The 57,671-nt window shown below is 38.8% G+C and carries 58 protein-coding genes and 1 other annotated feature (2 of these 59 only partly in view); of the genes, 40 read left to right on the forward strand and 18 right to left on the reverse strand.

Annotated elements, in window-relative coordinates; all coding sequences use genetic code 11:
* The 8 genes from H0185_RS03560 to H0185_RS03595 all read left to right on the forward strand — a co-directional run.
* Positions 1-424, forward strand: the 3' portion of a protein-coding gene (locus tag H0185_RS03560; RefSeq protein ID WP_221871260.1) for an alpha-ketoacid dehydrogenase subunit beta. The gene continues 557 nt to the left of window position 1, outside the view; the window shows 424 of its 981 coding nt (coding positions 558-981); its start codon lies beyond the left edge, outside the window; its stop codon occupies positions 422-424.
* A 196-nt stretch (positions 425-620) separates the two neighbouring features.
* Entirely contained in the window at positions 621-2,021 is a 1,401-nt protein-coding gene (locus tag H0185_RS03565; RefSeq protein WP_221871262.1) for a dihydrolipoamide acetyltransferase family protein, read from the forward strand.
* 68 nt (positions 2,022-2,089) lie between these two features.
* Entirely contained in the window at positions 2,090-3,445 is a 1,356-nt protein-coding gene (locus H0185_RS03570; protein ID WP_221871878.1) for an FAD-binding oxidoreductase, read from the forward strand.
* A gap of 247 nt (positions 3,446-3,692) precedes the next feature.
* On the forward strand, positions 3,693-4,460 hold the full coding sequence (locus tag H0185_RS03575) for a hypothetical protein (protein WP_221871264.1): 768 nt from the start codon (positions 3,693-3,695) through the stop codon (positions 4,458-4,460).
* A 72-nt stretch (positions 4,461-4,532) separates the two neighbouring features.
* The gene (locus H0185_RS24415; RefSeq protein ID WP_343223074.1) at positions 4,533-5,033 is read left to right on the forward strand and encodes a hypothetical protein; all 501 of its coding nucleotides are present in this window, start codon (positions 4,533-4,535) and stop codon (positions 5,031-5,033) included.
* Between the two features lie 23 nt (positions 5,034-5,056).
* Complete coding sequence (locus tag H0185_RS03585; protein ID WP_221871266.1) at positions 5,057-5,341, forward strand: hypothetical protein; 285 nt, start codon at positions 5,057-5,059, stop codon at positions 5,339-5,341.
* A 21-nt stretch (positions 5,342-5,362) separates the two neighbouring features.
* Entirely contained in the window at positions 5,363-9,010 is a 3,648-nt protein-coding gene (locus tag H0185_RS03590; protein WP_221871268.1) for a multicopper oxidase domain-containing protein, read from the forward strand.
* Positions 9,011-9,058: 48 nt separating this feature from the next.
* Positions 9,059-9,973 carry an LSm family protein gene (locus H0185_RS03595; protein WP_221871270.1) on the forward strand — a complete coding sequence of 305 codons (915 nt, stop codon included), beginning with the start codon at positions 9,059-9,061 and terminating at the stop codon, positions 9,971-9,973.
* Positions 9,974-10,207: 234 nt separating this feature from the next.
* On the opposite strand, the gene H0185_RS03600 is transcribed toward H0185_RS03595, so the two are convergent.
* Complete coding sequence (locus H0185_RS03600; RefSeq protein WP_221871272.1) at positions 10,208-10,708, reverse strand: hypothetical protein; 501 nt, start codon at positions 10,706-10,708, stop codon at positions 10,208-10,210.
* 57 nt (positions 10,709-10,765) lie between these two features.
* On the reverse strand, positions 10,766-10,900 hold the full coding sequence (locus tag H0185_RS24205; protein WP_281427541.1) for a hypothetical protein: 135 nt from the start codon (positions 10,898-10,900) through the stop codon (positions 10,766-10,768).
* A gap of 418 nt (positions 10,901-11,318) precedes the next feature.
* Between H0185_RS24205 and H0185_RS03605 the strand changes: the two genes are divergently transcribed.
* Both H0185_RS03605 and H0185_RS03610 read left to right on the forward strand, forming a co-directional pair.
* Positions 11,319-11,564, forward strand: a complete 246-nt coding sequence (locus tag H0185_RS03605) for a hypothetical protein (protein ID WP_221871274.1) — start codon at positions 11,319-11,321, stop codon at positions 11,562-11,564.
* A 172-nt stretch (positions 11,565-11,736) separates the two neighbouring features.
* The gene (locus H0185_RS03610; RefSeq protein WP_221871275.1) at positions 11,737-11,985 is read left to right on the forward strand and encodes a hypothetical protein; all 249 of its coding nucleotides are present in this window, start codon (positions 11,737-11,739) and stop codon (positions 11,983-11,985) included.
* Between the two features lie 87 nt (positions 11,986-12,072).
* On the opposite strand, the gene H0185_RS03615 is transcribed toward H0185_RS03610, so the two are convergent.
* The 3 genes from H0185_RS03615 to H0185_RS03625 all read right to left on the reverse strand — a co-directional run bounded on the left by H0185_RS03615 (position 12,073) and on the right by H0185_RS03625 (position 14,758).
* On the reverse strand, positions 12,073-13,707 hold the full coding sequence (locus H0185_RS03615) for a hypothetical protein (RefSeq protein ID WP_221871277.1): 1,635 nt from the start codon (positions 13,705-13,707) through the stop codon (positions 12,073-12,075).
* A 105-nt stretch (positions 13,708-13,812) separates the two neighbouring features.
* Complete coding sequence (locus H0185_RS03620; protein ID WP_221871279.1) at positions 13,813-14,274, reverse strand: hypothetical protein; 462 nt, start codon at positions 14,272-14,274, stop codon at positions 13,813-13,815.
* Positions 14,275-14,341: 67 nt separating this feature from the next.
* Positions 14,342-14,758 carry a hypothetical protein gene (locus tag H0185_RS03625; protein ID WP_343223075.1) on the reverse strand — a complete coding sequence of 139 codons (417 nt, stop codon included), beginning with the start codon at positions 14,756-14,758 and terminating at the stop codon, positions 14,342-14,344.
* 272 nt (positions 14,759-15,030) lie between these two features.
* Between H0185_RS03625 and H0185_RS03630 the strand changes: the two genes are divergently transcribed.
* From H0185_RS03630 to H0185_RS03655, 6 genes are all read left to right on the forward strand, one after another.
* On the forward strand, positions 15,031-15,648 hold the full coding sequence (locus H0185_RS03630; RefSeq protein WP_221871281.1) for an SCO family protein: 618 nt from the start codon (positions 15,031-15,033) through the stop codon (positions 15,646-15,648).
* Positions 15,649-15,843: 195 nt separating this feature from the next.
* A complete protein-coding gene (gene msrB, locus H0185_RS03635) occupies positions 15,844-16,800 on the forward strand; it encodes a peptide-methionine (R)-S-oxide reductase MsrB (RefSeq protein ID WP_221871283.1) in 957 nt (318 codons plus the stop codon).
* A 95-nt stretch (positions 16,801-16,895) separates the two neighbouring features.
* Entirely contained in the window at positions 16,896-17,159 is a 264-nt protein-coding gene (locus H0185_RS03640; protein WP_221871286.1) for a hypothetical protein, read from the forward strand.
* Positions 17,160-17,305: 146 nt separating this feature from the next.
* Positions 17,306-17,737, forward strand: coding sequence for an SRPBCC family protein (locus tag H0185_RS03645; protein WP_221871287.1), 432 nt, complete (start codon positions 17,306-17,308; stop codon positions 17,735-17,737).
* Positions 17,738-18,103, forward strand: a complete 366-nt coding sequence (locus H0185_RS03650; protein ID WP_221871289.1) for an ArsR/SmtB family transcription factor — start codon at positions 17,738-17,740, stop codon at positions 18,101-18,103. It abuts the gene before it with no gap.
* Between the two features lie 138 nt (positions 18,104-18,241).
* Positions 18,242-19,246, forward strand: a complete 1,005-nt coding sequence (locus H0185_RS03655) for a DUF3231 family protein (RefSeq protein WP_221871291.1) — start codon at positions 18,242-18,244, stop codon at positions 19,244-19,246.
* Positions 19,247-19,365: 119 nt separating this feature from the next.
* Here H0185_RS03655 and H0185_RS03660 read toward each other — a convergent pair whose 3' ends face one another.
* The 3 genes from H0185_RS03660 to H0185_RS03670 form a co-directional block, all read right to left on the reverse strand.
* Positions 19,366-20,730, reverse strand: coding sequence for an MATE family efflux transporter (locus tag H0185_RS03660; protein WP_221871293.1), 1,365 nt, complete (start codon positions 20,728-20,730; stop codon positions 19,366-19,368).
* A 338-nt stretch (positions 20,731-21,068) separates the two neighbouring features.
* Entirely contained in the window at positions 21,069-21,464 is a 396-nt protein-coding gene (locus H0185_RS03665; RefSeq protein WP_221871295.1) for a GNAT family N-acetyltransferase, read from the reverse strand.
* Between the two features lie 387 nt (positions 21,465-21,851).
* Positions 21,852-22,037, reverse strand: coding sequence for a hypothetical protein (locus H0185_RS03670; protein WP_221871297.1), 186 nt, complete (start codon positions 22,035-22,037; stop codon positions 21,852-21,854).
* Between the two features lie 256 nt (positions 22,038-22,293).
* Between H0185_RS03670 and H0185_RS03675 the strand changes: the two genes are divergently transcribed.
* Entirely contained in the window at positions 22,294-22,719 is a 426-nt protein-coding gene (locus H0185_RS03675; RefSeq protein ID WP_221871299.1) for a hypothetical protein, read from the forward strand.
* A gap of 399 nt (positions 22,720-23,118) precedes the next feature.
* Here H0185_RS03675 and H0185_RS03680 read toward each other — a convergent pair whose 3' ends face one another.
* The 4 genes from H0185_RS03680 to H0185_RS03695 all read right to left on the reverse strand — a co-directional run bounded on the left by H0185_RS03680 (position 23,119) and on the right by H0185_RS03695 (position 27,461).
* Positions 23,119-24,252, reverse strand: a complete 1,134-nt coding sequence (locus H0185_RS03680; RefSeq protein ID WP_221871301.1) for a S1C family serine protease — start codon at positions 24,250-24,252, stop codon at positions 23,119-23,121.
* Positions 24,253-24,268: 16 nt separating this feature from the next.
* Complete coding sequence (locus H0185_RS03685; RefSeq protein WP_221871882.1) at positions 24,269-25,489, reverse strand: zinc-ribbon domain-containing protein; 1,221 nt, start codon at positions 25,487-25,489, stop codon at positions 24,269-24,271.
* A 305-nt stretch (positions 25,490-25,794) separates the two neighbouring features.
* Positions 25,795-26,403 (reverse strand): polysaccharide deacetylase family protein, encoded by a 609-nt coding sequence (locus tag H0185_RS03690; protein ID WP_221871303.1) that lies wholly within the window; start codon positions 26,401-26,403, stop codon positions 25,795-25,797.
* A 50-nt stretch (positions 26,404-26,453) separates the two neighbouring features.
* Positions 26,454-27,461 carry a glycosyltransferase family 4 protein gene (locus H0185_RS03695; RefSeq protein WP_221871305.1) on the reverse strand — a complete coding sequence of 336 codons (1,008 nt, stop codon included), beginning with the start codon at positions 27,459-27,461 and terminating at the stop codon, positions 26,454-26,456.
* Between the two features lie 451 nt (positions 27,462-27,912).
* Between H0185_RS03695 and H0185_RS03700 the strand changes: the two genes are divergently transcribed.
* Positions 27,913-28,776: a mechanosensitive ion channel family protein gene (locus H0185_RS03700; RefSeq protein ID WP_246628986.1), complete on the forward strand. Its 864-nt coding sequence runs from the start codon at positions 27,913-27,915 to the stop codon at positions 28,774-28,776.
* 76 nt (positions 28,777-28,852) lie between these two features.
* Here H0185_RS03700 and H0185_RS03705 read toward each other — a convergent pair whose 3' ends face one another.
* Both H0185_RS03705 and H0185_RS03710 read right to left on the reverse strand, forming a co-directional pair.
* Positions 28,853-29,056: a hypothetical protein gene (locus tag H0185_RS03705; RefSeq protein ID WP_221871309.1), complete on the reverse strand. Its 204-nt coding sequence runs from the start codon at positions 29,054-29,056 to the stop codon at positions 28,853-28,855.
* 121 nt (positions 29,057-29,177) lie between these two features.
* Positions 29,178-30,362, reverse strand: a complete 1,185-nt coding sequence (locus H0185_RS03710; RefSeq protein WP_221871311.1) for an MFS transporter — start codon at positions 30,360-30,362, stop codon at positions 29,178-29,180.
* 451 nt (positions 30,363-30,813) lie between these two features.
* On the opposite strand from H0185_RS03710, the gene dacB reads away from it, so the two are divergent.
* Complete coding sequence (gene dacB / locus H0185_RS03715) at positions 30,814-32,247, forward strand: D-alanyl-D-alanine carboxypeptidase/D-alanyl-D-alanine endopeptidase (RefSeq protein WP_221871884.1); 1,434 nt, start codon at positions 30,814-30,816, stop codon at positions 32,245-32,247.
* A 96-nt stretch (positions 32,248-32,343) separates the two neighbouring features.
* On the opposite strand, the gene H0185_RS03720 is transcribed toward dacB, so the two are convergent.
* Both H0185_RS03720 and H0185_RS03725 read right to left on the reverse strand, forming a co-directional pair.
* The gene (locus H0185_RS03720; protein ID WP_221871313.1) at positions 32,344-33,987 is read right to left on the reverse strand and encodes a hypothetical protein; all 1,644 of its coding nucleotides are present in this window, start codon (positions 33,985-33,987) and stop codon (positions 32,344-32,346) included.
* Positions 33,988-33,989: 2 nt separating this feature from the next.
* Positions 33,990-34,769, reverse strand: coding sequence for an ABC transporter ATP-binding protein (locus H0185_RS03725; RefSeq protein ID WP_221871315.1), 780 nt, complete (start codon positions 34,767-34,769; stop codon positions 33,990-33,992).
* Positions 34,770-35,005: 236 nt separating this feature from the next.
* Between H0185_RS03725 and H0185_RS03730 the strand changes: the two genes are divergently transcribed.
* Positions 35,006-35,626 (forward strand): cyclase family protein, encoded by a 621-nt coding sequence (locus H0185_RS03730; protein ID WP_221871317.1) that lies wholly within the window; start codon positions 35,006-35,008, stop codon positions 35,624-35,626.
* A gap of 578 nt (positions 35,627-36,204) precedes the next feature.
* Complete coding sequence (locus H0185_RS03735) at positions 36,205-36,480, forward strand: DUF4282 domain-containing protein (RefSeq protein ID WP_221871319.1); 276 nt, start codon at positions 36,205-36,207, stop codon at positions 36,478-36,480.
* Positions 36,481-36,528: 48 nt separating this feature from the next.
* On the opposite strand, the gene H0185_RS03740 is transcribed toward H0185_RS03735, so the two are convergent.
* Positions 36,529-37,914, reverse strand: coding sequence for a class II fumarate hydratase (locus H0185_RS03740; protein ID WP_221871321.1), 1,386 nt, complete (start codon positions 37,912-37,914; stop codon positions 36,529-36,531).
* A 319-nt stretch (positions 37,915-38,233) separates the two neighbouring features.
* Here H0185_RS03740 and H0185_RS03745 point away from each other — a divergent pair, with 319 nt between their 5' ends.
* From H0185_RS03745 to H0185_RS03825, 17 genes are all read left to right on the forward strand, one after another.
* Positions 38,234-38,659 (forward strand): EamA family transporter, encoded by a 426-nt coding sequence (locus H0185_RS03745; protein ID WP_221871323.1) that lies wholly within the window; start codon positions 38,234-38,236, stop codon positions 38,657-38,659.
* An 18-nt stretch (positions 38,660-38,677) separates the two neighbouring features.
* Complete coding sequence (gene glsA, locus H0185_RS03750; RefSeq protein ID WP_221871325.1) at positions 38,678-39,607, forward strand: glutaminase A; 930 nt, start codon at positions 38,678-38,680, stop codon at positions 39,605-39,607.
* 236 nt (positions 39,608-39,843) lie between these two features.
* Entirely contained in the window at positions 39,844-40,185 is a 342-nt protein-coding gene (locus tag H0185_RS03755; RefSeq protein WP_221871327.1) for a hypothetical protein, read from the forward strand.
* Positions 40,186-40,528: 343 nt separating this feature from the next.
* Positions 40,529-40,834: an iron-sulfur cluster assembly accessory protein gene (locus tag H0185_RS03760; protein WP_221871329.1), complete on the forward strand. Its 306-nt coding sequence runs from the start codon at positions 40,529-40,531 to the stop codon at positions 40,832-40,834.
* Positions 40,835-40,959: 125 nt separating this feature from the next.
* Complete coding sequence (locus H0185_RS03765; protein ID WP_221871331.1) at positions 40,960-42,549, forward strand: DEAD/DEAH box helicase; 1,590 nt, start codon at positions 40,960-40,962, stop codon at positions 42,547-42,549.
* A 2-nt stretch (positions 42,550-42,551) separates the two neighbouring features.
* The gene (locus tag H0185_RS03770) at positions 42,552-43,145 is read left to right on the forward strand and encodes a branched-chain amino acid aminotransferase (protein ID WP_221871333.1); all 594 of its coding nucleotides are present in this window, start codon (positions 42,552-42,554) and stop codon (positions 43,143-43,145) included.
* A gap of 140 nt (positions 43,146-43,285) precedes the next feature.
* Positions 43,286-43,684, forward strand: coding sequence for an acyl-CoA thioesterase (locus H0185_RS03775; RefSeq protein WP_221871335.1), 399 nt, complete (start codon positions 43,286-43,288; stop codon positions 43,682-43,684).
* A gap of 91 nt (positions 43,685-43,775) precedes the next feature.
* Positions 43,776-44,528, forward strand: a complete 753-nt coding sequence (locus tag H0185_RS03780) for an SDR family NAD(P)-dependent oxidoreductase (RefSeq protein ID WP_221871337.1) — start codon at positions 43,776-43,778, stop codon at positions 44,526-44,528.
* 233 nt (positions 44,529-44,761) lie between these two features.
* Positions 44,762-45,199, forward strand: coding sequence for a histidine utilization transcription antiterminator HutP (gene hutP / locus H0185_RS03785; RefSeq protein ID WP_221871339.1), 438 nt, complete (start codon positions 44,762-44,764; stop codon positions 45,197-45,199).
* A 103-nt stretch (positions 45,200-45,302) separates the two neighbouring features.
* Positions 45,303-46,838, forward strand: a complete 1,536-nt coding sequence (gene hutH, locus H0185_RS03790; RefSeq protein WP_221871341.1) for a histidine ammonia-lyase — start codon at positions 45,303-45,305, stop codon at positions 46,836-46,838.
* A 28-nt stretch (positions 46,839-46,866) separates the two neighbouring features.
* Positions 46,867-48,531 (forward strand): urocanate hydratase, encoded by a 1,665-nt coding sequence (hutU, locus tag H0185_RS03795; protein WP_221871342.1) that lies wholly within the window; start codon positions 46,867-46,869, stop codon positions 48,529-48,531.
* A 71-nt stretch (positions 48,532-48,602) separates the two neighbouring features.
* Entirely contained in the window at positions 48,603-49,880 is a 1,278-nt protein-coding gene (hutI, locus tag H0185_RS03800; RefSeq protein WP_221871344.1) for an imidazolonepropionase, read from the forward strand.
* Positions 49,881-50,012: 132 nt separating this feature from the next.
* Positions 50,013-50,223 (forward strand) — a binding site (T-box leader).
* Between the two features lie 126 nt (positions 50,224-50,349).
* Positions 50,350-51,435 (forward strand): glutamate 5-kinase, encoded by a 1,086-nt coding sequence (proB, locus tag H0185_RS03805; RefSeq protein WP_221871346.1) that lies wholly within the window; start codon positions 50,350-50,352, stop codon positions 51,433-51,435.
* 16 nt (positions 51,436-51,451) lie between these two features.
* The gene (locus H0185_RS03810) at positions 51,452-52,699 is read left to right on the forward strand and encodes a glutamate-5-semialdehyde dehydrogenase (RefSeq protein WP_221871348.1); all 1,248 of its coding nucleotides are present in this window, start codon (positions 51,452-51,454) and stop codon (positions 52,697-52,699) included.
* A gap of 49 nt (positions 52,700-52,748) precedes the next feature.
* On the forward strand, positions 52,749-53,846 hold the full coding sequence (locus H0185_RS03815; protein ID WP_221871350.1) for a branched-chain amino acid aminotransferase: 1,098 nt from the start codon (positions 52,749-52,751) through the stop codon (positions 53,844-53,846).
* A gap of 86 nt (positions 53,847-53,932) precedes the next feature.
* Positions 53,933-54,193 carry a hypothetical protein gene (locus tag H0185_RS03820; protein ID WP_221871352.1) on the forward strand — a complete coding sequence of 87 codons (261 nt, stop codon included), beginning with the start codon at positions 53,933-53,935 and terminating at the stop codon, positions 54,191-54,193.
* A gap of 94 nt (positions 54,194-54,287) precedes the next feature.
* Positions 54,288-55,199: a CBASS cGAMP-activated phospholipase gene (locus H0185_RS03825; protein ID WP_221871354.1), complete on the forward strand. Its 912-nt coding sequence runs from the start codon at positions 54,288-54,290 to the stop codon at positions 55,197-55,199.
* Positions 55,200-55,277: 78 nt separating this feature from the next.
* Here the strand turns inward: H0185_RS03825 and H0185_RS03830 are convergent, their stop codons facing one another.
* Positions 55,278-56,087: an AAC(3) family N-acetyltransferase gene (locus H0185_RS03830; RefSeq protein ID WP_221871356.1), complete on the reverse strand. Its 810-nt coding sequence runs from the start codon at positions 56,085-56,087 to the stop codon at positions 55,278-55,280.
* Positions 56,088-56,486: 399 nt separating this feature from the next.
* On the opposite strand from H0185_RS03830, the gene H0185_RS03835 reads away from it, so the two are divergent.
* Positions 56,487-57,350, forward strand: coding sequence for a dimethylarginine dimethylaminohydrolase family protein (locus H0185_RS03835; RefSeq protein ID WP_221871358.1), 864 nt, complete (start codon positions 56,487-56,489; stop codon positions 57,348-57,350).
* 229 nt (positions 57,351-57,579) lie between these two features.
* Positions 57,580-57,671: the start of a class I SAM-dependent methyltransferase gene (locus H0185_RS03840; protein WP_221871360.1), read on the forward strand. 505 nt of this gene lie beyond the right edge of the window; only the first 92 of its 597 coding nucleotides appear in the window; its start codon is at positions 57,580-57,582; its stop codon lies beyond the right edge, outside the window.

The raw sequence follows: 57,671 nt of genomic DNA on the forward strand, positions 1-57,671 counted from the left end.
AGAGGATTACCTTTTAGAACTCGGAAAGGCACATGTTTTAAAAGAAGGGGAGGATTTGACGATCATTACGTATGGACCAACCGTTCCGCTCGTGAAAAATGTCGTCGAACAGATTGAGAAAACTCAAAATCTATCAATAGAAATTATTGATTTACGGACTATTACACCAATAGATGAAGAAACGATTCTTGCTTCCGTCCAGAAAACCGGACGAGCGGTTATTGTTCATGAAGCTGTTAAAACGGGTGGACCAGGTGCAGAGATTTCAGCACTTATAAATGAAAAGGCGTTGTTCCATCTAACTGCACCGATTATCCGTGTTACTGGTTTTGATACCCCCTATCCTGTTCCTTCGGTAGAAGATGATTGGTTGCCAAATGCAACAAGAATTGGCGAGGGAATTAAAGAAGTATTATCACATTAACAAACTTGTTGCCAGTAAAGAGCAAAAATCCTTTGCTGGGCACATTCTGAACTACAAAAGAAATTCTAGAATGAGCAAGGAGTTTGCAAACGAATTTAAAACCAACTAACTAGCTGAGCTAACGCAAAAATCGGCTTTAGGATTTCAGCAACAATCTATACGAAAACAGCCTTAATTTCAAAAGGAGTTGCAGCATATGGCATTCGAATTTAAGCTTCCTGACATTGGGGAAGGATTACATGAAGCAGAAATCGTTACTTGGTTTGTTAAGGTAGGGGATTATGTAAAAGAAAATGACAATGTCGTTGAGGTTCAAACAGACAAAGCGGTCGTTGAAATCTCTTCTCCAGTAACGGGGACCATTCATTCTCTAGGAGCAGAAGTGGGAGAAGTAGTAAAGGTCGGAAACACATTAATCACTGTCCTTGAGGAATCTAAGATGCAGAACGATCCCTTGTCAAGACAACAACATCACGAATCATCACCTCATACCTTACAACAAGCAAGATCCCTGCAAACTACAACAACTAGGGAAAACCAAGGACCTTCACACACAATTACCCAAACAGCACCAATCGAACAAGATAAAGGAATTCAATCAAAGCAACAAAGCATATCCATTCAATCTACTACTTCGTCGGATCGGCCGCTTAAAAAGCGAGTGATTGCTGCTCCATCCGTTCGAAAGTTGGCTCGCGAATTAGGGATTGATATTACTGAAGTACCTCCAACTGGGAAAGCTGGTAAGGTCACCGATGAAGATGTGCGGAACTTTTACCAACAATCACAAGATGAGGCAGCCGTTGCTCTAGCACCAGAAGTTGAAATAATTGAACAGGAAAAGCCCAAACAAACTCTTTCAGTGAGGGAATTAAAACAGGAAGATGAGATCCAAGGAGAACGAAGAGAGTCTATTCTAGGAATCAGACGGGTCATCTACGATAATATGAAAAAATCAACCACAACAGCCATCCACTGCACAGGGATGGATGAGGTGGTGATTACTAAACTTGTTGAAGTAAGAAAGCAGCTATTACCTTATGCCGAAAGTATGGGCGTCAAACTAACGTATTTGCCGTTTTTTGTAAAGGCATTGGCGAAAGCATTGAAACATCACCCGATCTTCAATGCATGTGTGGATGATGAAAAAATGGAGATTATCTACAAAAAGGATATCCATATCGGGATTGCTACCGCAACAAATGAAGGACTTATCGTTCCCGTAATTAAGCATGCAGACCGAAAGACAGTATTGGAAATTGCCAATGAAATTCAGGATCTATCCTCACGGGCACGGGAACGGAAGCTAAAACCTTCAGAGTTAACAGGTAGTACGTTTACGATTTCGAATACAGGTGCTAGTGGTGGTTGGTTTGCAACACCTATCATCAATTATCCTGAAGTGGCGATTTTAGGTGTGCATTCTATCAAAAAACGCCCAATTGTTGTAGATGATGAAATTGTCATTGGGCATGTTATGGGAACGTCATTAACTTTTGACCACCGTGTCATTGATGGGGATCCAGCAAATAGGTTTATGGCGTGTGTCCATGCTTATATAGAAAACCCTGAAAGGTTGATTTTAGAGAGCTATTAAAATAATGGTTAGTAGGACGGGTAGAAATAGCTATTTTTATAGATTCGGAGGGTGCCGTTGTGACAGTGATGTATGATCAATTATTAAACATCATCCAAGATGCGGATAGAATCTCTCGTAATGGAACGATTCTTGAGCAGCACAGCAAAGGAATGACCTACCATGCTCCGCAAAAACCTGAATTAGTGGTGTATCCAGAATCGAAAGAAGAAGTAAGTCAAGTTCTTACGTATGCAAATGAAAGAAACATACCAGTTACTCCATTTGGTGTGGGAAGCAGTCTTGAGGGCCACATTATTCCTGCCAAGGGTGGAATTACCCTCAATTTTTCGCTAATGAATAAGGTTGTGGAAGTTCGCCAAGATGACTTTCTCGTTAAAGTCCAACCAGGTATAACAAGAAGTCAGTTAAACAAAGAATTAAAAAAATATGGATTGTTCTTTCCTGTCGACCCTGGTGCCGATGCAACGATTGGTGGAATGGTTTCAACAAACGCTAGTGGCACTAATAGCGTTAAATACGGAACAATGAAAGACCAAGTATTAGGATTAGAAGTTGTTCTGGCCGACGGTCGTATCATGAAGACCGGCGGAATGGCGGTAAAATCATCAGCTGGATATAATTTGACTAGTTTACTGATCGGTTCTGAGGGGACATTAGGAATTTTCACAGAAATTACATTACGCTTGCGAGGTATCCCTGAAGTAACTGTGGCCGCAAGAGCCCTGTTTTCTTCTATTGATGACGCTGGTACTGCTGCTGCTGCGATGTTGAAATCGGGATTAGATTTAGGGAAAATTGAGTTAGTCGACCAAGCAACGATCCGAGCGGTTAATGCACATAAAAACACGGATTATCAAGAAGTGCCAACTTTGTTTATTGAGATGAGCGGCAGTGAACCTACTGTTAAAAATGATATGGAGTTAGCCCAGGAAATTGCGTTAGGGGAAGGTTGTCAACTGTTTGAATTCGAAAGTGACTCTTTGGCAAGAGCAAAGCTTTGGGAGGCAAGACATCATGTTGCGTTCGCCATACAGGCAGCGAATCCTGGAAAAGGATTGTTATCAACAGATGTTTGTGTCCCGATTTCGGAACTTCCTAATGCGATCAAGGAAACAAGGAAATTGATTGAACTACACGGAGTAGAAGCCGCAATCTTTGGTCATGTTGGAGATGGGAATTATCATGCAGTGTTATCAATCGATGAAAACAACCCTGAACAAGTTAAAAAGATTGAAGAAATAAACCAGCGTATTGTTTCTTATGCGTTAGCCAAAGGTGGGACTTGTACAGGAGAGCACGGAATTGGATTGGGGAAAAAACAGTTTTTACGGTTAGAGCATGGTGAGGGTGTTGAGTTGATGGAAGAAATTAAGTTGACATTCGATCCCAAAGGGATATTGAACCCAGGGAAAATCTTTTGAATACTAGTTCCAGCCCCTTATGGGCATATGAAAGCTCCTTTCAACAGAAAGGAGTTTTTTTATAGAAAAAAAGGATGAAATTAAATTTGAGGATTGTCTAGCAGCATTTCCTAGCATTTAGTGGATAACTTTAAGTGATATTTGTTCTTTTTAAGTAGGTATTCGTTTGATTTCTTAAAATCCATATACCAGTTTATGGGATTCACCATATGATATAAAGACTTTGATTAGGGGGGAGGGAACGGCTATGAAAACGGGGATGCGCCATCAAGAATATATTAAAAATTTACTAGAAAAAAGAGCACACGAGCAAAAAAAAATTAATCCCATTCATGAAAAAGGAGAGAAACTTACTTCCCCTTCGAGTGCAACGACCCTAGAAGAAAACAAATTATTAACCGAGTATATGGAACAGGTAAACTTACAAAAACTTGCGAATTCTATGCCCCATCAAAAACACCCTTTATTTCTTAAAAAATTTTTCAAAATGAAGCGAAATCAGCAAGTCATCGTTTATGTGAAAAAGGATGATAGCGTTCATGAGGTATTGGGGAGAGTGAGTACCGTCGGACGCGATTTTGTTATGCTAAACAATTTAACAGATCGAATATGGATTCCCTATACTATGATTGAATCCGCGAATATTCCATCAGGAGTCCCAAATTTTACAAATTCACATCAATATTTTCTTTATGACAACGAGTTGAAAAGGAAGCTGATGACGAACTTTGGGGATACCGTTGCTAAACGAGACTTATTGAAGCAACAATTTTATGAAGAAACCCTTAGGACCAACTTACATTCATGGAGGGGTCTTTGGGTCAATGTAACTAGTAATCAAACAAATATTATCGGGAAGATTGAGTCTTCTGATAAAAAGGGATTAACGATAAAAAAAGTATTTGATGGAAATGAAATACCATGGGCTGAAATCACATCTATCCTATCGATAAGCTCGTTTACTAAATGGAAGTACTATTCTAAGGAAATATGGAACAAGTTTTTTAACATTTAGTGCTAACTGTCGTTGCCGGAAAGAGATTTTAGAATATGCTATCTATAACACAATGAATGGAGGATGAAATCCTTGTCAGATAAACCTATAAAGTCTGAAGAAGCAGTAGAGTTAGAGGTCAGACTTAAAACAGAAAAGAAAGACGTAATTGGTGACCGATTTGCTGGAAATGAACTGGAAGATAAGCATCATAAAGATAATAAGAATGAGGATATCCTAGTAACAGACCATAAGCCTGATGTAGAGGACCAAGAAAACATCGACAGAGAGGAAGAAAGTTCCGAGATAGAAATTGATGATGATCTCTTTCGTCAATTTGAGTATCTCATCGGTGATTCTGTTTTGGTTGTTACGGAGACCCAACAGTTAAACTTGCTAGGGCAAACGTTTAGACCTATTTTTTGTGGAACTGTTTGCGAAGTGGAAACAGGACACATCACACTATATCCAGTTACCATTAAATTATTAAATGCACCGTTCCATCAATCCCCTTTTCCGCTGTCGATTCCTTTTGAAAAAATCGCTCACTTTACTCCTAACTTTGATTGTAATATGAGGTTTCCACTTGTCTAAAAAGCATAAAGGAGGTTTATTTCATGTCACACCAGTCAATTAACCAAATTCATGACGAAGGTTTAATCGAACATTTTAGAATGGGAAAGGGACATCGAGTGTTTATTTTAACCCCTTCCTATCCGTTTATGTTTATTGGAATTATTAAGGATGTTAGAGCGGATGTTGTTGATGTTTGGGTAGAAACCACCCATTTTTCACAATTAGAAAATCGGATATGGCATATCCACATTGACAATATCGAGGTGTTTTATATTGAACGTGAAGGAGAACCAGAGATTCCAAAACTCAGTGAAGATTACTACTAGAGTTTTGAAGGGGGGAAATCAATGTTAAGAAGATATCATGTTGTTGGAATCCCGTTAAGGATTGTCGTAAACAATTTTGGTGACCACAATCCTGACGGAAGAATTTATGTATTAAAGGAAAATGAACATGAAGTTAGAGAGTTAGTGAGAAAAAATCCATTTACACCTGTTGAATTGGTACAGCCACTAACAATCAGAGCATGTGCAGAAGATACTGTAGAAATCCTCTTTGAAAATCAACTTCCGTTTAAAGCTGGTATGCATTTTCAGGAAGCTGATTATGATGTGTTAGACTCTGATGGAGCAGACGCAGGCTATAACCCTGATACAACGATTCCTTGTGGAAACTCAATCATTTATCGGATCTATGCCTCTCGGGAAGGAACTTATTTCTTTACGGACCTAGGGAATATTTCTAGTACAGAGGAAGGATCAAGTATTCAGGGATTATTTGGCGCGCTTTTAGTGGAAAGGAAGGGCTCAACATGGACGGATCCCGTAACGGGAGGCACGTTAAATAGTGGGGTTTATGCAGATATCCATCATCCATTTTTACCATCTTTCAGGGAATATGCTTGGTATTTTAGTGACCAAATGGAAATTAATGACTTGACTGGAAACAGACCTTTGAATCCAATGACCAACCAAGAAGCAGAGTCCTTTCATGGTGTAAACTTGCGTTATGAACCAATGACAAACCGTAAACGCCTTATTGAAGAAGGCGTTGTCTGCCCTGATTGTGATTCAGAGGAAGTACACCATGATTCTTGGGTGTTCGGTGACCCTGCGACTCCAATTCTTCGTGGTTACAAAGGGGACCCAGCCATCATTAGGCTGATTCATGGCGGAGTTAAAGAAACACATGTTTTCCACTACCATGTTCATCAATGGTTAGGGGACCCGACGAACACACAATCAGAGATACTGGATTCTCAGTCTATCAGTCCTCAATCTCATTATGATATTCAGCCACTATATGGATTAGGTAGCCTCCATGGGGCGATTGGCGATGCGATTATTCATTGTCATTTATATCCTCACTTTGGTGCAGGGATGTGGGGGATTAATCGAATCTTTGATACCCTGCAAGATGGAAGTCAGTGTTATCCGAATGGAGTGCCAATTGCGCCGCTCAAGCCTTTACCAGACAGACCAGAACCGCCGAAACCGACACCTGAACGACCTGGGTTTCCAAATTTCATTCCAGGTAAAGTAGGTTTCAAGGCTCCAAGACCACCATTAGGAATTGTTGGTGGACGTGAAATGACGGTATTAGAAAAGAATGCAGCCATCCCAAATGCAAGACCAGGTGCTGTATTTGTTGAGCCCACTTTAGATGATAATGTAAATGTTGTAGAATTTAATGTTTCTTGTATTGAAATGCCTGTTATTTACAATAAACAAGGGTGGCACGATCCCAAGGCAAGATTCTATGTATTTGACGAGGATTTAGATGATATCTTGTCTGGTAAAAAAGAACCTGAGCCACTTGTTTTCCATGTGCCAGCCGGCACGGCCATACGATTTAATTATACGAATAGGTTGCCACATATTTTAGATGGAGATGCGTTTCAGTTAGTAACGAGAACGTATGAATCAGGGTTTCATATTCATTTTGTAAAGTTTGATGTGCTTTGTACAGATGGGGCTAACACTGGGTGGAACTATGACAGCTCAGTCCTTCCGGGTGAGACCATCCAATATGAGTGGTACGCTGACACAGAGTTAAAGGCATTCTTCTTTCATGACCATCTGTTTGCGAACGCGCATCAGCAACACGGGGTGTTTGGAGCTGGTGTTATCCAGCCTAGGTTTTCTGAATATTTCGACTCCCACACTGGAAAAGAGACACCCCGTGGCACGCAGGTGACAGTGTCCCATCCACTTATACCAGATTATCGAGATTTCTCTCTCTTTGTTCAGGATTTTACGATGCTATTCGATAAGGATGGGTGTCCAATCCAGCCGCCTCCATTCCCAGGCTCAGAAGATGACCCAGGTGTGTTTGGCGTCAATTATAAGTGCGAACCACTAAAGTTTCGTCTCGGAGAAGAGGGTGATCCTGCCTATTCCTTTAGTTCCTATGTTCATGGGGACCCCGTTACGCCAATTTTGAGAGGATATACAGGGGACCCGATCCGAATTAGGCTTATACAGGGAGCGCATGAGGAATCCCACAGTTTTAATGTTCACGGTCTTAAGTGGAAAGAAGAACGACCAGATTTAGGATCGCATTTCAATTCTCAACAGCATACCGGAATTTCAGAATCGTTTACGTTTGAAACAGAATTGAAAGGACCAGGCGACTATCTGTGGGCGTTTGAAACAGAAGAAGATGTTTGGCTTGGAACTTGGGGCTTGATTAGAGCATATGAAGAGCTTGTGGATGATTTGATTGTCCTTCCGGATAAATCCTGTCCTCCATCACCAACAACACCACTCCCGTGTCCGACAGGTAAGCCACCTGAACGTGCTGAGCCATTATCAACCTTGCCGCCACATGCCGATCCATGTGCGCCTGTACGCAGGTATGATGTAGTCGCCTTCCAAACACCAATCATGTATAACTCGTATGGCGACCATGACCCATATGGAATTGTCTTTGCCCTTGCAGAGGATGTAGAAGATATCCTTTCTGGTAAAAAGAACCCTGAACCACTTGTACTAAGGGCAAATGTAGGTGACCTAGTGGAAGTTTCTCTTACTAGCCTTTTGAAATTTGATTTATTTCCATTTAAAGACGGAATTCATCCTTATCCGCCTGTAAAAGAGCAAGGGTTTTATCCACCGTCTCTACGAATTTCACTTCATACTAGTTTACTTGATTATGATGTTCGAACTTCTAGTGGCGATACGGTTGGTTATAATCCGGATCAGACAGTAGGACCAGGTGAAGTAATCACTTATCGTTGGTTTGTGGATGGACAACATGGAACCTGTGCAATGTGGGATATGGCGGATTTAAGAAATCACCGTTCATTCGGGACCTTTGGTGCTTTTATCGCAGAACCGCGTTTTACGACGTACCATGACCCATATACGGATGAAGAGGTTAAAACAGGGGCGAATGTTGTACTGAAAAATCCACTGGTTCCAACGACTAGAGAGTTTGTACTGATTATGCACGACGGGGTTCGACTGGAGGACAAAAATGGTCAGCTAATTGTTGACCCGGTAGATGGAATAATTCCTCCTGTGGAAGAAGTGGACGATGTCGACACCTATGATAATGGTTCGCGAGGATTTAATTATCGAAGTGAACGGTTAATTAACCGCTATCGTGAGCTTCCAGACCTTAGTAAGTTATTTTCATCAGAAGAGTTCGGTGATCCTGCGACACCAGTGTTTGAAGCATACCCTGGTGAGGCTGTGACTTTCTGTTTGACGAACCCTTCAGAACGAAGAAGAGCACACACTTTCCATCTTCACGGCCATTACTGGAAATTCGACAGCAAGGATTTAGATTCACGGGTTCAGTCCTTCGAAGGACATATTGTCGCAGGGTTTACGGCTGATTTACGCTTAATTGGTGGCGCTGGTGGAGTGTATAACTTCCCAGGTGATTATCTCTATCGTTCTGGAAATATAATGTGGGATATCGAGCAGGGAATGTGGGGGTTATTCAGAGTTCATGACAAATTCCAACCACATCTCCCGAAACTAGAATAGGGAAACCGGGGGAGTTAATCCCCCGATAAAAAGAAAGGATGTGAAAAGATGACGAAAGAACAAGACAAAAATTTTTTTGACAATTGTGTTCCATTAGGAGAACATGATGATTTTTGTATTCCAAGGGAATGCTGCCCTGAAAGAATTCTCACTCCACTATACCCTTCTCCTAATTCTTGTTTACCACATGAAGAACTTGAGGAACTAGAGGCTAGAATAGAAGAGGGTAATAGGCTTCTGTTAGACTTAGGTTTGTCGGATCGTGGTAACGGTTTTGATGATGATTTTGCGGAGCTAAATGAAGAAGCACGGATGAGAGCCTTTGATAGCTTGGTGGGACAGATTGTTAGAGTGAAAATTGAGTGCGAAGCGGAAGAAGAAGTAGAAGAAGAGAATGAAGTTGTCGGTTCCACCCCAGGTGGTTCTAATACAATTAAAAAAGTAATTGCAAAGAGACGAGTTGGTCGACTCTCTAGGAAGAAAAAGAAAGTTTTGAAGGAATCGCTAAAAAGAACGAGAGTGCCGGCTAACACGAGGCAAACAAAAAGAACGGTTGAAGGAAGAGTCCACCTTGTTGGTCGAAACTTTGTCCTTCTTAAAAGTACGGATAAGGAAATCTTTATACCGTTGCTCAAAGTTTGCTCAATCTATCTGAAAAATCGATTTGCGAGACCTGCAAACGAAGCGGACTTGCTATGTATAGACCCTTGCTTTAGAAGAGCATTGACCTTCCGGTTTGGTGAAACAGTTGCTTCTTCTCCAGAATTAATTCAACTCTTTTACAGAATTCCTCTTAATATTTATCTATTACTCTTGGAGGGAAAGAGAATTAGAGTTAGATTAGCTGATACTATAGTGGTTGGGACGCTAATAAAAGTAGAAAAAGAACAGATAAGGTTATCCTTAAAAAATGACAAGGAAAGGACTATCTCACTCAATCAAATTTGTTCTATCTTTCACTGAGAAGCCTTGTTGTTGGAGAAGGTTTTCATTTTCCTAAACCCGATTAGATTCGGGTTTCTTTGCTTAGATGAAAGTAACCAGAAAGAACCGAAGGTTTACAATTTACGATTCTTCGAAGTAGAAATGAAAAAACGGTTGTTCTTCTTATCTATCAAATTTGTCATCCTTAAAGCGCAAGAAGAAAGGTGCAAAGGTCGCCATCTGTGACCTTGCACCTTTTTCATTTTAAAATTCTTAGAGCTCAATAGAACAGATTTTATCAAACGGAATGATGCGGTAGCGATATTTTTTTCCTTTGTTTGTTCTGCGTTTACAGCTACCAGACCGCTTTAGTTTTGCTTGTTTACGTTTGCTGCGGATTTCTACAAAGTTTGTACCAACAAAACAAACACGGCCCTTCACTGCCTTTTCTTCACCTTCACAATCGACGTTTAACTTTACATCACAGTCAAGGAGCTGACGGAAACGAAATGCTAAGCCTCCTTGTAACCCTCCTAATCGAACTCTAAAGTCGTGGCTACACAAATGTCCAAATCTAAAGTGACCTGAGCAATAAGAACAATGGCAATCTTTATGAGAATGCCCCTTACACCCATGATGATGACAGGAACTATGGTGGGAGAAAGAGTGGTGGTGATCATGATAAAAATGGCTATGGTGAAAATTACGGTGATCACGGTGATCATGCCCATAGTGGCTAGAGTGATGACATTGATCATGGTTATAATAACTCATTTAATAGCCTCCTTTCTAAAATATTCATATTTGCTAGTTTTGATGAAGAAAGATTCTCTAGTTTCTCTCTTTTTTCTTCTTTTCGAATTTCTCAATGAGAATTTCTTCTACTAATTCTTCTAGTAAATCTTTAAAATCTTCATGGTCGATACAAGCCTTACAGTTCTGTTTCTTTGGTTTGAGAGGAGTCAACACTTTAAACTCCGTACAACAGCAACAGCATTCAAAGTGACTGCGATGGTTTTGTGGGGGCGAATATGAAGGCGAATGATGGGAATGTCGTTGGCTGTGACTGTGGCATGTACAATGTTTATTGTGATTAAAATGCATGTTATTGTGTGACCCCCTACAGCAATGTGAATGGAAATAGGTCATAATAATCCCTCCTTTCATATTTCTCTTATTATTTTATGTGGTATTAAGGAAAATGCATAAGCAGTTGTCCGCTTATATAGGAAAATGGGTAGCTATTAACCTTACGTAAACACTGATGTTTTTAGATAATAATGGAAAACTTTGTACTAAAAAGGGATGTTTGTCTATACCCATTTAAGGTTTGAAAATATATTATATGGAATGGGTAAATACTTTTCGTGAAAGGAGGATTAAAATGACCGAAAAGGATCAAGAAACCATGAAGGATGTCTTGATGAAGCTCCCGCCTAATTATACTGTTGGAACATTATATGTGAACGGGGCAATGATATCTGTTGCGCGTTTTGTGAATTACTCTAAAGGTCTAGCTTATTTTATTGGACCAGATTTAGAGCTAATTCTTATAGATGGGGACAAAATTGATGGAATGAGTTTTGCTACTGAAGAGTGTTGTGAAGATGAAGAGGAAGAATATGAATAGTACAAAGGCTTGAATTCAAAGTATATTGAATAGGTTTTTTGTCATCCTGGGGGTTTTATGTTATTAGCCTCTTTTTCTATTAGAAGGCTGTTTGTCCATGCGTTTTGCCGTTTAATCTAATATATTATACTATCCCTCACTTAGGGTGAAACATACGAAGGAGGTGTTAGATATGAACCAATACAAAAAGTCGATAGAAGATATTCTTAAGAAGTGTCCACCAGGGTATCCGGTTTCAAATCTTATGGGGTATGGGGCGCCTGTGAATCTTGAATACTTTTCAAACTATGACGATGGATTGGCCTACTTCATTGCCAATGGCCAAGTCTTTGTTTATGAGGCTGACAGGATTCATGGATTGATTTTTGGTGCGGCAGATGCGGGTGATGATTTAGAGGGCGAAGAAGAAGGTGAGGATTAAACCATAGCTTCCTACCTTCAAAGATAGCTGGTTTGGACCTAACCAGCTATCTTTGATAGAAAAACTATAAGGAATTTCTAGTAATGCCTAATCATAGCTTTCACAATCAACATCATTTGCAAAAGTGATTCCATCTATTTCATTGCATTCAATGGTTATTACATTTTCACTATCAGAGAAATAAACGAGTTGTTGATCTGGGTCATAATGAATAAAAAATGATACATAAACCTCGGTTCCATTTGTAATAATTGATCTTACAGGGTAGTTTGAAGGAAGCGATTTAAATAAACTAATGAATCCGAGTTTTTCCTCTGTGGCCTCTACATATAGATTATAAAAATCAGGAGATGAAATGGAGTCTTGAGTCAGTTCAGGGTTATCATTGCCTTTTATTTCTAAGTCTTCTGTGGAGACCGGACGATTTTGCGGTACCTCTTGTTTATCCGCTTGAAAATCTACAGGTAAAGGAATATTGTTTTGAAATGGTGGGTTCTCTTCCTGTTTCTCCCCTGATACACCGTTCTCGTTAGAAGTTTCGCTCTGATCTTCTAAAGGGTTTATTGTATAACGGCCATTTTTCTCATTCGTCGAAACTGACCCTATAGGATGAATACTGATTTTCTGAGAAGAAGATGCCTCCTCATGTAGGACGTCCTTGTTAACTTGACTATATTCATCCAAAAAGGAAAGTTGTTCATCCTCTATACTTGGTTCAATGAAAGAAAAGGGTTGCTGTTCCGTGATGTCGTGATTAACAAGATTGGATTCACCTGAAGAGGATGATTCATCACTAGAGAGAAGTGTTTCATCCACCCCATATGGTTCAATGGAATTCGGAGAGTCATCGACTGAGACGTTGTGACCAATGCTACCAACCTCAACACTTGATTCAATGGAGGACGAAGATTCCTCATCTGAGACGTCGAGAACACCACTACTGGATTCATCCGAAGAGGAAGATTCATCACCAGAGAGAAGTGTTTCATCCTCCATACTTGATTCAATGGAAGAAGAAGATTCCTCATCTGAGACGCCGAGAACACCACTACTGGATTCATCCGAAGAGGAAGATTCATCACCAGAGAGAAGTGTTTCATCCTCCATACTTGATTCAATGGAAGAAGAAGATTCCTCATCTGAGACGTCGAGAACACCGCTACTGGATTCATCCGAAGAGGAAGATTCGTTACCAGAGAAAAGTATTTCATCCTCCTCAGAAGATTCAGTGAAGGAAGAAGATTCATCGACTGAGACAACGAAGTCATCGTTATTCGATTTATCCAAATTGGATGATTCTGTTTTAGAATCACCATACTCTGAGTTGGGTAGTAGCGAACCCAATGAGGTTGGATCTGACTTCTGGAATTGCAACTGAAGCTGATGCAACCCATTTTCACTATTTCTGATATCCTCCTCCATACTGTGGATAAGTTCTTGGTTGGCCTGGTTAAGGTCATTTAAAGTATCTGACCATGGACCATCAGACAAGGGTTCTCTCTGGGATCGTTTTAAACTTGTGATGCTTGCCTTAATTTCCTGGAGTTCTGATTTTAGTTTCTTTATTTCAATTAATATTCTCGTTTTTTCTTCGTTGGTGTATAGCCGATCTTGTAGATTATTATAAAAGAAGGTTTGCTGCTGTACCTTTATTAAGTTATGAAGCTGGGTTACATAAAGAGTAGGGTTTAGATTGCGAACGAAATAGGGGAAATTCTCCAATGAGTCTCTCTCCTCTGTATTTTTTTATTAATATATGACTTTAGGCAAATGACGTGAGTTTTTCTAATGATTAAGTTCAACGATGTACTTTTTATATCATTGAAGTCATAATCGATTTGTTAATGTTAGCATACAAGCTGACAGCAGTTGGATGCTTAGACTCAATAGCGCCATAAATAACATCATGTCCTGCTCTGCCCATAAATCAGCCGGAAGTCCGCATAGACTTGGATCTAGTGCAACAGCACCTAGCATTGATCCCATTATCCCACCAACGCCACCATTAAATATACCTGCAATAAACGATTGCATATTAACCATAGAACCAAACAAAGCGCCGACAACAATTCCTAAAAATAAGGTGAAGGTGCTGACAACCTCAAAATGCTGAGGGAACAATAAAAAAAGATTAAGTGCTATCACAAAACTACAAGATGTACTAGCTAAATACGTCACAGTGAAACCAAATCTCTCGCTAAATAAATAACGCCGCTGATATAAGGAGAAATAGCCCCAACCTGTGACCGTAATATTAATGAAGGTGATAAAAATTAATAAAAAGACCATAATCTCCCTCCATAAGAAGTCCTTCTTAATGCATATATACAATTCAATTGACCACTTTTATCTATAATTAAGATCGATAAGCTGAAGTGAGTAATAGTACATAGCAACTCAAAATAAAAAGCTCAATGAATAGAATAAACATTGGTCCTTCAGAGGCAGCTGCGCCAACCATTGGCGACATAATTCCCATCATAAGGCCATTAATATAGCCTGTTAGTACGGATTGGTAATCAAATAAGGCGCCAAATAAACCTCCCGCCACCATACCTAGTAATGCTGTCGATATAATTACCTCAATAAAATGCAAAGGAAAGAGGTTAATCAAAATCACGCCGGTTCCAAGTGCCAATCCACCTCCCGCGGCCATTGCAATATTCATTCCTAAGTGAAAGCCGATTAAATTACGACGAGGATATAGAAAAAGGTATGCTATACATGCAGTAGTCAAATTTAGCAGTAGAAACCACCCAATCCATTGTGGCACAATGATTTACCTCCGTATTCTTAGGTTTAGTATGTCTTTTGCCCTTTGTGGTTTGGAACGGGAAGGTCATTAATCAACATAAATGTCCACCCATTATTCTCCATTAGTTCACTTTATGCATTAAGAAGGTTTTAGGTGTTAGCTTATATTTCAGTTGAATTGTTCAACATAAAGCTCCCCCTTGTGATTGTGGACAGCACCTTTATTATTGAATTCCATAAGATAATAAGGATGAAGTATGAATTATGAAAAACTAGCTGTGAGGGATAAACATGTTTCATGATAAGCGAAGGAAGGGTTTGTATGTTTTTATCAGTCTTTTGATTCTTACGGTAGGAACGTTTGCTCTGAATAAGGTCATTAACACGGGGGAAGATTTACCGGTTCTCGACGAGGCAAATTCTTTTGTGATGGAGGATGCCTACTATGAACCATACGATTCTAATAATCAAAAAGTGAAACTCTTGGCGTTTTTTTATACGAATTGTCCTGACATTTGTCCGCTAACAATGATGGATTTTTCTCTTCTTCAACAAGATTTAGAGGAATCGAACCTTATTGGGACAGAAGTTGAACTAGTAGCGATTACACTTGATCCGGAAGTTGACACTCATGAAGTTATTAAGGATTATGCCGAGAACTTTAATGCGAATCGTGAGGGGTGGAGGTTTCTATTAGGAACTCCAGAAGAAACAAAAAGAATTGCCGACTCCTTCCATATGAAATATAAAAAAGTGGAAGGAGATTATATCGCGCATAATACAACGATGTTTTTAATTGATCAAAACAATAAGATTAGAGGGCTTTATGATATGGCGAACGCGAAGGAAAGAGTGGATAGAGAAGAAATCATGAACTCTATTGAAAAATTGGTTGAATCAAAAAAGTAGTTTCAAGTCTTTTTCCTAGCAATTAAAGAAAAAACAATCAGAGGGGGAAAATGATTTTGTTCCCCCTTCCAACTGCAGAATAGTTGCGAGAAAATGTGTAAACGTGTAGCCTTTATAATTAATACCATCTTCAATGGAGTAATACATCTGTTTATTTTAAAATAGAGAAGAATTAATGATAAGGAGTGGGCGTTTATGTCTGAACAATTTGAGAAGGCAACATTTGCTGGGGGCTGTTTCTGGTGTATGGTTCAGCCATTTGATGAACAACCTGGGATTAAAGAGGTCGTTTCAGGCTATACAGGGGGGCATAAGGAAAACCCTACATACGAAGAGGTTTGCTCTGATACCACTGGACATTATGAAGCCGTACAAATTACGTTTGACCCTGAAGTGTTTCCATATAAAAAGTTGCTTGAACTTTTCTGGCAACAGATAGATCCAACCGATGAAGGTGGACAATTTAATGACCGTGGATTGTCATACCGAACAGCGATTTTTTACCACAATGAAGCACAAAAGGAAATGGCTGAAGAATCAAAAGCGCAAGTGGGGTCAAGTGGGCGTTTCCAAAAACCAATTGTAACAGCGATTTTGCCTGCATCTACTTTTTACCCTGCAGAGGAAAAACATCAAGATTATTATAAAAAGAATTCCTTTCACTATAATCTCTATAAAGAGGGGTCTGGTAGAGCTCGGTTTATCCGTGAGAATTGGAAGAGAACCAAAAGCGATGAGGAGCTACGCAAGGAGTTAACTCCAATTCAATATGAGGTTACTCGAAATAATGCGACAGAACCTCCTTTCCGTAACGAGTTTTGGAACCATACAGAAGAAGGGATCTATGTTGATATTATTTCCGGTGAGCCTCTGTTTAGTTCCAGAGATAAATATGACGCCGGTTGTGGGTGGCCGAGCTTTACTAAGCCAATTCGTCGTTCGGAAATTGATGAAAAGCTAGATACTTCCCATGGTATGCGGAGAATAGAAGTAAGAGGGAAAACCGCAGATACGCACCTTGGTCATGTGTTCGACGATGGACCTGGACCTGATGGGGCAAGGTATTGCATTAATTCTGCTGCATTGAGGTTTGTTCCCAAGGAAAAGCTTGAAGAGGAAGGGTACGGAGAGTATTTAGCGTTGTTCAAGTAATAAGTAGAAATTTGCACCATCCAAATAAATGGATGGTGCTTATATTTTTTGAGTGGAGAAATAATGGGAATACTGTTTGGAGAGGTGATCTATTTATGCAATCTATAAAAGGTGAGATTCTATCGGGAGAATTTGATGAAGTTGATAATGTGTTTACACTTCAAACAATTAAAAGTTTACAAACGGAAACCACTTTGAAGAAAAATCAGTTAGAAAGTTTATATGCTTATTTAGATAGTCATCTTAATGAAGATGGTCAAGTACTCTCACTATCTGATCAATTACTGATTAGGTTGTCGCAAGAGGAAGTAAAAACATTGTTAACTGATTTGGAAAGCATATCGAGGTTGTATCATTAATGTTGGGTTACCTACATAGTACTTGGATTCCTACATTTCGTGCTATGCGTTCACTTGACGTAAAACCAAAAGGTGTTATAAAATAGGTTTTATAATATGAAACCATTAGGTGTTATATTTACAGAAAGATATAAAGGGGAATTAAAATGGAAGAGCAAAATCAAAATACATTACCAGAAATTAAACAAACGATTCTTATAGAAGCACCGATCCAAAAGGTCTGGGAAGTAGTTGCGACTTCTAAAGGAATTGAAGCATGGTTTATGCCCAATAATTTTGAGCCCGAGGTCGGATATGAGTTTCATCTACAATCCCCTTTTGGTCCATCCCCATGCAAGGTGTTGGAAATTGAGGAACCGAATACCCTTTCTTTTTCTTGGGATACTGATGGCTGGGTTGTTTCGTTTCAATTGAAAGAGATGGATAATAAAACCGAATTTACGCTAATCCATGGTGGGTGGAAGCATCCTGATCAAATCATTGGCAAAGCAAATGAGACTAGTTCTGTGATACGTGATCGTATGGCACATGGTTGGGTAGGAATTGTCAGTGAGCTAAAAAAGGTTGTTGAGGGGTAAGTGACAGCTGCTAAGCATGATGTCTTTCAGGCAATTGCAGACCCTACACGTAGAGAGGTACTTAGGCTACTTTCGAATGAGGAGATGCCTATTTCAAAAATCACCTCCTATTTTTCAATAAGCCGCACCGCGATAGTGAAGCATCTTCATATCCTTGCTGAAGCAGATTTAGTTCAAGCGAAAAAGCAAGGTAGGGAAAAGTTATATATGCTCCAACCAGAACCACTTAATGAGGTAAAAGAATGGCTGTCTTATTATGAGCAGTTCTGGAATAACAAACTGTCTGTGCTAAAACATTTTGTTGAAGAAGGAGAGACGCAAGGGTTATCTCTCGTTGAATCAAAAGAGAAAAAACGAACTACGTAAGACCGACAAATAATAATGTCGGTCTTTTTTACTATTTCACGGGTTAAAAGAAAAGGTCAATAGAAAAGGGGATACCTATAGATGAATAGTAGTTAAGTGGTGGGAAAAACTAAAAAAAATAGTTGAGGGAGTGCTGTTATGGAAAAAAACAGCATCCGGTTATCTGCTCCGGAGCTAGCTAGCCTTTGGACTCAGTATATGTTTGATACAATGTCTATTGGTTTTATAAAATATGCACTTGAACATATAGAAGATAAGGATATTTTAGAGGTTTACAGTACCGCATTACAGTATTCTGAATCTCATGTGAAGAAAATCAAAGAATTTTTTAATGGTGAGCAGTATCCCGTGCCTAAGGGATTTACCGAAGAAGACGTGAATGTCAAGGGGCCGCGCCTGTTTCAAGATCCCTTCTATTTAAATTATATGTATATCATGTCGATACAAGGGATAACAGGTTATGGACTATCCGTTGGCACATCCATTCGTTCTGACCTACGTAACTATTACATGACTTGTAACAATGAAGTCATGAATCTGTTTAATAAAACCATTGAAGTCATGCTGTCGAAAGGTCTTTATTCTCGGCCTCCTGTTCTTTCGCCCCCTAGGTCCATTGACTTTGTTAAACAACAAAGCTTTTTAACAGGCTGGTTTGGAGAACGACGACCATTAACTGCTATGGAAATCGGGGATATTACCTTTAATATGAATAAAATGCATTTACATGTAGCGTTGAAGGTAGGTTTTAGCCAAGTGGCTGAATCAGACAAGGTGCGCAAATATATTCAAAGGGGAACGCAAATTTCAACTAAACATATAGGGGCATTCGAATCCATTTTTCGTGAAGAAAAGTTAAATTCACCGATATCTTGGTCATCTTATGTTACGGATACCAAAACATCACCATTTTCAGATAAGTTTATGTTGTATCAAGTTCAATTGTCTTCTCAAATTGCTGTTGCTTTCTATGGAACGGCTTTAAGTGTAACATCAAGGAGAGATTTAGCACTGCAATATGTGATGTTTACGGCGGAACTAGCAAAATATGCAGAAGATGGCGCGAATTTAATGATTGAAAAAGGCTGGTTAGAGGAGCCACCTTTAGCACCTGATAGGAGATCTCTTGCAAAAGGAGAATAAATATAATGCTTTACTCTCTTTTTAGGAGATTGCTTTTCCCATCAAACCTATATAAATAAAATAAGGTGATGAGGGTTCCCATCACCTTAAATGAAATTAATATGGATGAAGTTTGAATCTTATAGTCCGTGTTGTTCCTCTGTCATTCTCCGCTGAACAAGCCGTAGTCGAATTAAGAAACCCAAGGCTGCGAACGTAAGACCTAAAGAGATGCCAATCCAGAACCCAATGGGACCAAGTCTTGTAAACGCGGCAAGGAGATACCCAGAAGGGATGCCAATAATCCAGTACGCGATAAATGTAATAACAAATGGGAGTCTCACATCTTTATAACCGCGTAGTACCCCTTGCAGGCCAGCCTGAGCAGCATCTGAAAGTTGATAAATGATAGCCACCAAAAAAATTTGGCTAGCAAGCAAAACGACTTCACGATCCTGAGAATAAAGATAGGCAATCGGTTCTCTAAAATAATAGAGGAATACAGCTCCGACGGCTAAGAAAGCAATTCCACCCAAAACGCCCATATACGCATATTGTTTTGCTGCTTGAAACTCTTTCCCCCCAACTGAAAACCCGACGACAATCGTTAGTGCCATTGATATACTTAGAGGAATCATGAACATCAATGAAGTAAAGCTAAGGACAATTTGGTTAGCAGCAATCGTCAAAGTCGAGAACATTGCACCAATTAGCAGTGTTACTACTGCGAAGATACTCGCCTCGAAAAAGATTGATAGACCAATTGGGATACCAATTGAAAGCTGTTCCTTCCAAGCCGTCCAAGAGGGCTTTACCCATTTTACAAAGAGGCGATAATTCCGAACGGTTTCAATTTTAAAGGTCATAAGGATACTAAGGATAAGGATAATCCAGTATGTAACCGCGGTTGCATAACCGGCACCTACGCCTCCAAGAGCTGGTAACCCAAAGTTCCCAAAGATAAATCCATAGTTTAGTAGAATATTAAATGGAACAGCCAACACTGTAATAAACATTGTAATTTGCGTAAATCCTTGGCCATCAAAAAAGTTTCTTAGTACGTTTGATAAAAATAAAGGAATAACTCCCATAGACAAACCTACTAAATAATGAAAGGCGATTCGATGTACCTCAGGGTCTAAATTCATTAAAGCTAAGATTGGATCAAGTGCGAAAAAACCTGCTACAACGACTATTAACGAAAGGATAATGGCTAAATAAAAAGCCTGAGTGACAAAGTAGTGGATATTACCTGTTTGTTTGTTTCCTAGAAATTGAGCAACGATGGGAGTAACGGCTAATAATATGCCATTTATTCCCGTAAAAACTGGCATCCATAAACTTGAACCCATGGCGACACCAGCCAGGTCATCTGTTCCAACACGTCCAGACATCATTGTATCAACCAAATTCATTGCATATAAACTTAGCTGCGTAACCATTATTGGCCAGAGTATGGAGACAAATAAGCTTAGTTTTTTCTTAGTTGTATTCGCATGGTACATGAATGCTCCTCCTAGTGCAACTGAAAATAATCTAGATCTTACTTTTTTTCTGCGTGAAATGTATCTTGGCAAAATTGAGAAACCAAAAATTATACGATCTTTCCATATCTGCAGCGGATAGATAAAAAGTATCAACAAGCAATTTTATCAGATGGATTTCTTTCAATCAAGTTTTCAAAAAGTAGAATGGAGTTGTTGTTATCGAGTATATTGGTGATGAATAAAGGAGGCATTAGCAGGGGAGGTAGGTGATATACGGTGTAAAAAGGGTTTAAGAATATTAAACATGTAAAAGGCAGTGAAGATAGGACTTCATCTGCCGGGAGAAAATTTGATTATTAATAAACAGAAAGAGGGTGTTCTTTCTTATTTTCTTCTTGTAAGGTTTGTTCTGTGTCGAATTTTTCAACAAATGTTTCTGTTGTTTCGTTTGCTGTCAACTTCTTATCTGGATAGAGTTCTAGTAATTCTTTAATCATTCGTTTGCCAAATCCTTTATCCCGATGAGATGGATTTACGGATAGGTGTTGCAATTGAATTTCTATTTCGCCTATTTTCACTCCAATTACACCAATCATGCCTTCTTCTTCTTTCCAGAGATACAGCTGACGGTTTTGTTCTGATACATATTCATTTATTGTTTGCAAAAGTTTCTGTAAATCTTTTTCATCCGGATTAAATGATAAAAGCCCCATGGCAATTTTTTCGTGATTTTTATTGTAACGAATCAACATCGATTTACACCTCCCAGTAGCCCGTAAAAAAATAGGGCAAATGAAACCTTCTGTTCGTAATAATATCTCGAACTTTTTCTCTATAGCAAATTCACACCGATATTTACATTATGACAGAAAATTTATTTTATGTGCACCTATTTTTACGAGAATCCTTATCCAACAAATGTAAAGTTTTCTATGTATCACAGTAAAAGACATTTCTAAGATCTTATTTGTCCGTTGAAATACCCTGCCTGAGCATAAAGACGGAGGTGATTTGTAGTATTCAAAGCGGATAAGGTGTAAAAGAAATATAATATGTACTTTTCTAGAAAAATCATTTCGTGAATTTAAGAAAAACAAAAAGGAGGTGAAGGTTCACCTCCCATAATAATGTAATGTTGACTAAGAGCGTTGTATTTGTGAGGAAGAGAAGTTCTTAATCATAACCTGTAAGTTCCTCTGTCCCTCTCTTAATTTAATGGTTTCTTCAATTATCTTTTGAAAACCTTCTAATTCACGATCAGATGCATTTAATAAGGATTTCGGTATGCCTTCGACGATTTGTTGTAGGGTTAAATCCATGGCCACGATTATAACCACCTTTCGATTTTTTCGTTAGACATAACTTTCTCTTATTTAATATTTTTTTCAGGTGTGGATTTTTCCTGCATTTACAGCAAAAAACTTCTCAACAATTATCAACAAATTAAGGTAAAAGCGGGGAAATCTGGCTTCATCTATCAAATAACGACGGTATTCAGTGTATATATTTAGGTATTCGGTTATTATCCTAGTTGAAAATACGAATTTGGAAGTTCTCAAGAGATTAGGGATAAAATACAGGATGCTACTTAAAATAGAAGAAAAAGAAAGGGATACGACAATGAATAAGAAGATTGGTGCAATACTAGTGGTCCTTTTTTGTAGTTATTCCCTATGTTGTGGGAGTCCAAGTGCTTCTGATCTTAAGAAGGATGAGTTGGAACATGTAACCTTAATTTTACTACATCAGAAAATGGTTGATGCGTTGAAAGATCACTATGGGGGTATTACTCAGTTTCAAGATTTACAGCTCGTCAAGATTGTTTCGAGGAATGTTCCAGCTGACATGAAGGATGATTCTGCATTTAAATCTCATGGGACAGTTTATGATCTTATTGTTCAGCTCCAAGCCTTTGCAGGGGAAGGGAAGAAAGAGAAGGTTACCATTGTATTTAGCAATGAATTTGCGAGCGACGGTTTTGAAGTTGTTTCGTTTAATGTTGAATAATGAGATAGTACGGAGGTTATTGGATAATAAAGACGTTATATAGTACCCACAGTCTCGAATCCCTGACGTGTAAATCAATATAAAAGGAAGCACGCGAGGTGCTTCCTTTTTCATCATCAATGAGATTAGAGATGTTACTTAAATATTCCTTTTTACACTACAGCTGGCACTTTGATCAGACCAAGAACCTTTGAAAGAAAGTTTCTAATTGTGAATGATCCTCTTAAGACCCTGATAAATAGGGTAGGCAACAAGCGGAAAAGAATATTCAAAGTAAATCCCCCCACATTGAAGTTTAGTGTTTTTATTGAAAACACTAAGGGTATTTTGTCCAAAGAACAACCCGTTTATGAACATAAATTTGTTGGTTGAAGAAATTATAGAAATAGAGGTATAACTTTACTTGATTTCTTCTCCTTTTCCGCTGAGAAGTTTTAGTTGGTCGTTTTCATAGCCTAACTCATAAGTGACTTTGTATTTTACATTTTTATTTGCTCCGTTATTTCTTTCATCAGCACTTATTGTGGCAATGGCGGTTATCGTGTCTCCATCATTTGTAAGAGTGATTTCCTCGACGTAGACAGTAGTAGTATCCAGATAGCCTTTGCGGAAGTCTGTGTAGTTTGTCTTTGACTGCCAAGAGCTTCCAAGTAGGGAATACGCTGTAACATAGTCACCTAAATTTAGTGCTTCATAAAAATAATTCACCACATACTGAGCATAATCTTCAATAGAACCACCCTCATATAACGGTTCCTCCGTTTTAAAAGACACACTAGGTAGGGAGGTCATCGGTGTTTCCGACCATCCTTCTATGAGTGGAAGTACATCCGTAATAGGAATACTAAAGCCAATGGTGCCTTGGTTAGAAGCGGCCGAATTAATGCCTAATACCTCACCGGTTTTTCGGTCAATAAGTGGACCGCCACTATTACCAGGTGCAATTGGTGCGGAGATTTGATAAACATCTTCGTACTGAAAGTTATCTATATTCAAATCACGTTCAAGTCCGCTGATGATTCCTGTTGTCACTGTATTCTGAAAGCCTAATGGACTTCCTAATGCTAACACCTCATCACCAATCTCAGCAGTTCTTGAGCGGGCAATTTTAAGAGGATCTACTTCTTTTAGACCTTCAACACGGACTACTGCAATGTCCGTGTCATTGCTAATTCCAATAACCTCTCCGGTGAACTCTTTTGAATCGGTGGTATTAACCTTGACCTCTCTCGCATTGGCCACTACATGAGCGTTAGTAATAACATCACCTTTATCATTGTAGAGAAAACCAGAGCCAAGTGAGCCGTCCTCTAGTTCAATTTTCACAACAAGTTTTTGAGTTTCATGAATGATTTCCTTCAAATCTTTTAACTCAACCTTTTGTTCGGTACCATTTTCATCTGTAGCTTTTATTAAATTTGAGGTGAAAGTTAACTGATTCGGGATGTCTTTCGTTATCTTAAAAAACAAATAGGTACCTGCTCCTATTATAAGGAAGCTCAGGACCCCACTTATGATCCATTTTTTTTTCATTTATCCTTAGCCTCCTTTAATTCAGGTACCAAGTTATATTATCAATCTCTACCGAGACATTCTTGTGAACTCCATAATAAGTATCTTCAAATGATCCAACAGCACCTGGTGCCAATTCGTATGGATATACGGAGGCATCACCTGTATCGATGGCCTCGTCATTTTCGTCGTATATCGTATAGAAAATAGTAATTGCCGTAATTCCTTTTGTAGCCACATTTTTGACAGACCCAGATAGATAAAGGTCGCCATATTCATCGACCTCAACGGAAAAATCAGATACCTCCACCGCAGCAGTTCGATTCTTTAAGTCTTCTTGAGCAGCTGCCTCCATAGCTTGTTCAATTCTCTGCTGTTCGGCTAATTCAAATGCAGCTTTTTCCTGGCTAACACGCTCTTTTAACGATAATAATTTTTCATTATTGATTGCGTATTGAAGACCTTTATCGATAATGGAAACAGCGTCGGAATACTGTTTATTGGTTAATTCTGCTTCGGCCTCATCAATACTAAATTGGACAATTTTATTCAGGATTTCCTCTTTAACTGCACTTGCTTCTTTTTTAGGCATTGAAGCAAGAATGGATAGTTTACTCGCTAATTGGTCAACGGAATTTAATTCAGCTAGTTCTTGTTTAACAGTTCCGACGGTAATACCGATGTTTTTGTCGTCAATTTGTTTATGAAATGGGGTAAATAATGGACCGTTTTGGTGATTTAACTTATCTTTCAAACTCGCTAGTTCTTTTGAAGCTTGGCTAAACTGAGTTTTTTTTATTTGTTCACTGATTAAGTTTAGGGTCTGTTCATATTCACTCGCTTCATTAATGGCACTTAAGTCATTTTGAAGTACAGTATTGTCTGGACGCAAAGTCAGAGCTTCAAGTAAGTATTCTTTTGCTTTTTTATAATTTCCTGCGAGAGCCGTTTCATCGGCTGAGTTTTTCAAATCTACAACTTCTTCATTTATATTTTTGTCATGTAAGTAATAGGCAGTAAGGATAACCGAAACAATAATAAGGCTGAAAATAGGTAGAAGAACTGGTAAGTAGCGGATTATTGGTTTCTGTATTTCTTCTTGCTCCACCTGTATTCCAGCAGCTGTTTCTTCTATTAAGATGGTTTCCAGATTTTTAGGATCCAGTGTATGTTTCGGTTGATTCTGCACTTTTGCTCCACATTGTGAGCAAAAATGGGAGTTCTCAGCGAGCTGCTCCCCACATTGGTGGCAATACATTCCGATTTCCCCCTTGAAGCTTTCTAGTTAGTTATTTTATCATAGATTCTCAACAGTAACTGCCGAAAATAATTTCCTATTATAGTAAGTTTCATACACCTAAAAGGTATCGAGACCTTTTTCCCTTATTCTAAAAAGATAAGTATAATGGTATAGTACTAACTTTGCTAGTATATTCTTAGGAAATTGTTTTAAAAAGTATCTTGATGTATATACATACTTTACCCTTGCTTCTTTGGTCAATAAGACAAAAAAACACATGACAATTTGAAAATGAGTGTCATGTGTTTATAGTTCAATAACAATTAAAGTTTCCCAAATTCATACCCCAGTTTTTTAATTTTTGTGATTAGAGTGGGAAGAGCTTCGAGTGTCTGAGGTAATTCATGAAGAAGAATAATGGCTGCATCCTCTAAATGATTGATGACATTAGAAATAATTTGTTCAGGATTGTTCTTCAGTTCCCAATCCATTGAGGCAATTCGCCAAAGAACGGGTACTAACCCTAATGCGTGTGCGGCTGAGAGAGTTTGGTCATTATACTGACCAAACGGAGGGCGGAAGTATGCAATCTTGGTTCCGGTAATCCCTTCAATCTTAATAACACTTTGTTTAAGATCTTTGAATTGTTCTCCAAAGCTTAAGTTCGTCATATTCCTATGCTTCGTTGAATGTGTTCCAATTTGATGACCTTCCTCAAGAACTCGTTTCCATGGACGTGACTCATACATTAGCCTTGATTGCCAGAAAAATGTAGCGGGTACGTTCTCTTTTTTAAGTACGTCTAAGATTGGCAACAATACTGTGCTGGGGCCATCATCAAAAGTTAAAACAACTGATTTGTGATTTGTAGCTTTTATCGATGTTAAGACATCTGGATCCTTAGAGTCGTACACGACCCTTGAGTTTTTCACTACTCATGGACTTTTCATTTTGTACTTCAACCCCCAATACTTAAACTAAATTATTTTCTATTATGAATAATATGTTTGTATAGTTCTGATAAGGATTTTGCTTCATTTGAATTGGTATGATGTTTTGCTATATACTCCTGGGCTGTCCTTCCTAGCTTCGTTCGTACGTCATGATGTTGGATCAACTGTTTAGCAAAATGATAAAAATCTACTATATTCTCATACACAAATCCGGTCGAACCATGAGTAACTAGGCTGAGATTTCCATTGTTTTTAGAAACCAAAACTGGAAGTCCTGAAGCCATTCCTTCCATAATAGCTGTCGACTGTCCTTCTGAATAGGACGTGTTTAACAGGACATCTGCTTGCTGATAAATTGTTCCCATTTTTTTGTGCTGAACTTCGCCAATATATCGAACCCAAGGCTGATTTTCATCTATGAGTGTTTTTACTTGCTGCCATTCCGTTTCTTCCAGAACCGGCCCTACAAGTAACAGCCTAATAAAAGGAAACTCACTTTGAATATTCTTTAACCCGTTAATGGCAAAAGGAATGTTTTTCACATGCCTAATTCCGGCAGGCAGAACAAATAAGAGAGTGTTTTCTTCCTTAAGAAAAGGGAAGCCGGAGTCTACATCAAGTTCATCAGTGTCTTGTGGGATGACGACCACTTTGTTCGTAACAGTCGGTACTTCACGGATTAACAATTGTTTCGCTTCTTCACTAAAAACATGAACAAACTCCGCCTCTAGCACACATTGGACAACATTTTTCCTTTTGTTTTGGTCAAATAAATCATGGTTCAAATCTGTACCCGTTAACGTAACCACATAATCATCTATTTTCGTTGATACTTCTTGCTTAAGTTTATAAAAATGATAAGCATTAAAACCATGGATCATGTCACCAGATGGAAGGGTTTTTATGTTATGACCTTCAGTGATTGAGACTACTTCTGTTTGTATCTTTAGTTTAGATAACTTTTCTGCTATTCGCTGGACAGTAATAGTGTTTCCGCGTTGTTGATGGTAATTGGGTGTTACCAGGATAACTTTCATTTGAGACACATCCTAAAAGCGGTTTTCCTCGTTTGTATTTGAAGCCCCGAGTGTCCGTTTATAATAGCAAAAAAATGTAACATCGACCAATATATCCTACAAGAATCAATCATCAACCTGTTTATTCTTACTAAGAATTTTTTTGTTTGGGATACTATACTACTGGAATAATGTTTGAAATGGGAGTGGATATGAGTTTGAGCTACTTATATATTTCCAGGGAAAGGAAAAAGTTCGACAGGAATAGTCTTTTTGTTCACACTCGCTTCTCTTGTTCAGACTTTTTTCGACTTCTAGGGGCGTTATTTTGGTTTTTTAGAATAATTTTTTTTAGGTGAAATGTTTATTATTTCTTATACAGGGAATAAAAATATTGGACTAATCTCTTATTGACTATTAGAATAGATATTTGTAAAAAAAGCCTTGTTTTGAAAAAGAAAGGATGTTTGTTTTGTTTGACTTAGGGAATTTTGATTGGGAAGTTTTACTAATTAATACTGGTATTATAGTTTTAAAGGTTATCGGTATTTTTATTGCTTTTGCCATTGTTAAGGCAGTAGGAAACAAAGTGCTACAAAGGACCTTTACTAGATTGATGAATAGAGAGGATATAACTGAAGGACGTGCCTTGACTTTGCAAAGGTTAGCAGAAAATATTTTATCTTATGTTCTTATTTTTATTCTTGTTGCATCTTTGTTTAGTATCTTTGGTTTATCAGTCGCAAGTCTTATTGCTGGGGCAGGTATCGTTGGGTTGGCAATCGGTTTCGGGGCTCAAGGACTAGTTAGTGATGTTGTTACTGGATTTTTCCTTTTATTAGAAAAACAAATTGATGTTAATGACTATGTTACAGTTGGAGCGGTCGATGGAGTTGTTGAAGCAGTAGGCTTAAGAACTACTCAAATAAGAAGCTTTGACGGAACCCTAAACTATCTTCCTAACCGTGAAATAACGAGCGTTAGCAACCATTCTCGCGGAAACATGCGTGCGTTAGTTGATATAGGCATTTCCTACGATGATAATATTGATTATGCTATCGAAGTAATGCAGAGAGCATGCGATCTTGTTGCTTCACAAAATCCTGTTGTTGTAGAAGGTCCTAATGTTATTGGTGTCCAAGCGTTTGGTTCTTCTGAGGTGGTATTAAGGGTTATTGCAAAAACACAAAATGGAGAACAGTGGGCAGTAGAACGCCAACTACGTAAAGCTATTAAGGAAGCCTTCGATACTAATGGTATTGAAATTCCATTCCCACACCAAGTTCTTGTTCAGAAAAATGGGGAAAACCCAAGCAATTCATTTGGACAAGCATAATCAGTACAAGTTAGGCACCATTTGAATGGTGCCTTTTCAAGTTGGGGGTTATTTAGTTTTAAAGGCCTATAAACATCTATGCTCCTTCTTTATATGTATTTTTCCTATGGTTCAGGTCAATGACGATATCACCCACGCCCATTGCAATTAGACCATTTAATAAACCGAACAATGGATAAAGCGGTGCTCCGCCGCTACTAAAGAACATCATGATTATCATCACTAGGCTAAAGAAAACAAATACTATACCTAAAACATATAAAATGCGACCAACAGCCATAAATCACCACCTCCAGTCAAATTAAGGATTTTCCAATCTATCAAATCTATTAACATACCTTGACTTTGCGTGTTACAGAGTAAAACGCCAGCGACCAACAGTTGGTCGCTGGCGCAAACATCTATGCTTTGATTTGATCGACGATTTTTTGATTATGGTCTAAGTTTGTGGTCCGACTTCGTATAGATAAGCCTGCAGTGAGAAGGGAAAGGACAATAAACAATCCCCCAATCGTTGGCGTTAGACTAATAGAAGCACGTTCAATCACGACACCTCCAACGACTGCCCCAAAAGCGATTCCAAAGTGGAGCGAGGAATTGCTTAGGCTTTGTTGAATGTCCGAGGTTTCTGGTGATGTTTCAATTAAATAGCTTTGCATTGCAGGGGATATTAACCAGCTCAACATTCCCCATATCATTAAACCTATTAAAAATAATGCCAATATTGGCGTTGTGAATGGAATAGCTAGAAGAATCAGCCCTAGCCCAATAATGGCTATCATAATTGTCCGGTTCGCTCCCAAAATATCAGCCATTGTTCCACCGATTCCGCCGCCGCAAACTGCTGCAATTCCGAATAGAAAATATACGACCCCAATCCAGCTGTCTTCCAATCCTGTGGTTGATTGAATATATGGTTTTAAATAAGCATACAAAACCGTATGACCTGTCATGTATAAAAAGGTTGTTGCATGAGCGAAAGACACTTTTTGACTTTTTAACGTCGCAAGCTGTCTTCGTAGAGGAACACCTGGTTTTGGGTCTACTTTATCCATAAGGTAATAAACTCCAATAATTGATAAAACAGTAAGAACAGTGATGAGAACAAAGGGAGCTCTCCATCCGTAAAGGTTCCCGAGAAATAAACCTAAAGGTACCCCTAAGACAAGGGAACCACTAACTCCCATTGAGACTATCCCGATTGCCCTTCCGCGATATTTTGCCTCCACCAGGCTTGGGGCCATTACCAAGCATAAAATAATTAATAATGCGCCACTGGTCGCAGTGATTATTCGTCCGGTAAACAGAATACTGTAATTTGCTGAAAATACCGTCACAATATTTCCAATTAAAAAGACAAATAAAGAAATAAGAGTTAATTTTTTTCTTTCAATTTTTGAGGTCATCAATAAAAGAATTGGAGAGGCGATCGCAAAAATGAATGAAAAAATGGTGATAAGATGGCCTGCTTGACCAAGCGTAATATGTAAATCTTCAGCAATTAAATCTAATATGCCGCTTATGATCAACTCGACCATCCCAATTACAAAGGAAACAATCATTAAAAAATATACACGTTTATCCACAACTACCGCCCTTTCTATGAAGCTACGAAACTAATAGTAACGTTGGGAAAGGAAGAAAACAAGAAGGAAATCGAAATTAATCTCAACTACGTATTGCTTGATAGATGTAAAATTACTTTGTTTCTACATTCCCAATGACCTATATATAAACTTGGCAACATTTGTAATAGGATGGATTGAACAGGAAATGCTATTTGCTAAAGGCTCATTTCACAAGGTTGTTTTCGGAAAAATTGCTAATTTTCAGAGACCAAGTATAGATAGTTATGGATTTTATACACGTTTATCACCCGCTTTTCATAATTGTACGTTTTTTTAAAATCCATCAATAAGCTAAATCATAGGGTCTTTGATCTTAAAAAAGCGATTTGTTTGAATCAGAGCTTACTAATAGAACAAATGGAAGTGGAATCTGTTGAACCTTTTTAGGAAAATTTCTTTACCTATTTTGATGTTATCATTTGTGACATTCTTTCTGGTTCCATCCTCTCATTCTTCAGGAGCGGAACCAAATAATCGTCTTCAAACAGAGATTAATCAACTATTGCAGGAAGAACCAATGTTAAAAGGGGGGATTGCTGGAATAAGTATCCGTTCTGGAAGTACTGGGGAGATCCTATATGACCATAATGGAGACACTCGAATGAGGCCGGCCTCAAATATGAAGCTCCTTACCTCTGCAGCAGCCTTATCAGTGTTAGGAGGAAACTATCGATTTAAGACTGAAGTGAAGATAAACGGGAATGTTATTGGGAATACCCTAAAGGGAAACCTGTACTTAAAAGGTTATGGAGATCCCACACTTTTAAGAAAGGATCTCACTAAAATGGCTAAAGATATTGCCAGAACGGGTATCAGCATCATACAAGGTGATCTCATAGCGGATGATAGTTGGTTTGATGACGTTCGTTTATCGAAGGATTTAGTTTGGAGCGATGAGTACGCTTATTATGGTTCTCAAATATCAGCTCTCACAGTTTCTCCAAATAAGGATTATGATACAGGGACTGTTATTGTTGAGGTATCTCCTGGTAGGAAAGTAGGGGATGCTGGACATATTAAACTCTCTCATAGAACAGAATACATAAACGTTATCAATCAGTCAGTTACTATATCTCCTGAGGGAAAAACAGATCTTTCAATTGAGCGAGAACATGGTAAAAATACCATATATGTTAAAGGTTTTCTTCCGCTTGGAGCAAAATCTAAAAAAGAATGGATATCCGTTTGGGAACCGACTGAATTCGTTCTAGATCTTTTTAAGCAAGAATTAGCAAAACAAGGAATTAGTGTTAAAGGTCGTTACAAAGTGGGAGAGACATCTAAGGATGCAAGAATCCTTACGAGTCATTTATCAATGCCATTGTCTAAAATCCTTATCCCCTTTATGAAGCTTAGCAATAATGGACATGCAGAAATCTTAGTAAAAGCAATGGGGAAACTAAAGAAAGGGGAAGGGAGTTGGGAAAAGGGGTTAGATGTTCTAATTGAGCAATTGCCAAGATTAGGTGTGGATCCTAATACAGTAGTAATTAGAGACGGTTCGGGTATTTCACATGTTAACTTAATTCCTGCTAATGAAATTTCGGGTCTTTTATATACAGTTCAAAAGGAAGAATGGTTTCCTTCTTTTATAACCGCACTCCCTTGCGCTGGTAAAAAAGACAAGATGATCGGAGGAACGTTGATAAGAAGAATGGAATCTCTCAATGTGAAAGCAAAAACTGGGACAATTTCTACAGTTACCTCTTTATCTGGTTATGTGACTACGAAAAAAGGCGAAACATTTATTTTTTCTATTCTATTAAATAATTTACTTGATGAAGAAAACGGGAAAGATATAGAGGATAAAATTGTGGGAATAATTGCAAATCATAATAAGTAAGAGAGAATTAATCTGGTGGTGAATAATTATTTGGACTCCTATATATACTCTTTTGCAAAAACGGGGGCATACGAGCCCCTCTTTTTGATGGTTAGTTTAATCGCTTATCTTCTCCCATGTAAGGTTAAAGGCGGGTTTCCATACTATCAGTAGAACAATGAAGGCTACCAGTAAGTAAATAAAAGAGCCAAATGGAATCAAGGTGCTGACAAAGTGTAAACCTGCAAAAACGGGCACAAACAGCATTAACATAAATAATATTCCACTATTGCTGTTTTGATTTGCTGTATCAAAGGATGCTGAAAATGGAATTGATTTATTTAGAATCATGAAGCAAATCACACAGTATGTGCAAGCATTGATAAACACGGTTATAAGATCAGGAAGGATTCTGACTCCAAACAGAGCAATCATAATCAAACTTAACAAGATGTAGAGGGGGAAGAATAATTTAACTAAAAATGCCTTAATCGTCCCACTGAACATTGGTTTTAATTGTTTGATTGGGGTAACTTTATAAATCCAAGCCCCTTTGTATTTCCCAGAATACTTCAGCATGACCATCACAGTTGGAATGATGATCAAGCTGAAGTAAATTGTTAAATATGACTTACTTGTTGATAGATTGGATAAATCTGTATTAAACCCATTCATAATGAAAATAAATGGAATTACGATTGAAAACCCTAATGAAGGGTAAACCTTCAGCTTAAAATCACGTTCGTTTTTCATCATTAAACTAGCGAAACGGAAAAATGCTTTTTCTTCATTTGAAGTGCAAATAAATGTAAGAATTGCACCTCCAAGCTTGCTTCTCTTTTTGACTTTTGCCTTTCCATGATAGGATAGTTTTTGCAGATTTTGCTCAAATGCCGGAAGGAGTCGCGTATAGAGCCAAATAGAGATAAGCGGAATCAAAATTCCCAACAAAGACAATGAAACATAAAACGGCACCAAATGACCATTCATTACTAATTCAATGTTTGCTCCATACCACATTGGAAAAATGAAACCTTGCCACCAACGGGGTTCCAAGGCTACCGTTAAGTCGATGAACTCAAAAGAGCGTACAAGTAATTGATACCCAACCATTATTGCAAGGGAAAGACCTATTTGAACATAGTTAATAATGTCTTTTAACTTCTCACCATCGAAGAATTTTAATACAAACATATAAATGAGAGCCGTCAAAACGACGACAAATATATCAATAAGGATGATATTGAAAATAGTGACAAGTAAAAACAAAGGTCCATGTATTACGAGACCAACAAGTAAAGGAATCGTTACTAAAGCAATTGTCAGGAACGATATATAAATGAAAATGTGGACCGCTTTAGCGGCACTGATGCTTTTCCTGTCAACTGGTTTTGGGAAAAGGATATTTCGATCCCGTATATCAAGTAAAACCGAAGAAAAATCAGAAATCATCGAGGTCATTACAAAAAATGTAAATATCCCAAAGAAAAGGCTCATTTGAAACAGGTAATTTTCGCCCATTAGCATAAATGGGACCATGAACAGACCAAAGAGGACGTAGATCCATAATGATTTTATGTATTGATTCTTATCTTCTTCTTGGTTCTTTTTAGCGTTTTGCGTAAAAATGGTAGGAACTCGTCGACGGTCCATCATCAGTTTTACTTGTAAAATTTTTCTCATAATTTTGTAGTCTATACCGAAGGTGCTGAACACCTTTTCGAATCGATCTAACAATTTGAGTGTGCGGAAATCTTGCATTCTTACATCTCACCTACAATCGAAACAAAACGAGCCCCAAGCTCTTTATGTTCGCTAAAACCAGTTAATTGATTGAAGATTTGTTCGAGGGAGCCTTCAGTGTTTTGAGCTTTTAACTGGTTAAACGTGCCGTCAGCTGCAATTTTGCCTTCATGCAGTAAGATAATTCTGCTACTGATCTTTTCAACAACATCCATAATATGGGAAGAATAAAATATGGTTTTCCCTTGCGCCGCTAGTTGCGTCATAATTTCTTTGAAAATCATTACACTGTTGGCGTCTAGGCCATTGATTGGCTCATCAAAGAACAATAGCTCTGGATTATGTAAAAGGCTTGAAATAATCAATAGCTTCTGGCGCATTCCTTTCGAGTAGGAAGCAATACGAGAATAATAGACTTCACCAACTCCAAACAACTCCATCAAGCTTTTTGCTTTATAATCGGCCAGTTCAAAATCTAAGCCATACAGTTCTCCGATAAACGTTAAATATTCATGACCGGTCAAATTATCATAGACTTCAGCTATTTCAGGTACATAACCGATTTTTCGTTTATATTCCATGTCCCCATCTGAAATATCTTGACCAAAAATGGTCACCTCACCTGAAAAATCATCTTCAATCCCAAGCATAATTTTGACTGTTGTACTCTTTCCAGCGCCATTTGGACCAATATAGCCAATAATTTCACCTCTTTTTACTGTAAAAGAAACACCATTTAAGACAGTTTTACCACCATATCTTTTTTGTAGATTATTAATTGTTACTATTTCTTCAGTCATATTCCTTTCTTCAACTCCCATTTATTACTAGATTAAACTTAGTGTAACATTTTTTCATTTTTCGGAAAGAGAAGATTCCCAAATTTTAGTTGAAGTAAAGGAGGAGAACTGTAATACTTAATACGGACCTGGATTATGAGGACAGTTTATCGTATGAACGAAAACCTTTATTTGGGGAAATAGTACCAGAATAGCAAGTGCCCCAAATTCAATATTAAATCAATGGAGGAATATAAATGAAAATAATTGATATTAGTATTCCAATCTACGAAGGAATGCCGACATATATGGATAATCCGGCAAACCAACCTATCATTAAGACGAAAACACATGGGTATATAACGGATACAAACGTTCAAATGAATATACATACTGGGACACATATTGATGCACCACTTCACATGATTGAGGAAGGTGAGACAATTGAAACAATTGAGCTAAGTAGGCTCGTGCGCTCATGTAAAGTCCTGGATTTAACCCATGTAAACGATCGAATTACAGCTGCAGATTTACAAGACTTCCCCATAGTAAAAGATGATTTCCTGTTATTAAAAACCAAAAACTCCTTTGGGGAAACCTCTGCAATGGAATTTATTTTCTTAGCAGAGGACGGTGCTCAGTATTTAATCGATAAAGGGATTGATGGAGTGGGAATTGATACGCTTGGCATTGAAAGAAGTCAAACTGGTCACCCAACACATAAAGCATTGTTCTCAAATGATGTACTGATTGTAGAAGGTCTAAATTTAAAAGAAGTATATGAGGGAGAGTATACGATGATATGTGCCCCGATTAAATTGCAGAACACCGAGGCCGCACCAGCAAGAGTCATGTTAATCGAAGGAAATCTTCTATAGTTGATGCCATCTAGGGAACTTCATGGGAATTAGATTATATCGTCAGTTGATATTCGGTTTATGGATATCAACTGACGTTTTTTTTGTTTAGATTCTTCAAAACTTAGTTGTTTTTATAACAAGAAATATGACTGGATGAACTAGGATATAAAAAAATTGCTTGCATACTAAGTACAAACAAAACGAAATGACTTCCATTGCGTGAATCGCATTAGGATAGGACGAAAACAGCCTTTTTTAAGTCAGTTAACATCCTCAACATTTTCCTTAATCTTACGATGAATGTGGTAATAGCCAAGTATTATTATATAGCTATAGTTATGCTACTATTTGCTAGCTAATAGATATACTGGAGGGCGAAAATGTTTTGATACATTGGATTTCATATAGATAGAAAACGAGTCTGGCGTATGGAAACACAGTGTTTCTCTTTTGGTATTATTTTTCAAAAGGGTAAATCCTATATTTTTTATGTAAACCTATGTGCACGTACCAATAGCCAATATGGAAGAAAAAAGTAATCATAAAATTATATGCCATTCATAGTGTAGAGAGGAGGTCAAAAGGAGGGGTTTGTGATGAAGGAATTTTTGCAGTTCGATAGAATGATCACACCATCTATTATTAAATTTGTTTTTTGGATTGGAGCAGGACTTTCCGTTTTGTTTGGACTCATTCAAATATTTGCTGGTATCGCTAGTTCATTCGGCGGAGGATTTCAAGTTGTCTCCGGCCTATTAACAATGGTTTTTGGACCAGTTGTAATTAGAATTTATTGCGAATTGCTCATTGTGTTTTTTAAAGTCCAAGAAACCTTACAAGAAATTAAAAATAAAGATAATCAACCAATGTAATTAAACTCGAAAAGAGCGTTTCAAGTATAAACGCTCTTTTCGAGTTGCTTACACCATTCCCTTTGGATCTAATAATTTTTCGAATTCCTCTGTAAGCATTCCTCGCTCTTGTAAAACTTGTTTGATTGTTTTATTTTGCTCGTCTGCTTGTTTTCCAATCTGCGAAGCGAGATCGTATCCTATCTTTGGGCTTAAAGCCGTTACTAATGCCAAACTAGATTCCATAAACCTTGTACATATCTCCTCATTTACACCAATTCCATTAATGCACTTTGTGGCGAGTGTTTGAAGAGCATTCGACATGATGTCAATGGAATGAAGCAAGGTATTTGCAATCACTGGCATCATGACATTGATTTCCAACTGGCCAGCGATTCCCGCTGTAGCAATAGCTGTTTCATAACCGATAACTTGGCAGCAAACCATATGTGTCATCTCTAAAATGGCAGGATTTACCTTACCAGGCATAATTGTGGAACCTGGTTGAACCGAAGGGAGACTTATTTCTGATAATCCTGTTCTAGGGCCGGAGCTTAGTAAGCGTAAATCACTAGTAATTTTGATCAAGTGAATAGACAATTCTTTTAATGCGAGTATGACGCGAATTGGTGCACTAGTGTTTTGCATGTATTTAAATAAATTTGTTGGTTCTCTGAAAGGTAGCCCTGTCCGTCGACGTACTTCTTCCATAACCTTTGGCAGATAATTAGAATCAGTGTTCATTTTCGTCCCGATGGCACTACCTCCAATGCCAATTTCGTATAAGGAATCTAGGCAATGTTCTATTTGTTGATAAGAAAACCGTATCGTATCGGCATATCCAGAGAACTCTTGCCCAAGACGAATTGGAACAGCATCGTGTAAGTGGGTTCGACCTGATTTTAGTATCGGCATAAATTCTTCTGCCTTTTTTTCAAATTCTCTTTGTAGTAGCAATAGTGAAGGGAGTAATACCGTTGTGATATTTTCCGCAGCTGAAAGATTGATAGCGGCTGGGAATGTATCGTTTGTTGATTGGCTCATATTAATGTGATCATTTGGGTGTACTCGATTCTTGTCGGACGTAATCCCTAAAAGTTCAGAAGCACGGTTTGCGATGATTTCATTCGCATTCATATTTTGCGATGTGCCAGCACCAGCTTGATAGACATCCACAACAAAATGGTTATCCCATTTCCCCTCAATCACTTCCTCTGATGCTTGAATGATGGCATTTCCCATTTCTTTGGTAAGCTTTCCTAATTCCATATTTGTAAAAACTGCGGATGCTTTTATTATTCCCTGCGCCTTAATAAAGGACCTGGGCAGCGTTGTTCCACTAATTTGAAAATTGTCTACAGCACGTTGGGTTTGCGAGCCATAATACATATCCGCAGGTACCTTTATTTTTCCTAAAGAATCATACTCCACACGGAACTGGTTAGAATCACTCATCTTAATCTCCTTTAAAGCAATTTTTAAGTAAATACATAATACCTATTGTTTCCAGCTGGGTGCGTAATAAACAATATTGGTCTGTCACGTCCATAGTGGTTCATGAAGTTAAATTCGTGAATGATATTAATTAAAAAGGAATCCTTCAAACATAGGAAAACATATTTTAGAGAACGCTGAAACCCCTCTGGATTTTGTATTCTATTTCTTACAGGGAGTGATGTAAATACAACGTTCTCTATTTTTTTGCATGTTTAAATGAAAAGTAAGAAACGCTATTGGGTAGAATACGACTCGATTTAATGAAGGGTGAAACTCAATGTCATGGCTTATTTATGCAATTTTATCAGCTGTTTTTGCTGCACTCGTTTCCATTTTTGGCAAAATAGGCTTACAAAACGTGGATTCTAACACTGCAACAGCCATTCGAGCAGTCATTATGACGATTTTTTTATTTGGCGTAGTCATGTTTCAAGGAAACCTAGGGAAGATTCCGGAAATCATGGAAGACCGAAAAGCGCTCCTCTTCATCGTACTAAGTGGTGTAGCAGGGGCAACGTCATGGATTTTTTACTTTTTAGCGTTAAAATTCGGGGAAGTATCACAGGTTGCTCCAATTGATAAACTAAGTGTGGTGATTGCTGCTGTCTTGGCTATGTTTTTCCTTGGTGAGAAAATAAGCCTAATGAATGGGTTTGGCATTGCACTTATTACCATTGGAGTGATATTAACCGCATTAAGCTAGGGAAAGGGATGAAAGGGTGTGCCTTGTCATTCAAATGAAGAATTGAAAAGATTAGTGTCTGAAGCAAAAAAGTATACAAAACATGGGGAAGTTGCGGATTATATTCCAGCCTTGAAAAAGGCAAACCGTGATGATTTATCTGTCGCCATTTACCATAGTGATGGAAATTGCTATTCAGCGGGTGATATTGACCAAAAAATCACTTTGCAAAGCATATCAAAAGTGTTGACGTTGGCATTAGCACTAATAGACTGTGGAGAAGAATGTGTATTTGATAAGGTCGGATATGAACCCACTGGGGATCCGTTCAATTCAATCATAAAGCTAGAAACCAGTCGTTCTGCAAAACCCTTGAATCCAATGATTAATGCAGGTGCACTGGCAGTAACCCATTTAATCAAGGGGAACTCAGTAATCGAGCGGTTAGAGAGAATTATTGCTTTTATCAGGGACCTTGCAGGGCATGAGACAATTACGTATTCGGAAGAAATAGCGAAATCGGAATTTGATACAGCTTTTCTCAACAGATCTTTATGTTATTACATGAAACAGGATGGCATAATAAATGAGAATGTTGAGGAGCTCCTTGAGCTTTACACAAAGCAATGTGCAATCGAGATGGATTGTTTAGACCTCTCTAGAATTGGCCTAGTATTTGCCATGGATGGGTTGGATCCAGTTAGGGAGAAACAAATTATCCCCGTTGAAGTGGCAAGACTTTGTAAAACATTTATGGTTACTTGCGGCATGTACAATGCCTCAGGAGAGTTTGCAGTAAGAGTGGGAATACCCGCCAAAAGCGGAGTATCTGGAGGGATAATGGGGTCCATTCGTAACCGCTACGGAATTGGGATTTTTGGTCCTGCCCTTGATGAGAGAGGAAACAGCATTGGAGGCATCAAGCTCCTAGAAATGATGTCTAAAAAATATGAGTTGAGTATTTTTTAAGAGAACCCTTTGATGTGGTCATGATTAATTGTTCTATCCAATGATTAAAGCTCGACAGGCTTTCTGACTGCCATAATGCGTCCGAAGTACTTTGAGCAGGAATCAACTCACATTTTATATTATGTGTTGTTTTTGTTCCGAAAGAAGATTGTAACCTTATAGAAACATTACTGAAAATAAAGTTTGTTAAAGTTAGGGGCATATACCAAATTTTCAAGTACAAAAGGGAGAGAATTATGGAGCCTCATGTAAAAAAATCATTAGAAGAATGGAAAGAAGAAATCGATGTATTATTAACAGAGATTGATAAAGAGTATGAACAAGTTAAACAGGAGCTTCAAGTATATTCCTATAAATTTAGTATCACCAAGCAAGTGGTTCAGTCAACTGTTAACGAGGAAATTATCCGAAACATCCGTGCACTATATCATCAACCATTTGAGCAAAAATTTAATCAGCTTAAGTCCGAGATTAAAGACCTAGAGGAAAAGAAAAAAGTTTTCCAAATGTTTGTTGATAAAATTGAGAAAGTTAAAGGCAATGATGAACCCCAAACCGTAAATGTGGTTCATAATTAAGGTTTAACTAGTTAATAAAAATACATATTGTTTAGATTTTTTATGACGTCTAAATGGTCTACCCTGCCTTTTATTCGATTTTTTGTTACACTATATTTGGATAATAGCAGCATCTAACTTCGGTATAAGGGGATTTTGATATGGCGTTGAAGCGAATCATAAAGAATTATATAAAAAAAGAAGGAGTACGGCTATTGAAAGAAAAAGGCATCCCACTACTTAAAAAACAGGTGAAACGCCGTTTAGCCAATAAACGTTGAAAGCCCATACTGCATGAACTTTGTACATAGGGAGCTTTTATGCTATTGTATTTACGATGACGTGTAAGAAAGAAGGAATAAGAATGAAATGTAAGATCAATCGGAATGCAGCTAAAGTTTTAAAGGAAATGTTAAGCACTGAGGAAGCAGAAGGAAAGATGATTCGTGTAGTAATCGATTATATGCATGGCGATCATGCTCATTATAAAATCATTTTCGATACACCAACAGAACATGATGAAATTGTCAAAACCGACAAAGGGATTGACATTCTTTTGGACAAGCGCGAAGAATTTCTTGACGGTGTTTGGCTTCAGTATTTTTATGTGCCACAGGAAGATTTCGTTATTACCAACCCTTCCAAAAGTGCACATGTACATAACCATTAATTTTGCAAAAAGCAACGTGATTGGTCACGTTGTTTTTTTGTGAGTGAATATTTACTGATAAAGGGATAAAAACTCAATATATACTGTAAATCATTCTCGTAAAAACAAGAAAAAGAAAGTAGGGAATGTTATTGCCTGATTTTACATCATTAGGGATTTCGGATATTTTTATGAACAAGCTTAAAGAGGTTGGGATTATTCAGCCAACCCCCATACAGGAAAGAGCACTACCGGCTGTAATGGCAGGGAAGGATTTAATTGGTCAAGCACAAACCGGTACTGGAAAAACGTTAGGGTTTGTCCTGCCTATTCTAGAAAAAATTGACCCAACAGCTTCTACAATTCAAGCATTAATTGTTACACCCACAAGAGAGCTTGCCTTGCAAATAACAGAAGAAGTCAAGAAGTTGATTGCAGACCATGATGAAATTGAAGTATTGGCTGTATATGGTGGACAAGATGTCGAAAAACAATTAAAGAAGTTGAATCGCAATATCCAAATTGTGGTTGGTACACCTGGACGGTTATTGGATCACATAGGTCGAGGTACCATTGATTTATCAGAGGTATCCTTTCTTGTTCTGGATGAGGCAGATCAAATGCTTCATATTGGCTTCTTGGATGAAGTTGAAAAAATTATCCGTGAAACACCAAATAATCGTCAAACGATGTTGTTCTCTGCGACCATGCCTCCTGAGATAAGAAAATTGGCAAACAAACATATGCGTGATCCAGAATATGTTCAGGTCGAAAAAACACAAGGACCTGCTGAAAATGTCAAACAAATTGCTTTTCATACTATTGACCGGGCAAAACAAGCAACATTAATTCAATTAGTTGAAACGCATCGTCCATTTTTAGCCGTTATTTTCTGCCGAACAAAGCGGAGAGTAAGCAAGTTGTATGATGCATTAAAAGCAAATGGTTTTTCCTGTGACGAATTGCATGGGGACCTTTCACAGGCTAAACGAGAAAGAGTGATGAAAAGATTCCGTGATGCTGAAATACAATTGCTGATTGCAACGGATGTGGCGGCAAGGGGACTAGATGTTGAAGGAGTTACTCATGTATTTAACTATGACATTCCTTTAGATGCAGAGAGCTATGTTCATCGAATTGGGCGAACAGGCCGAGCTGGCATGAAAGGGATAGCGATTACACTATATACCTCTAATGATCGTCCGCTATTAGATGAAATCGAAGATACCCTACAAATCCGAATTGATAAAAAGAATATCGGCCATTTACAAGGTGAGAACTCGGATGAAAAGGAACAGGAAGAGAACGCACGAAACCCTAGGCAGGAACATAAAAAGCCAAATGTTCGTGCAGGAAACCAAAGACCAAGACGGTCGGGTACTCTTGATCGTAGCATTAATAGAAGCGAACGCAATCAAAGTCAACAAGACCATAGTAAAAGCAAGAAAAGAGGGCAACAAAGGCAAGAACGTGATGAAAAGGTAGAACCTGGATCCAAAAAGCGATATGGTGAATCAAATTATCGAGGTACTAAAGGCAAACGAGATGAGAATGCACATTCAAGAAGGAAAGAAGGAACGAATGACAAAGACGCAACTTCAGCAGGTGGAAACAGAAAGCGGTCTTCCGCGGAGAGTTCTGATCGAAGTGGAGACAGTGCCCGTAAGAAGGGAAGCATACGAACAGAGAAGCCAAGGAAAATGAACGCTGGGAGACCACGGAAAGGGAGGAAATAAGGATGATTACAAAAGTGAAACAACTGATTGCTGATTCCATTCAGACAGTCGGAGAAGAGAAAACCATTGAGCTCTATCCAGAAATAAAGGAGTTCGTTGAGAAAAACAATCTTATCGAAGATGGTATCAAAATAGTAGAGAAAAGCACTAATAAACGATTCGATGGTGCATACATTGAACGCAGCGATAAGGAAACCGAAGAATTCCTCGGTGAAGAAAATACTTCATTTCTGAATCAACCTATTTCTTATTTTAAAACACATAAAAATGAATTTATGTATATGGAAGATCCGTCCTTTGATCTAGTGTCGGTAGATGCAGTTTCGTTTGAAGTAGATGATGTATTTGGTACCTATAATGTGATGCTGGGTCTAAAGCTACAAAAAAAATATGGTGAGGCGATTAAGTCCTTTTTTGCAAGCGAAATGAAAGCTGAAGATACAAGAGTGGATTTAATGTTTGATGCAAATGAAGGCTTATGGAACGTTAATTTTGCCTTGAATAATGTAGAAGCATTTAACGAAGAAATGACCATTCAGACTGCGTACGATCTTATCTATCGTTTTTTATTTAAACTGGTTGTTTCCGTTTTATAACAATCTCGACTGCCCCTTAAAATGAAGGGGCTTTTTTCTTTACCTTTAAGAGGAATCTTCACAGAGTTTAGCGAATAGGATGGTATGTCTTATACTTTGGGGATCTTTTGATTCACTCGTTTATGAACAGGAGGTATTTGATGTTTGAGAAGGTAATTGAACCAAGGATGTCTGAGACAGACAGGGCGGGCCATATCAATAACACGGTTATTCCTGTCTGGTTTGAGTCCGGGCGGGATGAAATCTTTAAGCTGTTTACACCCGATTTAAGTGCTGACGATTGGAAAATGGTCATCATCAACTTTCATGTTGATTTTGTGCATCAGCTGTTTTATGGAAAACCAGTGATTGTGAAAACATGGATAAAAGAAATCGGCAATACAAGTTTAAAGGTTTACGAGGAAATTCACCAAGAAGGAACTCTCTGTGCAAGGGGAGAAGCAGTTTATGTCAATTTTGATTTAAAGAAACAAAAGACAGAAAGAATTCCGGAAGATATTCGGACGATTTTAAGTTTGCATCTTGTTGGGAATCAGTAGTTTTTAGAAAAGATTGAAAATTCTTAATTAAAACGATATAATGACAATATGGTTTGTACATAATGATTAGAATTCTAGGGAGGAATAGTTTATGAGATTACAAGGAAAAGTGGCAATTGTAACTGGTGGCGGTGGCGGAATCGGACGTGCTACTTCTAGTTTGTTCGCGAGTGAAGGCGCCAAGGTGGTTGTTTCTGACATTAATGAAGAAAGCGCTTCCGCTACCGTACGTTTAATTAAAGAAGCAGGTGGAGAGGCACTTTGTGTACCTGCGAACATGGTGATTCCTGAAGAAGTTGAGCAATTAATAAATAAAACGGTCGATGCCTATGGCGGAATTGATATTTTATTCAATAATGCAGGTGTAGGAAATGAAGAAGTTAGACTAGCGGATATTTCTGTTGAGGAATGGGACCGCGTGGTTGATATCAATTTAAAAGGTGTATTCCTTGGAATGAAGTATGCTCTTAAGAAAATGGAGGAACGCGGTGGTGGGGCAATTATTAATACATCAAGCGTCCTAGGGCATAAAGGGAAGAAATACGTCGGTCCTTACAATGCTTCTAAGGGTGGCGTCGTACTCTTGACTCAGAATGCGGCCTTAGAATATGGTGGGAAAAATATTCGGGTGAATGCTGTGGCTCCTGGTGTCATTGACACAGATATTATCCAAGGGTGGAAGGACGATGAGCGTAAATGGCCAATCATTTCTAGAGCAAATGCTCTTCGCCGAATTGGCCAACCAGAAGAAGTGGCTAAGGTCGTTTTATTCCTAGCATCTGATGATGCTTCGTTTGTTACAGGCTCAACCATTTTTGCAGACGGTGGCGGGATGATCTTTTAAGGGTTGTGTAAGAAATGAGGACACACTGTTTATCAGTGTGTTTTTTTTGTTTCCCGCATTATGAAACTGCAGACCTAATAAATCTCTGTGAAACCCAGTAGCCTTTAGTCTGGTAGTAAGGTACTTTATTAGACTACTAAAATTTACCATTTCTGTTGACATTCTTAGCAATGAACAAATAAAATATAAGTAGTTATTAGTAAATAGTCAAAATTCAAAAAATAGAGGTAAGTATGAGTCAAAAAGTAGCAATAGGTAAATTAGCGATACTATTAGCATCCTTGTCTGAAGATGAATTAAACTCTTTTCAATCATCCTTTGATGAGGTCAACTACTGCCAAGGGAAAGTCGGCAGCATGAATATGCAGAAAGTAATCTCGGCAGTTGAAACAGCTGCGAAGCGAAATGGACTCATTCAAGAGCATTTATACCGAGAAACGCATGCTTTGTATCATGCCATACTAGAAGGAATTGAAGGAGTCACAAGAGGAAAGCCTGTCATTGGGGAAATGAGTCGAACTGTTGGGCTACGCTTTTCTGTTGTCCGTGGCTGTCCGTATCATGATTCCAAAGAAGGAGAATGGCTTGCTGTAGCGTTCTATGGAACGATCGGCGCACCTGTCAAAGGAGCAGAGCATGAAACTGTTGGATTAGGAATTAATCATATATAAGGACATTGCCTATAGTCTATTAGTTATTAGGAGGCGATGATGGTATCTCTATGCCATTGTCGCCTCTTTTTATTTGTCCAGAATGGTTTTGGAGGGAGTATTTATGGTGGAACTAACCGGCAACAAATTAACCTTAGAAGAGGTTAAACAGGTTTGCTATGAAGGGGAGCTAGTGACGATATCCCCAAAAAGTATGCAAAGAGTGAAAGAAAGTCGAAAAGCAGTTGAGAGGATTGTTGCAAATAACAAGACGGTATACGGCATTAATACAGGTTTCGGTAAATTTAGTGATGTGATGATTGCTGAAGACGATGTAAATGATTTACAGATGAATTTAATCCGCTCCCATGCTTGTGGTGTGGGCGAGCCGTTCCCAGAACTCGTTTCAAGAGCAGTGATTCTCTTACGCCTAAATGCGTTGTTAAAAGGATTTTCTGGAATTAGGCCGATTATTGCGGAACGCTTAGTGGAGTTGTTGAACCTACAAATTCATCCAGTCATTCCGCAACAGGGTTCACTAGGAGCCTCGGGTGACCTTGCTCCACTTTCTCATCTCGCACTCGTGTTACTAGGGGAAGGGAAGGTTTTTTATGCGGGCAAAGTCTTTCCGACAGAAGAAGTTTATCAATTAGAAAAAATAGAGCCGATTGAGTTACAAGCAAAAGAGGGGTTGGCTTTAATTAATGGTACCCAAGCGATGACGGCGATGGGCGTCATCAATTGGCTGGAAGCAGTGGACTTAGCACATCAAAGTGAATGGATTGCTGCAATGACCATTGAGGGTCTAACAGGAATCATTGATGCTTTTCACCCCGCTATCCATGAAGCGAGAGGATATCCTCAACAAATTGCCGTTGCTGAACGGATTCGCAAGTTGCTTTCAGGTAGTAATTTAATCACCGCTCAAGGGGAAAAACGCGTTCAGGATGCTTATTCTTTACGCTGCATTCCCCAAGTTCATGGAGCTTCCTGGCAAGCATTGGATTATGTAAAAGAAAAACTTGAAATCGAAATAAATGCAGCTACAGACAATCCGTTGATTTTTGATGATGGTGAAACGGTCATTTCTGGCGGGAACTTCCATGGGCAACCAATTGCTATCGCAATGGATTTTATGAAAATTGCTGTTGCTGAGTTTGCAAGCATATCAGAACGAAGAATTGAACGGCTTGTGAATCCACAATTAAATGATTTACCAGCATTTTTAAGTGCACAGCCTGGACTCCAATCAGGAGCGATGATTATGCAATATGTCGCGGCTTCTCTCGTTTCTGAAAATAAGACGCTTGCACATCCAGCAAGTGTGGACTCAATTCCATCGTCGGCAAATCAAGAAGACCATGTAAGTATGGGAACAATCGCCGCACGGCATGCGTATAGCATTATCCAAAATGTCAGGCGAGTTCTCGCGATTGAATGCATCTGTGCTTTGCAGGCAGTCGAGTACCGTGGAGTGGAAAAAATGGCTCCGCAAACCAAGAGATTCTATGAGGAAGCTAGAAAAGTGGTACCTTCAATTACAAAAGATCGTGCATTTTCTGAGGACATTGAAAACATGAATGACTATCTTAAAAAAAATGATGGAGGATGGACAGCTTCCGATTTAAAGGAAGAGGAAGATCAAATTTCGATAGATTAATAATTTTTAATAAGGAGAGGGAATTACTATGGAGGCAAATACTAATCGTCAGGTAAAAGCGAAAAAAGGACTGGAGCTTGAATGTAAAGGTTGGGAGCAGGAAGCAGCCTTAAGGATGCTGTATAACAATTTAGATCCTCACGTTGCAGAAAAGCCTGAGGAATTGGTGGTTTATGGTGGCATTGGGAAGGCAGCTAGAAATTGGGAGTCATTTGATGCAATTGTAAATACGCTCAGGCGGCTTGAAAATGATGAAACAATGCTCGTTCAATCAGGAAAGCCAGTCGCAGTCTTTAAAACCCATAAAGCGGCACCAAGAGTATTATTGTCTAATTCTGTTTTGGTCCCCAAATGGGCAAACTGGGAGCATTTCCATGAACTAGATCAAAAGGGTTTAATGATGTATGGGCAAATGACCGCTGGAAGTTGGATCTACATTGGTACGCAAGGAATTTTGCAAGGGACGTATGAAACATTTGCTGAAGTAGCTAGACAGCATTTTGGTGGTTCGTTGAAGGGTACACTAACGCTAACCGCTGGATTAGGTGGAATGGGTGGTGCGCAGCCATTAGCTGTAACCATGAATGGTGGTGTATGTCTTGCAGTGGAAGTAGATGCAGAGCGAATAAAAAAACGAATTGAAACACGGTATTGTGATGTCATGACTGATTCCCTTGATGAGGCGTTAAAATTAGCTACAGAAGCGAAGGGGAAAGGGAAGGCGTTATCTATTGGGCTTATTGGCAATGCGGCAAAGGTTCATCATGAAATTCTGCAGCGTAAGGTTACGGTTGAGATTGTAACTGATCAGACTTCGGCGCATGATCCACTGAATGGATATGTTCCGATAGGCTTAACCGTTAAGGAAGCAATTGAACTACGGAATCAAGATGATGATACTTACGTTCGTCGTGCAAAAGAATCCATGGCGCGTCATGTAGCCGCAATGCTTGAATTTCAGCGAGTAGGCTCCATTGTCTTTGATTATGGCAATAATATCCGCCAAGTGGCATTTGATGAAGGTGTGAATAATGCCTTTGATTTTCCAGGGTTTGTACCAGCTTATATTCGTCCATTATTCTGTGAGGGAAAAGGCCCTTTCCGATGGGCAGCTTTATCAGGAGACCCAGAGGATATTTACCGGACTGATCAATTAATTAAAGAGCTGTTCCCAGAAAATAGACCTTTACTTCGATGGATAGAAATGGCCCAAGAAAAGGTAGAGTTTCAGGGTCTACCCGCGCGTATTTGCTGGCTTGGTTACGGGGAGAGAGTTAAGATGGGGCTTGCCATAAATGAGCTTGTGAGAAAAGGAGAATTAAAGGCACCAATCGTAATTGGACGGGATCATCTTGATTGTGGCTCCGTTGCCTCACCGAATCGTGAAACGGAAGCGATGAAGGATGGAAGTGACGCTGTCGGCGACTGGGCAATTTTAAATGCATTAATCAATGTTGCAGCAGGAGGGTCATGGATATCTGTTCATCATGGAGGTGGTGTGGGCATGGGGTATTCGCTTCATGCAGGAATGGTCGTGGTCGCAGATGGAACGGAACTTGCTGACGAGCGCTTGGAAAGAGTGTTGACTACTGACCCAGGCATGGGAATCGTCCGTCATGTTGACGCAGGGTACGATCGAGCTGTAGAGGTTGCGAAAGAAAAGGGTGTAGACATCCCGATGCTAGATAAGTAATTTGCTAAGTTACCATAATTATAGACGTAACAATCTTTTGAGTATGGCAGGAATGCCCTAAGGGCAATGGAATGGAGGAGATCAAGGTGGTCTTTGATTTACTTGTATATAATATTGGACAATTAATTCTACCTAAAAATCGTTTAAAGCCGTTAAAAGGGAAAGAAATGAGCGAGCTCCCTGTTGAGGAGAATGCGGCTTTTGCTGTGAAGAATGGAAAAGTCGCATGGATGGGGAGTTCTGCAAAGGCGGAATCTGTTGAAGCAAAAGAAAGGATAGATGCCCACCAAAAGGTGGTATCTCCCGGACTAGTTGACCCACATACACATTTAGTGTTTGGTGGTTCCCGGGAAAACGAATTAGCATTAAAGCAAAAAGGAGTACCATATTTAGAGATTTTAGCAAATGGAGGCGGAATACTCTCAACGGTTGCAGCCACGCGACAATCTACAGAAAGAGAACTTGTAGAAAAAGCTAGTTTGCATCTTGAGAGAATGGTTGCGCATGGTGTCACAACAATCGAAGCAAAGAGTGGATACGGGTTAGACCAAGAAACGGAACTCAAACAACTGCGGGTCACAAAAAAACTTGCCGAGAAGTATCCTGTTTCAATTGTTTCAACATTCCTTGGGCCCCATGCAATTCCGTCAACACATAAAGATAATCCTGATACCTTCCTAGACGATATGATTGGGCTACTTGATTTAATAAAAAAAGACCAACTTGCTGAGTTCATAGATATTTTTTGTGAAACAGGGGTCTTTACCATTGAACAATCACGTGAGTTTTTAACAAAGGGGAAGGAAAAAGGATTCGGTTTAAAGATACATGCTGATGAAATTGACTCTTTAGGCGGAGCAGAATTGGCCGCTAGTCTGGGAGCGGTAAGCGCGGATCATTTAGTTGCGGTATCGGAAGATGGAATGAAAAGTCTAGGTAAAAAGGATACAATTGCAGTTTTACTACCTGGTACGACTTTTTATTTAGGCAAAGACGAATATGCACCTGCGCGTAATATGATCAATGAAGGAGTTGCGGTTGCTCTAGCAACAGATTTCAACCCAGGAAGTTGTGTAACCGAAAACCTCCAGCTTATCATGGCTCTTGCAGCATTGAAGTTAAATATGACGGCAGAGGAAATTTGGAATGCAGTAACCATCAATGCAGCGTATGCGATAGGAAGAGGAAATGAATCAGGCACACTTGAGATTGGTAAATGGGCAGATTTTGTAGTTTGGGATATCCCAACTTATCACTATTTGCCCTATCATTTTGGCGTCAATCATGCTAAAAGCGTGTATTGTAAAGGGAATAAGCTCTGGTCGAGACCGGAATTAAAGTTAAGTTAACGGTGATAGTTGTATTCAAGAAGAGGAAAAAAATAATAGTGAAAAAATTCTGTAGAATTGCTCGTTCTTGGAACAATTACCCTATTTCTTATCTTGACTTTTCCCGGTAGTCGGCATAATATTTATTAAAACAGCTGAACGTTAACGAAGGATTACTAAGCGGGTCCTTATGTGAGAAGAGAGCAGGATTTAAAGCTGGGAGATCCTGCCACATTAAGCCGCCGAACCTGCCTTCTGAGTCCCATGAAAACATGGGCGCCCGCCAGGCGTTATCTGGAAGAGTGGGATGTAATGTTACATCCAATATAGGTGGTACCGCGGAAGAGAGCCTTTCGTCCTTTATGTATATAGAGGATGAATGGGCTTTTTTTATTATGCTGAATTGGCCAATGGTGATTTTTAACACATATTGATTGGAGTGTAATTCATCCACTTATTTAACGTAATCAGTTTAGAGGAGTTAGTGCAAATGGAGAAAAAACGTATTGTTGTAAAAATTGGAAGCAGTTCTTTAACGAATGAAAAAGGCGAAATCGATCAAGAAAAATTGAGTGACCATGTCCGAGCCGTGGCTGGGCTTCGGAAAGAAGGGCATGAGGTCTTAATGGTTTCTTCAGGTGCGGTGGCTGCTGGGTTTAGTCAGTTAGGCTATCCGACAAGACCGGTCACATTGAAAGGAAAGCAAGCAGCTGCAGCTGTTGGTCAAAGCCTGCTTATTCAGTCGTATATTGAACAATTTAGCAGGTTTTCCATTATTCCAGCGCAAATTTTACTTACCCGTACGGACTTCTCCAACCGAGATCGTTATAAGAATGCTTATGCAACGATTATGGAGCTCCTAGAACGGAGATTGTTGCCGATTATAAATGAAAATGACACAGTTTCTGTTGAAGAATTGACGTTCGGGGATAATGATATGCTTTCTGCCCTTGTTAGTGGGCTTATTCATGCGGATCAGCTGATCATTTTAACGGATATTAATGGTCTTTATGATTCTGATCCTAGATCCAATCCGGAAGCTAAGAGACTTGATGTCCTTGAAAGTATTACCGATGAAATGGTGGGGTATGCAGAAGGAGCTGGATCAAAAGTTGGGACAGGGGGAATGAAGTCAAAGCTGATGGCAGCAAAAACGGCGCTTTCCTTAGGGGTACCCGTTTTTATTGGTCAGGGAAAAGGCAGCGATAAATTGACTGAAATCCTTAATGGTTCTGGAGACGGAACGTATATTCAAAATAATAGCCTTTCTTCTATTAATACGAGGCGGCAATGGATTGCGGTCCATTCTGAAATTTCAGGAGCGATTTACGTTGACAAAGGCGCAGAAGACGCAATTATTTTTAATGGCAAAAGCTTGCTACCAGCTGGTGTGACCAGGATTAGAGGAAGCTTTCAAACCGGGGATGTCGTTGAAGTCTTTGGACCTAGTGGTTTATTAGGTAAAGGGGAAGTAACGTATTCGGCTGATGCATTAACATCTGTGTTAGGAAAAAGTAGTGCCAGTGAAAAGCCTTTAATGGAAGTTATTCATCGCAATAAATGGGTCAAAGTATAGATTGGGGGAAAACAAGATGAGTGAGGTTAAAACAAAAGGGTTGGAAGCGAAAAAGGCTAGTCAGTTATTAGTTGGAGCAACTACAGAGGAGAAAAATGCCGCACTTCAGCTAATTGCCGCACAGTTGATTGAAGACCAAGAAGTCATTCTATCGGAAAATAAAAAAGATTTGGAGGATGGGAAGCAGAAGGGGCTCTCTGAATCTGTTCTCGACCGAATCATGTTAAATGAAAAGCGAATTCATGATATGGCTGATGCCATTCACTTGTTAGTAGATTTAAAGGATCCAATTGGAGATAATCTTGAGACCATCCATAAAGATAATGGCTTGGTAATTAAAAAAAATCGAGTCCCAATTGGGGTAATCGGAATGATTTATGAAGCCAGACCAAATGTGACGATTGATGCGGCGACGCTTTCATTGAAAACTGGAAATGCTGTTATTTTACGAGGCAGCTCATCTGCTAAATTTTCTAATATGGCATTAATTCAATCGATTCATACAGCACTAGGAAAAAGCACTCTGCCTGTTGAAGCTGTGCAGCTAATTGAAGATACGAGCAGAGAGACCGCGAAAGAGCTTTTTCATCTAAATGAATACCTAGATGTCCTGATCCCTAGGGGTGGAAAGAACTTAATTGACACGGTAGTTCGTGAATCTACGGTGCCTGTGTTAGAAACTGGAGCAGGCAATTGTCATATCTTTATTGATGAAACTGCAGAAATAGCGATGGCTGAGCAAATCGTGATTAACGGGAAAACACAACGTCCTTCCGTTTGCAATGCAATCGAAACGGTGTTAATTCAACAAAATTGGTTTAAACAGCATGGCGAAAAACTACTGAAGGTATTAGACGAACATGGGGTTGAAGTCTTTGGTGATGAGAAGGTTTGCGCAGTGTTCCAAGGGGCAAAGCAGGCAACAGAAGAAGATTGGCATACGGAGTATCTAGCGTTATCGGTCAGTGTAAAAGTAGTCGAAGATGTGGAAGAAGCGATTCAGCATATTAATCAGTATGGAACAAAACATTCCGAAGCGATTATTACAAGTGATGTCGAGAATGCTTCATTCTTTTTAACGAGAGTAGATGCAGCAGCTGTTTATCATAATGCCTCGACCCGATTTACGGATGGATTTGAGTTTGGATATGGTGCTGAAATTGGAATTAGCACGCAAAAATTGCATGCTAGAGGGCCTATGGGCTTAGAAGCACTTACTTCTAGCAAATTTTTTGTGCAGGGGAATGGTCAAATTCGTAAATAAGTGTCATAATATTATCAAAATATAGTTTATTAAGACAGGGGTATGTAAAATGACTGAATTAAAAATTGATATCACACTGGCTTCATCGAGAAAACCAAAACCGGATTTTGATCACCTTGAATTTGGAAAGAATTTCACGGACCATATGTTTATTGTCGATTATACTGAAGGGCAAGGTTGGCATGATGCTAGAATCGTTCCCTATCAACCGCTTACTCTTGATCCCGCCTCCATGGTTTTCCATTATGGGCAGACCGTGTTTGAGGGCTTAAAGGCGTACCTTACTAAAGATAATGAAGTTTTATTATTCAGACCAGATATGAATATGAAACGTTTGAATCGCTCGAATGATCGCCTTTGTATTCCAAAAGTTGATGAAGAAATGGCACTTAGTGCATTGAAACAGCTGATTAACGTTGACCGAGAATGGGTTCCAACTGCTGAGGGTACTTCTCTTTATATTCGTCCATTTATTATTGCAACAGAACCTTATTTAGGCGTTTCTCCTTCTAAGCGTTACAAGTTTATCATCATCTTATCACCAGTAGGAGCTTATTATAAGGAAGGCATTAACCCAGTGAAAATTGCTGTGGAACGTGAATATGTTCGGGCAACGATCGGTGGTACCGGAAATGCAAAAACGGCCGGTAACTATGCAGGAAGCTTAAAAGCGCAAGAGGTAGCTGAAAAAGAAGGTTATTCTCAAGTTTTATGGTTAGATGGTAGGGAGAATAAATATATTGAAGAAGTTGGCAGTATGAATATCTTCTTTAAAATTAATGGAGAGATTGTTACTCCAGTATTAAATGGTAGCATTCTCGAAGGCGTGACAAGAGATTCGATCCTTCAATTATTAAAACACTGGAATATTCCAGTTTCAGAGCGCCGACTCTCAATGGAGGATCTTTATCAAGCCTATAAAAATGGTCAACTAGAGGAAGCCTTTGGTACTGGTACCGCTGCAGTTATTTCGCCAGTCGGTGAACTAGCTTGGCAGGGGGAAAAAATGGTTATTAACAACGGTCAAACTGGAGAAATCGCGAAAAAGTTATATGAAACCTTAACAGGGATCCAACTTGGAACCGAAAAAGACCCATTTGGCTGGACTGTAAAAGTTGAAAAGCAAGAGTCAGCTAATCTGCTGTAACCATTTTGGTCTATTTCATATGAACAAAAACTGGCAGGAAAACATCTCCTTAAGTCGAATACTTTTTATGTAAGGAGATGAGACAATTGGATACAGTCATAATCGTAACGATTAAGGTTAAAGGATTACCTGTCCCAATAAAAATCGCATCACAAACAGAGCCATCCATAAGCCAAGTTTATAAAATGATTGCAGATCTCGCCAAAAAGAATGACATAACTGGGGATATTCAGTTTGTAAAGGTTCTTCAAGAAAATGAGCAGAAAATGTATATCTATGAAATAGGAAACCACAAATGTGTGGTCTTAATCGAGAAGTTAGAAAAAGTCATACAGTTTGAGAATTGATTTAGGAGGTTTGCTTTTTTTCAGGAACAACTTGCAACATAAGGTTGTGAAGAAAGGGCAAGCTATTGGATATCGCAAACTTAGGTGATGACAAATGAAAATATTAGGTATTGATGGTGGCGGAATTCGTGGAGTCTTTGCAATATCAATTTTAAAAGCGATGGAAGAAGAGTACCAAACAAGGGTCAGTGACCATTTTGATTTAGTTGCAGGAACCAGCACCGGTTCCATTATCGCAGCCGCAACAGCTTTAGATTCGGACATGGATACTTTGTTAGAACAGTACCTACAATATGGTGAAAAAATATTTATGAAAGAGGCCAAGGTTGGCCTCTTTAAAAGTATTTACAGTGACCGCTCTTTACGATCATTGCTAAGGAAATCATTCGGTGACCGAGAACTTAAAGATGTTTCAAAGCCATTATTAATCCCAACCGTCGATTTGACTCATGGGAAACCATACGTTCATCGTTCACATGTACCAGATGAATTAGGAAATGTATCAATTAGAGTCTGGGATGCTGTTCTTTCATCGTGTTCGGCACCTATTTACTTCCCACCAAACAATATAGGAAATAAGTATCTTTCCATTGACGGGGGCCTATGGGCGAATAATCCTTCTCTCGTTTGTTTGACAGATGCATTGCATTACTTTAATGAAAATCTCGAATCCATCCATATTCTATCGCTCGGGACAGGAAAACAGAATATTGATTTCTCTATTGATGGAGGCGAAAAAGAATGGGGAATCAAACATTGGTTGCCATTCCAATTACCTTCGCTAAAAGTTACCCCAAAACTGCTCGATTTAGCATTGGATATTTCGTCAGAATCTGTTTCTTATCACTGTAAATTGTTACTTGGACATAATTATTTTCGAATTAATAAGGATCTAGGTGAAGAAATGCCTTTTGATGATGTGGAATTTATGGATCGATTAATTCAGTTGGGCAAAGAGGCATTCGAAGAAAACCGTGTAGAAATTGATAACTTTTTAAACAGGTAAGAAGGTTTTTTAGCGATGTTAATAGGAGAAACGAAAAAGACCCGGAAGCCCCCTAAATTTGGTTTCTGGGTCTTTCGTTTACTCTTGATCAGCCGGATGAGTGTTTAACCATTGAATCCCAAACTCCACAAGAGGTTGCATTTCAACAACAAGTGTTTTGGCCATTCCCAATTTTCCTTCAAGAATGGGTCCATCATAATCCTGTATAATCTCGGGAAAGCGATCAGAGTCCATTTCGACACAATCATAAGGTTGCCAAACACGCTTGCCATTTACCATTATGGCTGCACCTTGTGGATATGTTTTTCGATTTTCTTGCATGAACTCTGCATAATGAAGAGCTGTACAGGAATCAAATCCTGTACCAATCAGAACAATTTTCACAACGGTCTTCATCATTTTTCCAAGTGGTGAGCCTTCTCCAAAAGAGTCCTCGAGTGGTTGGTCCTTCATCCATTCACCAGCATTTGCTCCCCAAGCAATAAAAGAATGAGCTGGATGAGGGCTTCGGACTGTTTGTGGAAGACGGTGTAAGCATTCAGCGATTTTCCCCATTTCCCGAAGTGGACTTAAGTATGGATCATAAGCAGGAAAATGGTCGCGAATAGGTTGATGCCATTCCTTTGGAACAGGTGGCAACATCCAATAAGCTGGATCTGAATTGTCTGTAGATTGAGCAGGCATCACAATCGTACCAGACTCTGTCACCGTTTCAAGCAATGCCTCGACAACCGCCTGTGCTCCTCCAGCTATCCAGCCCATGCTACTTAGTGATGAGTGGACCATGATATTGTCGCCAGCGTTAATTCCTAGCTCTATAAGTTGTTTTTTTAATGTCTCTTTTGATTGGAATTCTGTTGTGTTTAAAATTTGATTCAATTCATGCATGTTCATTTCCCCCCAATGTAAAATATATCATATTAAAAAGGCAGGAAAAGACTTCTTTATGTAGAAAATAGGATGTAGACGCTCATTTGTCGGTTTTATGAGGTTAGTCGCAATAATATTGTTCAAGGTGCCGATGATGTCGTTAATTCGCTACTTGAGCATAAAAATGTCCAAGTGATTTTGTTTTGTTGTTTCCGAGCCTCTGACAGCGCGTTTGTGAAAAGGTTTTTCAATTTATCATTAGACCAGTTGATACGGTTCAACTGGTCTTTAGGAATTTATCTGGTAAAATACATTGCAATTTTTTTTAATGTCCTTGAAAAACATCCTCTTTGTAATGAATTCTTTTAGGACAGGACATATTAAAAGCAAAGTTTTCAAATAAGGGGAGGTCTTTCCATGACAATAAGTTCAGATATGGAGCATAAAACTGTCTGTTTTACTGAGTATGATACATTAAAAAGAGTGATTCTTTGTCAGCCCCAATACATGACCATTCGTGATGTAATTAATGAAACGCAAAAGCATTTCCAAAACGAAGGTATACATATTGAACGAGCTCTTGAGCAGCATGATAAATTTGCACAAACATTGCGGAGCTATGGGATTGAAGTCATTTTACTCCCGTACCATAAAAAATATCCAGAGCAAGTGTTTACTCGTGATATCGGTTTTACGCTTGGTGAAACAGTATTTGTTGCAGATATGGCGAGCGATGTGCGCAAAGGGGAGGAAAATGTTTTACGGCAATGGCTGGAGGACGAAGGTTTCTCTTATTATAATATCGTTGGTGACAATATCGAAGGTGGCGACGTTATTATTGACGGCAAAACCATTTATGTGGGCTTAAGCAATCGCACAAACCAAAAGGCAGCAGACCACTTGCAAAGGTTGCTGAGTAGTTACGAAGTCAAAGCAATCCCTTTTAAAGAAAGATATCTTCATTTAGATTGTGTGTTTAATGTGGTATCCCCTGAGATTGCCTTGATTTACCCTGAGGCGCTAACAGAAGAAGATATGAAATTATTCAGTTCTAGATATGAACTAATTGAGGTATCGAAAGAAGAACAATTTACGCTTGGGACCAATGTATTATCGATTGGCAATAAGCGAATCTTGAGTCTACCGGTTAATAAAGAAGTCAATAAGCAGCTTCGAAACCGTGGTTTTGAAGTCATCGAGGTTGATATTACCGAAATTATTAAATCCGGCGGCTCTTTCCGTTGTTGTACATTACCAATCCTAAGAACAAATGAAAAGTAAAACATGGTGAGGAATCTTGTCCCTTTGGGAGAAGGTTCTTTTTTATGAAGTCAAAGCAATCAGGTATTAAAAAGCGATATTTAGTTTACAAAATATAATTACATTAAACATATTTCCGGGAGAGATGCATCGCTTTTCAATGATTTATTTCGTGTAGGAATTTGTCTATCAAGCTATAATGAAGGGAGATGTCATAAGATTTTGGTGGAACTGGAGTGGAAATGAAACTGTGAGTAAAACGTTTTCGGAATGGTATGATTTTTTTATGAGCCCGTTGGAGCGAGGTCGTTTCAAAAAGATACGGGTGCAGTTATTAGAAAA

Origin of the sequence: Mesobacillus maritimus (assembly GCF_019749255.1) — a bacterium.
In the GTDB taxonomy this organism is placed as follows: domain Bacteria; phylum Bacillota; class Bacilli; order Bacillales; family Cytobacillaceae; genus Mesobacillus_B; species Mesobacillus_B maritimus_A.

What these genes read in the sequence shown, in the direction of transcription:
- H0185_RS03565 (WP_221871262.1), top strand. Translation starts at nt 621, where the DNA reads ATGGCATTCGAATTTAAGCTTCCTGACATTGGGGAAGGATTACATGAA.
- H0185_RS03570 (WP_221871878.1), top strand. Translation starts at nt 2,090, where the DNA reads ATGTATGATCAATTATTAAACATCATCCAAGATGCGGATAGAATCTCT.
- H0185_RS03575 (WP_221871264.1), top strand. Translation starts at nt 3,693, where the DNA reads ATGAAAACGGGGATGCGCCATCAAGAATATATTAAAAATTTACTAGAA.
- H0185_RS03585 (WP_221871266.1), top strand. Translation starts at nt 5,057, where the DNA reads ATGTCACACCAGTCAATTAACCAAATTCATGACGAAGGTTTAATCGAA.
- H0185_RS03590 (WP_221871268.1), top strand. Translation starts at nt 5,363, where the DNA reads ATGTTAAGAAGATATCATGTTGTTGGAATCCCGTTAAGGATTGTCGTA.
- H0185_RS03595 (WP_221871270.1), top strand. Translation starts at nt 9,059, where the DNA reads ATGACGAAAGAACAAGACAAAAATTTTTTTGACAATTGTGTTCCATTA.
- H0185_RS03600 (WP_221871272.1), bottom strand. Translation starts at nt 10,708, where the DNA reads ATGAGTTATTATAACCATGATCAATGTCATCACTCTAGCCACTATGGG.
- H0185_RS03605 (WP_221871274.1), top strand. Translation starts at nt 11,319, where the DNA reads ATGACCGAAAAGGATCAAGAAACCATGAAGGATGTCTTGATGAAGCTC.
- H0185_RS03610 (WP_221871275.1), top strand. Translation starts at nt 11,737, where the DNA reads ATGAACCAATACAAAAAGTCGATAGAAGATATTCTTAAGAAGTGTCCA.
- H0185_RS03620 (WP_221871279.1), bottom strand. Translation starts at nt 14,274, where the DNA reads ATGGTCTTTTTATTAATTTTTATCACCTTCATTAATATTACGGTCACA.
- H0185_RS03630 (WP_221871281.1), top strand. Translation starts at nt 15,031, where the DNA reads ATGTTTCATGATAAGCGAAGGAAGGGTTTGTATGTTTTTATCAGTCTT.
- msrB (WP_221871283.1), top strand. Translation starts at nt 15,844, where the DNA reads ATGTCTGAACAATTTGAGAAGGCAACATTTGCTGGGGGCTGTTTCTGG.
- H0185_RS03640 (WP_221871286.1), top strand. Translation starts at nt 16,896, where the DNA reads ATGCAATCTATAAAAGGTGAGATTCTATCGGGAGAATTTGATGAAGTT.
- H0185_RS03645 (WP_221871287.1), top strand. Translation starts at nt 17,306, where the DNA reads ATGGAAGAGCAAAATCAAAATACATTACCAGAAATTAAACAAACGATT.
- H0185_RS03655 (WP_221871291.1), top strand. Translation starts at nt 18,242, where the DNA reads ATGGAAAAAAACAGCATCCGGTTATCTGCTCCGGAGCTAGCTAGCCTT.
- H0185_RS03660 (WP_221871293.1), bottom strand. Translation starts at nt 20,730, where the DNA reads ATGTACCATGCGAATACAACTAAGAAAAAACTAAGCTTATTTGTCTCC.
- H0185_RS03665 (WP_221871295.1), bottom strand. Translation starts at nt 21,464, where the DNA reads ATGTTGATTCGTTACAATAAAAATCACGAAAAAATTGCCATGGGGCTT.
- H0185_RS03675 (WP_221871299.1), top strand. Translation starts at nt 22,294, where the DNA reads ATGCTACTTAAAATAGAAGAAAAAGAAAGGGATACGACAATGAATAAG.
- H0185_RS03680 (WP_221871301.1), bottom strand. Translation starts at nt 24,252, where the DNA reads ATGAAAAAAAAATGGATCATAAGTGGGGTCCTGAGCTTCCTTATAATA.
- H0185_RS03685 (WP_221871882.1), bottom strand. Translation starts at nt 25,489, where the DNA reads ATGTATTGCCACCAATGTGGGGAGCAGCTCGCTGAGAACTCCCATTTT.
- H0185_RS03695 (WP_221871305.1), bottom strand. Translation starts at nt 27,461, where the DNA reads ATGAAAGTTATCCTGGTAACACCCAATTACCATCAACAACGCGGAAAC.
- H0185_RS03705 (WP_221871309.1), bottom strand. Translation starts at nt 29,056, where the DNA reads ATGGCTGTTGGTCGCATTTTATATGTTTTAGGTATAGTATTTGTTTTC.
- dacB (WP_221871884.1), top strand. Translation starts at nt 30,814, where the DNA reads ATGTTATCATTTGTGACATTCTTTCTGGTTCCATCCTCTCATTCTTCA.
- H0185_RS03720 (WP_221871313.1), bottom strand. Translation starts at nt 33,987, where the DNA reads ATGCAAGATTTCCGCACACTCAAATTGTTAGATCGATTCGAAAAGGTG.
- H0185_RS03725 (WP_221871315.1), bottom strand. Translation starts at nt 34,769, where the DNA reads ATGACTGAAGAAATAGTAACAATTAATAATCTACAAAAAAGATATGGT.
- H0185_RS03730 (WP_221871317.1), top strand. Translation starts at nt 35,006, where the DNA reads ATGAAAATAATTGATATTAGTATTCCAATCTACGAAGGAATGCCGACA.
- H0185_RS03735 (WP_221871319.1), top strand. Translation starts at nt 36,205, where the DNA reads ATGAAGGAATTTTTGCAGTTCGATAGAATGATCACACCATCTATTATT.
- H0185_RS03740 (WP_221871321.1), bottom strand. Translation starts at nt 37,914, where the DNA reads ATGAGTGATTCTAACCAGTTCCGTGTGGAGTATGATTCTTTAGGAAAA.
- H0185_RS03745 (WP_221871323.1), top strand. Translation starts at nt 38,234, where the DNA reads ATGTCATGGCTTATTTATGCAATTTTATCAGCTGTTTTTGCTGCACTC.
- H0185_RS03755 (WP_221871327.1), top strand. Translation starts at nt 39,844, where the DNA reads ATGGAGCCTCATGTAAAAAAATCATTAGAAGAATGGAAAGAAGAAATC.
- H0185_RS03760 (WP_221871329.1), top strand. Translation starts at nt 40,529, where the DNA reads ATGAAATGTAAGATCAATCGGAATGCAGCTAAAGTTTTAAAGGAAATG.
- H0185_RS03765 (WP_221871331.1), top strand. Translation starts at nt 40,960, where the DNA reads ATGTTATTGCCTGATTTTACATCATTAGGGATTTCGGATATTTTTATG.
- H0185_RS03770 (WP_221871333.1), top strand. Translation starts at nt 42,552, where the DNA reads ATGATTACAAAAGTGAAACAACTGATTGCTGATTCCATTCAGACAGTC.
- H0185_RS03775 (WP_221871335.1), top strand. Translation starts at nt 43,286, where the DNA reads ATGTTTGAGAAGGTAATTGAACCAAGGATGTCTGAGACAGACAGGGCG.
- H0185_RS03780 (WP_221871337.1), top strand. Translation starts at nt 43,776, where the DNA reads ATGAGATTACAAGGAAAAGTGGCAATTGTAACTGGTGGCGGTGGCGGA.
- hutP (WP_221871339.1), top strand. Translation starts at nt 44,762, where the DNA reads ATGAGTCAAAAAGTAGCAATAGGTAAATTAGCGATACTATTAGCATCC.
- hutH (WP_221871341.1), top strand. Translation starts at nt 45,303, where the DNA reads ATGGTGGAACTAACCGGCAACAAATTAACCTTAGAAGAGGTTAAACAG.
- hutU (WP_221871342.1), top strand. Translation starts at nt 46,867, where the DNA reads ATGGAGGCAAATACTAATCGTCAGGTAAAAGCGAAAAAAGGACTGGAG.
- hutI (WP_221871344.1), top strand. Translation starts at nt 48,603, where the DNA reads ATGGAGGAGATCAAGGTGGTCTTTGATTTACTTGTATATAATATTGGA.
- proB (WP_221871346.1), top strand. Translation starts at nt 50,350, where the DNA reads ATGGAGAAAAAACGTATTGTTGTAAAAATTGGAAGCAGTTCTTTAACG.
- H0185_RS03810 (WP_221871348.1), top strand. Translation starts at nt 51,452, where the DNA reads ATGAGTGAGGTTAAAACAAAAGGGTTGGAAGCGAAAAAGGCTAGTCAG.
- H0185_RS03815 (WP_221871350.1), top strand. Translation starts at nt 52,749, where the DNA reads ATGACTGAATTAAAAATTGATATCACACTGGCTTCATCGAGAAAACCA.
- H0185_RS03825 (WP_221871354.1), top strand. Translation starts at nt 54,288, where the DNA reads ATGAAAATATTAGGTATTGATGGTGGCGGAATTCGTGGAGTCTTTGCA.
- H0185_RS03830 (WP_221871356.1), bottom strand. Translation starts at nt 56,087, where the DNA reads ATGCATGAATTGAATCAAATTTTAAACACAACAGAATTCCAATCAAAA.
- H0185_RS03835 (WP_221871358.1), top strand. Translation starts at nt 56,487, where the DNA reads ATGACAATAAGTTCAGATATGGAGCATAAAACTGTCTGTTTTACTGAG.